We start from the raw sequence: 57,428 nt of genomic DNA, 5'->3' as shown, positions 1-57,428 counted from the left end.
TCTCCGGGATCCCCAGCGTCATCGTCGCCCGCACCGACTCGCTGGCCGCCGACCTGCTGACCAGCGACGTCGACCCGATCGACGCGCCGTTCCTGACCGGTGAGCGGACCAGCGAGGGCTTCTACCGGGTGCGCAGCGGCATCGAGCCGGTGCTCGCCCGGGCCAAGGCCTACGCCCCGTACTCCGACCTCATCTGGGTCGAGACCGGCACCCCCGACCTGGGTCTGGCCCGCGAGTTCGCCACCGAACTGCACCGCGAGTTCCCCGGCAAGATGCTGGCCTACAACTGCTCCCCGTCGTTCAACTGGAAGTCCAAGCTGTCCGACGCCGAGATCGCCACCTTCCAGGACGAGCTGGGCGACCTGGGCTACCGGTTCCAGTTCATCACCCTGGCCGGCTTCCACGCCCTCAACCACTCGATGTTCACGCTGGCCCAGGGCTACGCCAAGACCGGCATGAGCGCCTACGTCGAGCTGCAGGAGCGGGAGTTCGCCGACGAGGCCGCCGGCTACACCGCGGTCAAGCACCAGGCCGAGGTCGGCACTGGCTACTTCGACAAGATCGCCACCGCCCTGAACCCCGACAGCGGCACGCTCGCCCTCAAGGGTTCCACCGAGGAAGAGCAGTTCCACTGATCGGCCTCGTAGAGCGCGGTCCAGCGGGCCGGTCCTTCACCGGATCGGCCCGCCGGGCCCACCGCGCACCCACCAGTCCCCGTCCGAACCCGACACCATTTCCCGCGCTGTCCCGATGAGCCACCGCTGACGGTGGCCACCGCCACCGACAGCCGTTCGTCGAAGGAGTCCCGCCATGTTCAGCACCCCCAAGGCCCCCCGCATCAAGGGCACCATGCACCCCCGGTTCGACGAGATCCTGACCCCCGAGGCGCTGGCCTTCCTGGCCAAGCTGGACGGCGCGCACGCCGGTCGCCGGGCCGAGCTGCTGGCCGCCCGCCGCGAGCGCAGCAAGCGCGTCTGGGCCGGTGAGAAGGTCGACTTCCTGGCCGACACCCGCAGCGTCCGGGAGGACAAGAGCTGGAAGGTCGCCCCGCCGGCGCCCGGCCTGGTCGACCGGCGCTGCGAGATCACCGGCCCGCCCACGCCGAAGATGAGCATCAACGCGCTGAACTCCGGGGCCAAGGTCTGGATGGCCGACTTCGAGGACTCCCTGGCACCGAGCTGGCGCAACGTCATCGATGGTCAGCTCAACCTGCGGGACGCGATCCGCGGGCACCTGGAGTTCACCGACGAGGCCTCGGGCAAGGAGTACCGGGTTACGGCAGAGACCCCGCCGACCATCGTCGTCCGCCCCCGGGGCTGGCGGCTGTGCGAGAAGCACATCACCATCGACGGTCGCCCGCTCCCGGCGGCGCTGGTCGACTTCGGGTTGTTCTTCTTCCACAACGCCCAGCAGCTGATCGACAACGGTGCCGGGCCGTACTTCTACCTGCCCAAGCTGGAGTCGCACCTGGAGGCGCGGCTCTGGAATGACGTCTTCACCCAGGCCCAGGCGCTGCTCGGCATCCCCCAGGGCACCATCCGGGCCACGGTCCTGATCGAGACGCTGCCGGCCGCGTTCGAGATGGAGGAGATCCTCTACGAGCTGCGCGACCACAGCTCGGGCCTGAACGCCGGGCGCTGGGACTACATCTTCAGCTACATCAAGACGTTCGCCTACAACGGCGGCGACTACGTCCTGCCGGACCGTTCGTCGATCACCATGACCACCCCGATGATGCGGGCCTACACCGAGCTGCTGGTCAGCACCTGCCACCGGCGCGGCGCCCACGCCATCGGCGGGATGGCCGCGTTCGTCCCCAGCCGGGCCGACCAGAGCGTCACCGAGCAGGCCCTGGCCAAGGTGAAGGCGGACAAGGAGCGGGAGGCCGCCGACGGCTTCGACGGTTCCTGGGTCGCCCACCCGGGCCTGGTCGCCACCTGCACGCAAGCGTTCGACGCGGTCCTGGGTGACCGGCCGAACCAGCTGGACAAGCAGCGTGACGACGTCCATGTCACCGCGGCCGACCTCATCGCCGCCGGCGCCACCCCGGGCAAGGTCACGCTGGAGGGCCTGAAGACCAACATCTCGGTCTCGTTGCGCTACCTGGCCGCCTGGGTCAACGAGCAGGGCGCCGTCGCCATCGACAACCTGATGGAGGACGCGGCCACCGTCGAGATCTCCCGCACCCAGATCTGGCAGTGGCTGCACCACAAGGTCCGGTTGTCCGAGGGCCTGGTCGTCACTCCCGACCTGGTCAACGAGCTGGTCAAGCACGAGGTCGACGCCCTGCACGCGCAGGCCACCGACGAACGTTCCCACCGGCACGTCGACGAGGCCCGGGACGTGTTCGTCGAGTCGGCGATGGGTGAGGACCTGCCGGCGTTCTTCACCCCCTACGCCTACGTCCGCTACCTGATCGACCGGCCGTTGCAGCTGCGCGGGCCGATCAGCAAGGACGACCTGCGGATGTCGGAGAAGGTCCCGCCGCGCGAGCCGCAGGCCGCCCACAACTGAGGGCAGCCGATCGAACTGCAGAGACACCGAAAGGGCCGGGTGCTGACGGGACACCGTCAGCACCCGGCCCTTTCGGCCGTTCCGGACCCGCTCGGGCGGATCCCGGGGACTCAGCCGACGAACGTATCGGGCCCCTGCGTGACGTCGGCCAGCCGAGCCAGCGCGTCGAGGGACTGGGAGACCGAAGGCTCCAGGAAGGCATCCAGCAGCTCGTCGGTCACGGCGACGACGAAGTCGCCCATCGGCTGATCGTTCGGGGCGGGCAGGGCGGCCAGGCCCAGCCGGACGACATGGTCGACCGAGCTCAGGGTCCGGCGCAGCACCGGGTTGGCTGAGGACGCGGTCAGCACGTCGAGCACCCGGAACAGCCGGGAGACCGCCCGGTCCGCCGCGTTCGGACCCGTCGGCGGGGTTCCACCGCCGACGGCCGGCGAGTCGCCCGGGTCGGCGGCGGACGCCTGGATCTCGGCCAGGCGGCGATCACGGTCGGGGTCACCGACCGGCACCACTTCGTCGACGACGGTCCGCAGCAGGGCCACCCAGACGATGACGGCCTGCCGGGTGCGGCGGGAATCTACCAGGCTCACCCGGGTGTACCGGGCGGCGGCGGCCTCGACGAGACCGATCTCGCGGAGACGCTGCAGCGCTTCCCGGACCGGCGTCCGCGACACCCCGAACTGGTCGGCCAGTTCGATGTCGTTCAGCCGTTCCCCGGGCCGCAGGCGACCGTCATGGACCGCGCCGAGGATCTCGGAGTACACAAAATCGGCCACGCTGACCTGCTGAGGCAGCACGGGCGAAGATCGCAGCAGCCGCTGTGACGGCGCGTCGAGGGACATTCATCGACCTTTCGGTCAGTCACGCCCAACCTTTTCAAGCTGCTTCTTCAACTGTGAATGGGCGGACACCGTCCCAGTACCCTACGAAACGCTGCGCGAACATGTCAGCGGGACATTCGCTCTTCCGGGCAGAAGTTCCGGGTCAGGGCGCCGGAACCAGCGCCGGTACGCGAGGTTCGGTGGCCGTTCGCGCGTCGGATGGCCGCGTCGTTCCGGATGTCCGGCTGGCGTCACCCCGCCGTCGGCTGGCCTCGAACTCGACGCACTCCCGGATGCGCAGGTCGTCGACCTCGACGAGATCGGGCGCGTGCGCCCGCAGCAGGACCAGGTGACGGTCGATCTCGGCGTCCCCCAGCGTGGTCAGCCAGTCCTGCAGCAGTCCCCACCCGGTCTCGACCAGAACCCGGCGCAGGGTGTCGTCGACGTCCTCGGCGCGGGCCCGCGCCATCACGTCCGCGACGGCCAACCCGGCGGTCGAGCAGGCGGCGGCCGGGGTACGCAGCAGGTCCACCTCGACGCTCGACGGCGCCTCCTGCACTCCGAAGGCCTCCAGGGAGCTGAACAGCGGGCTGCGCTCCCCCGACACCAGCGGGTCGTACAGCGCCGGGTAGGGCCGCTTCTCGTAGCCGGCCTCGTAACCGCAACACTGCAGCACGGCCCGGCTCCCCGTCCGCACGAGCATCCCGATCGCCAGGTCGAGCAGGGAGACCGGCCACCCGAGATCGCGGATCGCCGACAGCGAGAGGTCGCCGGGCCGGGAGTCGAGCGCCGAGGTGAGGAGCAGTTCGGCCGCCTCCCGCGCGGACTGCAGGTAGAACATCGACCCCGGGTCGTGCAGCCGGATCGGCTCGTCCGCCGCGCACCAGTCGGCGAGCCGGCGGTGGATGATCGAGTTGTCGACGACGTGGGTGAAACGGACGGCGGACAGCGACAGGGCAGCGGTGGCCCGGCCCGGGGCGGCGGCGTGCCGCAGCAGCCACTCGGTGACCTTCTTGGAGCCCGCATAGACGTCGGGAGTGAACGGGCGGAGCGCCTTGCCGGTCGAGGCGCAGGCCAGACGCAGTTCACCCGCGTCGGCCAGCTCACCGCAGGCCTCGACCAGGTGCGCGGTACCGGCGACGTTGGTGGCGAGCGTCTCGGCGACCAGGCGTTCGGCCAGCCCGGGGTCGTGCTGGGCGGCCAGGTGGTAGACGACGTCCGGTCGCAGGTCGGCGAGCGTGGCCCGGACGGCGGCGGCGTCGCGCAGGTCCAGGCGCCGGTACTCGACGCCGGGCAGGGGGCGACTGCCGGCGAATCTCCCGCGACTGAGGACGACGACGCGGGCGGGTCGGTAGGTCGCGACCTGTCGGGTGACCTCGGCACCGATGCAGCCGGTCCCCCCGGTCACGACCACGGTGCGCCCGGCGTGCAGGTCCAGCAGGCGCTCGTGATCGACCCGCAGGCCGCGCGCCGCGGTCTGTTCGAAGCGCTCCAGCTCCTCGGTCGCGATGTCGGCTCGAGCCGCGATGAGCTGGTCGGTCACCTCGCGCAGTCGACGGTGGGTGGCGGGGTCCAGCGCGGGGACGGCGGGGGTCGTCACGGCCCGCAGGGCCGCCACGGGGTCGGACAGGGGCATGGGACCTCACTTCTGCCGGCAGAGGCCGGTGTCGTTCTGCCGGGCCACCGGTCCCCGTCGTCCGGTGTCCCCGCCAGGCCTGACTGTTGCGGGCGCCGGGCGCCCGTCCGCCGACGACCGGGCGAGTTCCGGAGTCGGGGGGAGAGCGATTCCCGCCCTTCGTCACGCTAAGCAGCGAACGCCTCGGGCTCAATAGCTCCGTCGTGTCCACTGTGTCCGGTTGGCCACACCATTGCGACGATCACTCACCGGCCGGTGGCGCCGTTACTCGGCGAAGGGGTGATGAGGGTGCCCGACCGGGTCGAGACCCGACGGAGAGCTCAGAAGGTGCGCTCGACCACGAACCGGGTCAGGGACCCGAGGGCGTCGCGCGACGAGCAGGCGGGCAGTTCGGACAGCGCCTCGGAAGCGGTGTCGGCGTACTGCGCGAGGGTCTTCCGGGCCCGCTCCAGCCCGGCCGACTGCCGCAGCAGGGTCATGGCCTCGGCCAGCTCGGCGTCGTCGGTGATGGGGCCGGCGACGAGTTCCCGCAGCCGGGGGTCGGCCGACGGGTCGGCCCGCGTGTAGAGCACCGGAAGGGTGGCGACACCCTCCCGCAGATCGGTACCCAGGGTTTTGCCCGACTCCGTGGACGCGATGTCGATGATGTCGTCGGAGATCTGGAAGGCGACACCGACGGCCCGGCCGAACCGGCGCAGCGCGGCGATCTGGGCGTCGGTGGCTCCGGAGAACATGCCGGCGTAACGGCCGCTGGTGTCGATGAGGGAAGCCGTCTTGCCGTCCAGCACGCGCAGGTGGTGGTCGATCGGGTCCTCACCGTTCAGCGGCCCGACGGTCTCCCGGGTCTGTCCGGTGACCAGCTCGGCGAACGTCTCGGCGATGATGCGCACGGCGTTCGCGCCGAGATCGGCGACCAGCCGCGAAGCGTGCGCGAACAGGAAGTCGCCGGTGAGGATGGCGACCGAGTTCGACCAGCGGACGTTGGCCGTGGTCGCTCCCCGGCGCAGCTCCGCCTCGTCCATCACGTCGTCGTGGTAGAGCGTCGCCAGATGGATGAGTTCGACGACGGCCGCCGCGGTGATGACCGCGTCGCCGTCCGGATCGGGACCGATGCCCGCGGCCACCAGGGTGAACAGCGGGCGGAACCGCTTGCCGCCGGCCTGCATGAGGTGGGAGGCCGCTTCGGTGACGAACGGGAACTCGCTGATCAGCTCCTGCTGGAGCAGTTCCTCCACCCGCTGCAGGCCCGTGGTGACACGCGCCATCAGCTCGGGGTCGGCCAGGTGGATGCCGGCGAGCATGGGCGGCGCGTTCACACCCCCGACCTTATGTCAGGGCACCGGGCCGCGAAGCAATCGGGCGTCATCGCACATCGTCGGATACGCGACACTCAGGACAACAGCGGCAGGGGCACGGACAGCAGGTCCAGCACCGGACCGGGATAGACGCCGAGGATCAGGGTCATCGCGACGGCGACCGCGATGACCAGGACCGTCAGCGGCCCGGCGGCGACGACGTAGGGCGAGCTGTCGTCGACCGGTTCGGCCTCGATCGACGCCCCGGCCCCGCCCACCATGGCCGGGGCGTTCTCCGGGCGCAGCGCGGTCACCGGGTCGGAGAAGTACATGACCACGACGATGCGCAGGTAGAAGAACGCGGTGATCGCGGTGGCCACCATCGCGAGCACCACCAGCCAGCCCAATCCGGCCTGCGCGGCCGCGGTGAAGACGCTGAGTTTGCCGATGAACCCGGCGGTCAACGGGATGCCGGCGAACGAGAGCAGGAACAAGCTCATGGCGGCGGCCAGCACCGGCGCGCGGCGGGCCAGGCCGGCCCAGTCCGACAGCTGGGACGCCTCCCCCTCCCCGCGGCGGACGAGAGTCAGCACCGCGAACGCGCCGATGGTGGCCATGCCGTAGGTGAGCAGGTAGAACATCGTCCCCGAGGCGCCGGCGGCGGACACCGTCATGACGCCCATGATGATGAAGCCCGCGTGGGCCACCGACGAGTAGGCGAGCATGCGCTTCATGTCCGTCTGGGTGATGCCGAGGACGGCACCGATGACCATCGAGGCCGCGGCGATCACGGCGACCACCGGCTGCCACGTCCAGACCATCGGTTCCAACGCGACCGTCAGAACCCGCAGCAGGGCGGCGAAGGCGGCCACCTTGGTGCAAGCGGCCATGAACGCGGTGACCGGCGTCGGGGCGCCCTGGTAGACGTCCGGCGTCCACAGGTGGAACGGCCCGACGGACGCCTTGAACAGCAGACCGACCAGCGTCAGGCAGGTGCCGGCCAGCAGCAGCCCGTCGCTGCCCCCGCCGGCGCGGGCCTGCGCGGCGATGGCGGCGAACTGCGTGGACCCGGCGTACCCGTAGAGCATGGCCAGCCCGTACAGGAAGATCGCCGAGGTGAACGCGCCCAGCAGGAAGTACTTGACCGCGGACTCCTGCGAGATGAGCCGCCGCCGCCGGGCCAACCCGCAGAGCAGGTAGAGCGGCAGCGACAGCACCTCCAGGGCCACGAATAGGGTGACCAGGTCGGTGGCGGCTGGGAACACCATCATCCCGCCGACCGCGAAGAGCGCGAGCGGGAAGACCTCGGTCTGCATGGGGGCGGCGACCCGGGTCGCGACCCGGGAGCGGGTGGACCCGACCTGGGCGGCGGCCTGGGCGGCGAACGCGCCACCGGGCTCGGAGACCCGGTCGGCCATCAGCAGCAACGACGGCACGGCCAGCACCAGCAGGACGCCCCACATGACGTACGTCGCGGTGTCGACGGCGATGGCCGACCCGATGGTGACGGCGTAGACGTCGGCGACGGCCCCGCGGACCACGAGGGCCCCGGCGGCCACCAGCACGGCCAGCGACAGGCCGACCTGGACGGCGTACCGCGCCCGCCGGGGGGCGAAGGCCTCGACGGCGATCCCCAGGCACGCCCCGGCCAGGACGACGAGCACCGGGAGCAGCGCGCCGATGTCGACGGACGGAGCGGTGATCGGATCGACCGCGGCGGCCGCGGCGAGCAGGGCCTGGCTCATCGGGTGCCTTCCTCGGCGGTACCGGACGGGGTGCCGAACGGCGGTTGCGGGTCGATGTGCCCGGAATCGACGACCGTCCGCTCCGCGGTGGGGTTGATGACGTCGAGCACCGGCTGCGGATACACCCCGAGGAACACGATCAGCGCGATCAACGGGGTGACCACGGCGATCTCGCGGGGGGTCAGGTCGCCGCCGATGCGCTGGCGGATCTGCGCGAGGCGGGCCGGGCCCAGCCGCCCGGACACCTGGCCGGAGCCGTGGTCGGCGTCCGCCTCGGGGTCCGGTGACTCGACCGGGTCCGGGTCGGTGAGGCCGACGGGCCGCTCGGCCAGCGCCGTGCCGCCGGCGCCGCGCTCGTCGGCCGGGGTGAGGGCACCGATCGGGCCGGGCCGGCCGGACGATCGGGGCAGGCCGAACCCGCCGTCCGGCCGCGCCCCCAGCAGCGCGGCCCCGCGGACCGGACCGGTCATCGTCCGCTGGAACACCCACAACATGTAGACGGCGGCCAGCACGATGCCGATGGTCGCGACCACCGCCCAGGCCGGTTGGACGGTGAAGGTGCCGAGCAGCACCATGAACTCGGAGACGAACGAGTTCGTCCCGGGGATGGCGATGGTGGCCAGGGCGGCCACGAGGAACGCACCGCCGAGCAGCGGGGTGACCTTCCAGACGCCGCCGTAGTCGGCGATCTGCCGGCTGCCGCCGCGGGCGACCAGCATGCCGACGGTGATGAATAGCAGACCGGTGGCGACGCCGTGGTTGACCATGTAGAGCGCGGCCCCGGCGATCGACTGGGTGGTGAAGGCGAAGACCCCGAGGGCGATGAAGCCGAAGTGGGCGATCGAGGTGAAGGTGACGAACCGCTTCATGTCGCTCTGGCCGGCGGCCACGATGGCGCCGTAGACGATGCCCAGCACGGCCAGCAGGATGATGACCCAGGCCAGCTTGGCGCTGGCCGCCGGCAGCAGGGGCAGGCAGATCCGCAGGAATCCGAAGGTGCCGACCTTGTCCAGGACACCGACGAGCAGGGTGCCAGCGCCCACCGGGGCCTCGGCGCCGGCATCCGGGAGCCAGGTGTGCAGCGGGACCAGCGGGGCCTTGATCGCGAAGGCGATGGCGAATCCCGCGAAGATCCACATCTGGGTGGACTCGGGGATCTGTCCGGCGATCGAGCGCAGGGTGACCCAGTCGAAGGTGCCGCCGGTGGGCAGCACCTTGGCCGACGCCACGTACAGGCCGATGACCGAGGCCAGCATCAGCAGGCCACCCAACAGCGAGTAGAGGAAGAACTTGGTGGCCGCGTAGGCCCGGCGGACCCCGCCGAACGCCCCGATGAGGAAGTACATCGGGATGAGCATGACCTCGAACATGACGTAGAAGACGAACACGTTGGTGCTGGCGAACACGCCGACCATCGCTCCCTGCAGGACAAGCAGCAGGGCGAAGTAGCCGCCGATGGTCCGGCCGGCCGGCAGCTTCTCCTCCCAGGAGGCGCCCAGCACGATCGGCATGAGGACGGCGATCAGCGCGATCATCGTCAACGAGATGCCGTCCACGCCGAGCGAGAAGCTGATCCCGAAGAACGGGATCCAGTCGAACAAGAACGTCTGTCCGAACGGCGGACTCGCCCCCGCTCCGCCGACGGACGCGGCCGCGCTGGACATCTCGGACCGGTAGGCGATCCACAGCCAGATCGCCGCGGCCAGCTCGGCGAACGAGAAGGCCAGGGCGACCAGCTTGATCGAGCGGACCGGGGCGCCGGACATGCCGGCCAGGGCGATCGCCCCCAGCACCGGCAGGGCGATCAACAGCGGCAGCAGGAGCGAGTTCACGAGTACCTCACCAGCAGCAGCAGGAGCAGGACGCCGAGGGTCCCGGCGAACATGGACAGGGCGTAGGACCGGACGTAACCGTTCTGCCAGTGCCGCCATCTCCCGGACAGCCCGCCGAGCGCGGCGGCCAGCCCGTTGACGGCACCGTCGACGCCCTTGGCGTCGGCGTAGACCGACGTGCGGGACAGCCAGATCCCGGGTCGGGCGAAGAGCGTCTCGTTGATGGCGTTGCCGCCGACGTCGGCCCGGGCCAGGGCGACGACCGGGCTGACGTGCTCGGGGGCGGTGACCGGGACCGGCCGTCGACCGACGAGCATCCAGGCCAGCGCGACACCAGCGGCGACGACGAGCAGGGTGACGAGGGTGAGCACGATCGGGGCGACCGGCGGCTCGGGTTCGGTGTACTCGCCGACCGCGGGGGCCAGTAAGTCCATCAGCCGGGCGCCGATGGCCAGGAACGCACCGGCGCCGACCGATCCGATGGCCAGCACGATCATCGGGATGGTCATCACCGGCGGGGATTCGTGCGGGTGATACTCGCCCCCGTCCCGGGTGCGCAGCTGCTTCCAGCGCGGCTCGCCCAGGAACGTCATGATCATCATCCGGGTCATGTAGAACGCGGTGATCCCGGCGCCCAGCAGCGCGGCCCCACCCAGCAGCAGCCCCTCCGTCCCGCCATCCCCGAACGCGGCCTCGATGATGAGGTCCTTGGAGAAGAAGCCGGAGAACAGCGGGAAGCCGATGATGGCCAGGTAGCCGGCGACGAACACGCCGAAGGTGATCGGCAACTTGCGCATCAGCCCGCCGAAGCGGCGCATGTCGACCTCGTCGTCCATGGCGTGCATGACCGAGCCGGCACCCAGGAACATGCCGGCCTTGAAGAAGCCGTGGGTGAGCAGGTGCAGGATGCCCAGCGCGTAGAACCCGGGCCCGAGGCCGACGGCCAGGAACATGTAGCCGATCTGCGAGACCGTCGAGTAGGCCAGGACTTTCTTGATGTCGTCCTTGGCGCACCCGGCGATGCAGCCGACCAGGATGGTGACCGCGCCGACGATGGCGACGACCAGCCGACCGTCCGGGGTGAGGTCGTAGATCGGCGCACAGCGGGCGATGAGGTAGACGCCCGCGGTGACCATGGTGGCCGCATGGATGAGCGCCGACACCGGGGTCGGACCCTCCATGGCGTCGGGCAGCCAGGCCTGCAGCGGCACCTGACCGGACTTGCCGCACGCGCCGAGCAGGAGCAGCAACGCGATGACGGTGACGGTGCCCGGCGACTCGGCCGCGACCCCGCCGATGCGGTCGAAGACGCCGGCGTAGCTGACCGTGCCCATCTCGCGGAACATCAGGAAGATGGCCAGGGCCAGGCCGACGTCGCCGACCCGGTTCATGATGAACGCCTTCTTGGCCGCCGTGGCTGCGGCCGGGCGATCCGACCAGAAGCCGATCAGCAGGTACGACGCGAGGCCCACGCCCTCCCACCCGGCGTACAGGGTGACGAACGAGTTGCCCAGGACCAGCAGCAGCATGGCCGCCACGAACAGGTTGAGGTAGGCGAAGAACTTCCGCCGCTCGGCGTCGTGCGCCATGTAGCCGATCGAGTAGATGTGGATCAGCGACCCGACCCCGGTGATCAGCAGCACGAACGTCGCCGACAGCGGGTCCAGACCGAGGCCGATGTCGACGGTGAACGAACCGGAGGACATCCAGGTGAACAGGTCCGCGGTCACGCTGCGCTCGTCCACCGGCAGCGACGTCAACCCGGTGAACGCGATGATCCCGCAGACGAACGCGGCGATCACCGTCGCGCAGCCGATCAGATGGCCGACCCGGTCCAGTCGCCGCCCGCCGACCAGCAGCACGACCGCGCCGGCCAGCGGGAGCAGCAACAGCAGGACCGTCGAGGTCGTCACAGCACCCGACATCCGGTCACTTCCTCATCGTCGAGAAACACAGGTGAGAAGCCATGGGCGAACAGAGGTGTGGCGGGTGGATCAGAACTTCAGCAGGTTGGCGTCGTCGACGTTGGCCGACCGGCGGCTGCGGAAGATGGACATGATGATGGCGAGCCCGACGACCACCTCGGCGGCGGCCACCACCATCACGAAGAACGCGAACACGACGCCGTCGAGGTTGCCCCACATCGAGGAGAACGTCACCAGCGACAGGTTCACCGCGTTGAGCATCAGTTCGACGCACATGAACACGACGATCGCGTTGCGGCGGACCAGGAACCCGACGGCGCCGATGCCGAACAGCAGCGCCGACAGCACCAGGTAGTGGTTGGGCGTCATCGGCGGGCCTGCTCGTTCGAGCCGGGACCGGCCAACCCGGCGAGCCCACCGAAACCGCCGACGTCGTCCGGGCTGTCGGACGGCGGCGGCTCGGCGGCAGGACCGGCGGTGAGCTCCGGACGGGCCAGCGCCTGCGGGTGGTCGACCGCCTGCACTCCGGCGACGGTGCGACCGGCCGCCCAGGCCGCGGCGACCCGCTCGCTCTCGGCCGAGTCGACCAGCCGCGACACCGAACCGGGGGCGATGCTGCCGTCCGGGAGCAGGGCGGGGGTGGCGTTGGACGAGGAGGTGGCGAACACCCCGGGCCCGGGCAACGGCGACATCCGCCCGGACCGCATGCGTTCGGCGACCCGCTGGCGCTGGTTCTTCTTCTCCCCCGGTCGGTGCTCGAGGTGGGTGAGCACCATCGCCCCGGTGGCCGCGGTGATGAGCAGTGCGCTGGTCAGTTCGAACGGGAAGAGGTAGTCGGTGAACAGGGTCTCGGCGATGGCCCCGACGGCGCCGCGCTCGGCCAGTGCCCCCTGCAGGCCGACGGCCCCGGCCAGTTGCAGCGACCGCAGCAGCCCGGCGGTCAGCAGGACGACGAAACCCACCCCCAGGACCGCGGAGATGATCTTGTGCCCGCGCAGCGGTTCGAAGACCGAGTCACCGGAGTCGCGCCCGGTGAGCATCAGCACGAAGAGGAACAGCATCATGATCGCGCCGGTGTAGACGATGATCTGCACGAAGCCGAGGAACTCGGCGTCCTGGACGATGTACAGGCACCCCAGGCACAGCATCGTCAGCACCAGCCACAACGCCGAGTGCACCGCGCTTTTCGCGAACACCATCCCGAGCCCGCCGGCCACGGCCAGCGGGGCCAGCACCCAGAACGCGATGAGCGCCGCGCCCGAATCGGCAGCGGCCACGGTGCTGTCCGCGGCGGCCAGCAGGGCGGCGCTCACGCGGCGCCCTCCTGACCGGAGTTTTGCTCGGCCCGCGGGGTCTGGGCCAGGAAGTCGGGTCCGTTGGCGTAGTAGTCCTTGCTGTCGCCGAGATACAGGTCGTGCGGCGGCAGTTCCATCCCGGGCAGCAGCGGGGCCAGCAGCATGTCCTTGGTGTAGATCAGCCGCTGCCGTTCGTCGTCGGCCAGCTCGTACTCGTTGGTCATGGTCAGCGACCGCGTCGGGCAGGCCTCGATGCACAGGCCGCAGCCGATGCAGCGCAGGTAGTTGATCTGGTAGTTCTTCGCGTACCGCTCCCCTGGGGAGTAGCGCTCGTCCTCGGTGTTGTCGGCGCCTTCCACGAAGATCGCGTCGGCCGGGCAGGCCCACGCGCACAGCTCGCAGCCGATGCACTTCTCCAGCCCGTCCGGGTGCCGGTTGAGCTGGTGTCGCCCGTGGTAGCGGGCGGCCGGCTGTTCGGGCTTGCGCGGATAGTCCTCGGTGACGACGGGCTTGAGCATCGTCGAGAACGTGACGCCGAAGCCCTTGACCGGATCAAGGAATGACATGGGTGCCTCCCTCGGAGGTGCGGTGGTCGGCGGGCGCCGGGGGCGCACCGGGGGTCCCGCCCGGGGCGCTGGTCGCGTACTCGGCCGGCGCCGGGCGGCGGACCGGGGTCGGCGGGACGACGAGGTCGAGCGGCGGGATCGGGTAGCGGCCACCGGATTCGGCGACCACCGAGCGCCCGCCGGCGGGCGCGATCGCCCCGGGGCCGGGGGGCTGATCGTCGACGAGGTCGTCGGGGTCGAGGTACTCGTCGTCCAGTTCGTCGTCGTCGAGATCGTCCGGGGCCTCGCGTCGGGACCCGGCCGCCCGGCTGGGCCAGATCGCGGCGGCCAGCAGCACCAGCGCGAGCGGGATGCCGACCCACAGCAGCACCTGCACCGCCGAGAACCCCTCGGCGTTGCGCAGGACCCGCACCGATCCGACGAGCAGGATCCACACCAGCGAGACGGGGATCAGCACTTTCCAGCCGATGGCCATGAACTGGTCGTAGCGGATGCGGGGCAGGGTGCCGCGGAGCCAGACGAAGAAGAACATGAACGCCAGCACCTTGACGAAGAACCAGAGCATCGTCCAGTAGCCCTCGTTCACGCCCGGGATGAGCGAGATCGGCCACGGGGCCCGCCAGCCGCCCAGGAACAGGGTGGTGGCCAGCGCGGAGACGTTGATCAGGTTGATGTACTCGGCCAGGAAGAACAGGCCGAAGCGCATCGAGGAGTACTCGGTGTTGAAGCCGCCGACCAGCTCACCCTCGGCCTCGGCGAGATCGAAGGGGGCGCGGTTGGTCTCGCCGACCATCGACACCACGTACATGACGAACGAGACCGGCAGCAGCCAGACGTACCAGCCCGGCTCCTGCTGGTTGACGATGGCCGACGTCGAGAGCGACCCCGCGTAGAGGAACACGGCGACGAACGACAGGCCCATCGCGACCTCGTACGAGATCATCTGCGCGGCCGACCGGAGCCCGCCGAGCAGCGGGTAGGTCGAGCCGGACGCCCAGCCGCCGAGCACGATGCCGTAGATGCCGATCGAGGCGAACGCCAGGGCCACCAGCACGCCGACCGGGAGGTCGACCAGCTGCAGCGCGGTCTGTTCGCCGAACATCGAGACCTCGCCGCCGACCGGGATGATCGAGAACGTGAGGAACGCCGGCACCGCGATCATCACGGGTGCGGCGATGTAGACGAACTTGTCGGCGTTGGCCGGGATGATGCCCTCTTTGAAGTGCAGCTTGAGCGCGTCGGCCATCGACTGCAGCAGACCGAACGGCCCGTTCCAGTTGGGGCCGGGGCGGTGCTGCATGCGACCGACCACGCGACGTTCGAACCAGATGGCGAACAGCGTGAGCAGCAGCAGCATCACGAAGACCATGATCGACTTGACCAGCATCAGCCACCACGGGTCGTCGGCCAGCAGCGGCTGGACGGACCCGTCAGGGCCGAGGGCGGCGGCCAGTTGATGCGTCATGACATCCCTTCGGACACCGGTGCGGGGCGGACGGACAGCAGCACGTCACCGGGTCGGCCGGGCTCGACGCCGAGCCGTTCGGTGGTGGCCAGTCCGTCGATGCGGGCCGGCAGCCAGACCACGCCGTCGACCATCGGGGCGACCGCGGCCGGCAGGGTGACCGACCCGGCCGGGCCGGACACGGTCACCGTCGCCCCGTGGACCACGCCGAGGGCGGCGGCGTCGGCGGGGCTGAGCCGGGCCAGCGGCCGCTTGGCCGTGCCGGCCAGGTGCGGTTCACCGTCCAGGCCGCGGCCGCCGTCGAGGCTCGTCCGCCAGGACGCCAGCCGGAACCCACCGCCATAGGGAGACACTGCCGACGCATCCGACGAGGCGGACCCGGTGATGGCCGGACGCTCGCCGGTCCAGCGCCCCAGCCGGCCCAGTTCACCGGCCGCGGCGGCCGGGGTCTGGGTGAACAGGTCGACATCCATCTCCACCCCCAGGGTGTCGAGGACCCGGCCGTCGTCCAGACCGCCGACCTGGGGCAGGGCGGCGGCGAACGGGCGGACCCGAGCCTCCCAGTCGAGGTAGGCGCCGGCCTTCTCGGCCGGCGCGGCGACCGGGAGGACGACGTCGGCCAGGGCGGTGACCGCGCTGGCCCGCATCTCCAGGCTGACCACGAAACCAGCGGCGGCCACGGCGGTCCGGGCCGCGGCCGGGTCGGGCAGGTCGTCCAGCTCGACGCCACCGATCAGCAGACCGGCCAGACCTGCTTCGGCCGGCGGTGTCTCGGCCGGGTCATCGGTCTCGTCCACCGGGGCGGCGACGGCGGCCAGGATGGCGGTGGCGTCCCGGCCCGGGGCGGCGGGAAGCGTGACGCCCCAGGCGGCCTCGACCTCGGCCCGGGCGGCCGGATCGGCGACCGGACGGCCACCGGGCAGCAGCGGGCCCAGCGCCCCCGCCTCCAGGGCTCCGCGCTCGCCGGCCCGGCGGGGCACCCAGGCCAGCCGGGCGCCGGTGGTGTCGACCAGGGCGCCGACCGCGGTGAGCAGGCCGGGTACCTCGGCGGCGCGTTCGCCGACCAGCACGACGGCGCCCGGGGTGCGGAGCAGGGTGGCGACCCGGTTCCGGGCGGCGGCGTCCGGCACCCCGGCCTCCGCACTGTCCTCGACCGTGAGCCCGGACAGCACCGAAGGCTCGGAGCCGGGCGCGGCGGCCAGCAGGGTGCCGTCCAGCTTCTGCAGTCCGCGGCTGGCCAGCGCGGCGACCGACGCGACCGGCAGACCCTTGCGGGCCGCCTTGCGCAGTCGCAGGAACAGGATCGGTGACTCCTCCTCCGGCTCGAGCCCGACGAGCAGCACCGCGGTCGCCTTCTCCAGACCGGCGTAGGTGACGGCGGAACCGCCGTCGGTGTCCGGGGGCTCGCCGTAGAGCAGACCGCGGCCGGCGATCCGCTGGGCCAGGAACGCGGCCTCCTCGGCGCCGCTCGGGCGGGCCCGGAAGTCGATGTCGTTGGTGCGCAGCGCGACCCGGGCGAATTTGGCGTACGCGTACGCGTCGGTGACGGTCAGCCGGCCACCGGTCAGCACGCCGACCCCGCCGGTGTCCCGGGCCCGGGCCAGGCCCTGCGCGGCGGCGCGGATGGCGTCGGTCCAGGACGCCGGCTGCAGTACGCCGTCGGCGTCACGGACGAGTGGCCGGGTGATCCGGTCCGGCTCGGTGACGTACGTGAAGCCGAACCGGCCCTTGTCGCAGTTCCAGTCCTCGTTGACCGCGTCGTCGGTGCGGGCCAGCCGGCGGGTGACGCCGCCGGCCCGGTGGTCGGTCCGCAGCGCGCAACCGCTGGAGCAGTGCTCGCAGACGGTGTCGGTGGAGACCAGGTCGAACGGTCGGGCCCGGAACCGGTACGCGGCCGAGGTGAGGGCCCCGACCGGGCAGATCTGGATGGTGTTGCCCGAGAAGTAGCTCTGGAACGGCTCGGCCGAGTTGATGCCGATCTGCTGCATCGAGCCGCGTTCGAGCAGGTCGATGAACTTGTCGCCGGCGATCTGCTCGGAGAACCGGGTGCAGCGCTGGCAGAGCACGCACCGTTCACGGTCGAGCAGGATCTGCGTGGAGACGGCGATCGGCTTGGTGAACACCCGTTTCGGCTCGCGCAGCCGGCTGTGGGCCGACCCGTTGGCCATCGTCTGGTTCTGCAGCGGGCACTCGCCGCCCTTGTCGCAGACCGGGCAGTCCAGCGGATGGTTGAGCAGCAGGAACTCGAGGTTGGACCGCTGCGCCTTCTCGGCCACCGGGGAGCTCAGCTGGGTCTTGACCACCATGCCGTCGGCCACGGTCTGCGTGCACGAGGCCTGCGGCTTGGGCATCGGCCGGCCGCCCATCTCCACCTCGACCAGGCACTGCCGGCAGGCCCCGACCGGGGCCAGCAGCGGGTGGTCGCAGAACCGCGGGATCGCGATGCCCAGCCGCTCGGCGGCCCGGATCACCAGTTCTCCCTTGGGCGCGGTGGTGACGATCCCGTCGATCGTCAGCTTGACATGGCCCGGGGGAACCTGGATCTCGTTCGGATCCGGGCCGCCGGCGCCGGCCGGGGCCGCACTGGGCGGGGGTGCGACGGTCGTCATCAGTGCGCCTCCGCCATGCTGCGCTCCGGGACCACCGGGGGCCGGCGGCCGGTGACCAGGTCCTCGAACTCGGACCGGAAGTACTTGAACGAGGACAGGATCGGGGTGGCCGCGGCGTCGCCCAGGGCGCAGAACGAACGCCCGGCGATGTTGGACGCGGCGTCGGTGAGGGTGTCCAGGTCCTCCAAGGTGCCCGCCCCGGTAACAACCCGACGCAGGATCTGCACCAGCCAGCCGGTGCCCTCCCGGCACGGCGTGCACTTGCCGCACGACTCGTGCTTGTAGAACTCCAGCCATTTCCAGACCGCCCACGGCACCGAGACGGTCTCGTTGAAGCACATCAACGCGGTGGTACCGAGCATGGAGCCCGCCGCGGCCACGTCGTCGAACGACAGCGGCACGTCGAGGTGCTCGGTGGTGAAGATCGGCGTCGACGAGCCGCCGGGGGTGAAGAACTTCAGCGGGATGCCGTCCCGCATGCCGCCGGCCGACTCCAGCAACTGGCGCAGGGTCGTGCCCATCGGCGCCTCGTACTGGCCGGGGCGGGTGACATGGCCGGACAGCGAGTAGATCTTCGGGCCGGGCGACTTCTCGGTGCCCATCGACCGGTACCAGTCCGACCCACCCAGCACGATCGCCGGGACGGACGCGATGGTCTCGACGTTGTTGACCACGGTGGGGCTCGCGTACAGCCCGGCGACGGCCGGGAACGGCGGCTTGAGTCGGGGTTGACCGCGCCGACCCTCCAGGGAGTCGAGCAGCGCGGTCTCCTCGCCGCAGATGTAGGCCCCGGCGCCGCCGTGCACCACGATCTCCAGGTCGTAACCGGAGCCCAGGATGTTCCTGCCCAGGAAGCCGGCCGCCTTGGCCTGATCGACCGCGTGCTGCACCCGGCGGATCGCGTGCAACGCCTCACCGCGGATGTAGATGGCGCAGAACGGTGCCCGGATCGCGTACGAGGTGATGATGCAACCCTCGATGAGCGCATGCGGGTCGGCCATCATGAACGGGATGTCCTTGCAGGTCCCCGGCTCGCCCTCGTCGGCGTTGACCACCAGGTAGGACGGTTTGGGGCTGTCGGCCGGCAGGAACGACCACTTCAGGCCGGTCGGGAAGCCGGCGCCGCCGCGGCCCCGCAGGCCGGACGCCTTGACCAGTTCGACGACCCGGCCGGGTACGACCGACAACGCCGCCGGCAGCGCCTGGTAGCCGTCGAGCTGCCGGTAGGTGTCGATGTCCCAGGACCGGGGCGACGCCCACCGCCGGGTGAGCACCGGTGTGAGACGGGCCTGTTCGGGTGCGGTCATGACGCTCCCTACTTCTTCTCGGGCAACGGAGGGAACTCGACGTGGTCGGGCATCGCGGGCGCCCGCTGGCCGGTCTGCTCGGCGAGCGAGGCCCCCCGCAGGGTCTGCGGCGATGCGGTGGGCACGTCGATCTGCTCAGCCAGGTCCGGGCGAATGCCGGCGATCTCCAGCTCGGCGGCGCGGAAGTCCCGCAGCGGGGCACCCCGGGTCGGCGGCGGCCGTTCGCCGCGCTGCAGCGCCATGGTGAGATCCAGCGCGCTGTCCGGGGTCTGGTGGTCGTAGAACTCGTAGTCGACCTGCAGCACCGGCGCGTGGTCGCAGGCGGCCAGGCACTCGGCGTGCTCCAGGGTGATGCTGCCCGGGCTGTTCGGGTCGCCGCTGGTCTGCTCGTGCCCGACCCCCAGGTGCCGGCTGAGCGCCGAGTAGATCGCGTCGCCGCCGAGCACCGCGCACAGCGCGTTGGTACAGACGCTGACCAGGTGCTCGCCGCACGGCGTGCGCTTGTACATCGTGTAGAACGTGGCCACCGCCGACACCTCGGCGTCGGTGAGACCCAGCTTGGCGGAACAGAACTCGATCCCCGGCTGGGAGACAAAGCCCTCCACCGACTGCACCAGGTGCAGCAGTGGCAGCAGTGCCGACCGACCCACCGGGTACCGGGCGATCAGCTCGTCGGCCCGGGCGTGGGTCTGCGCGTCGAACACCACGTCGGACGGCAGGAAGACGGGAACCCCGACCCGTCGCGAATGCTCTGCCATTACCGGTCCACCCCTCCCATGACCGGGTCGATCGAGGCGACGGCGGCCACCACGTCAGCGATCAGTGCGCCCTCCGACATCGCCGGCATCGACTGCAGGTTGACGAAGCCGGGGTCGCGCAGGTGGACCCGGAACGGCCGGGTGCCGCCGTCCGACACGACGTGACACCCCAGCTCACCGCGCGGGTTCTCGATCGCCGCGTAGGCCTGGCCCGGCGGCACCTCGAAACCCTCGGTGACCAGCTTGAAGTGGTGGATCAACGACTCCATCGACTGGCCCATGATCTCGCGGATGTAGTTGAGCGAGTTACCCATGCCGTCGCCGCCGACCGAGAGTTGCGCCGGCCAGCCGATCTTCGCATCGGCCACCATCACCGGGCCCGGCTCGGCCAGCCGGGCCAGCGCCTGCTCCATGATCTTGAGCGACTCGTGCATCTCGGCCAGCCGCAGCAGGAACCGCGCGTAGCAGTCGGCCTCGGTGAGCGTGGGCACCTCGAAGTCGTAGGTCTCGTACCCGCAGTACGGCATGGTCTTGCGCAGATCCCAGGGCAGGCCGGCCGACCGCAGCACCGGCCCGGTGATGCCGAGTTGCATGCACGCCTCGAGCGGCAGGTACCCGACGCCCTCGGTGCGGGCCTTCCACAACGGCTGGCCGGTGAGCAGCTTGTCGTACTCCGGCAGCCGCGTCCGCATGATGTCGATGAACTGACGGATGCGCTCGGAGTACCCGTCCGGCAGGTCCTGGGCGACGCCCCCGGGCCGGATGAACGCCATGTTCATCCGCAGGCCGGTGAGGAACTCCATCAGGTGCAGCCCCTCCTCCCGTTCCCGGAAGCCGGCCGTCATACCGGTGAGGGCCCCCAGTTCCATCCCGCCGGTGGCCAGCGCGACCAGATGCGAGGTGATCCGGGTGAGCTCCATCAGCAGCACCCGGATGACCTCGGCCCGCGGCGGGACCTCGATGCCGAGCAGCTTCTCGATCGCCATGCAGTAGGCGGCTTCATTGAACGCGGGCGACAGGTAGTCGGCCCGGGTCACGAAGGTGACGCCCTGGGTCCAGGTGCGGAACTCACAGGACTTCTCGATCCCGGTGTGCAGGTAGCCGATCACCGACCGGGCCTGGGTGACCGTCTCGCCCTCGAGTTCGAGGATGAGCCGCAGCACGCCGTGGGTCGACGGGTGCTGCGGGCCCATGTTGATGATGAGCCGCTCGTCGTCCTCGAAGTTGTTGTCGGCCAGCAGGTCGTCCCAGTCACCACCGGTGATGGTGAACATCCGACCCTGGGTGGTGCGGGTGCTGGTGGCCTCGCGGGGACCGCGGCCGGGCCGCTGATCGCGGCGGTCGAAGTCCTCGGCGAACATCGTCGCGCCCTGGCTGAAACGCTGGCCGGGCTTGCCCTGGGATGTGCTCACGAGTAGCTCCTCCGCTGGTCGGGCGGGGGGATCTCGGCGCCCTTGTACTCCACCGGGATCCCGCCGAGCGGGTAGTCCTTGCGTTGCGGGTGGCCGGGCCAGTCGTCCGGCATGAGGATGCGCGTCAGCGCCGGATGGCCGGAGAAGACGACGCCGAACATGTCCCAGCACTCCCGCTCGTGCCAGTCCGCCGTCGGGTAGACGGCGACCGCGCTCGGCACGTACGGGTCGTCGACGTCGACGGCGACCTCCAGCCGGATGCGCCGGCGGTAGGTCATCGACGTCAGCTCGTAGACGACGTGCAGCCGCTGCGGAACATCGACCCCGTAGTCGACCCCGGAGATGGAGGAGGCCAGCTCGAACCGCAGCGCCGCGTCGTCGCGCAGGGCCCACAGCAGGGCGGTGAGGTGCTCGCGGGCGACGTAGTAGGTGATCTCCCGGGCGGCCACGGTGATCTGACGGATGGCCGCCTCCGGGATGGAGCGTTCGGCCATCGCCGCGTAGAGGGCGTCGGTCACCTCGTCGAACGCCCCGTACTGACGCTCGTCCTGCGCAAGGTGCGAGGTGGTGGGACCGCCGAACGGCCGCTCCGCCACCGGCGGCAGGTACGGCTCGCGGACCAGCAGGCCGTAGCCGGAGGTGTCACCGGAGCCCTTCGCGCCGAACATGCCGGCCCGGGGCAGGCCGACCGGCGCGACCGGCGGACCGCTCGACTCGTGCAGGGCCCGGCCGGCCAGCGCGGTCGACTCGCCGCCCTGGGCGGCGGCGTCGTCGGTGGTGCCGGACGGCCGCTCGGCCGGGGAGTCGACCGAGGACCGTTGGGCCGCCGGCATTCCCGGGACGCCGCCGACCCCGGACGCCGGGGTCTGCGGGGTGTTCGGCCCGGTCACGCAACACCGCCGCGGGAGGCGCCGGCCCGGATGACATCGATGTTCTGCTGCGGGGTGCCGATGGGTGCGGGCAGCTTGCCGTACCGGACGGACGAGGCGGTGAGCTCGGTGCGCTTGCCGGCGAACTCGGCGGCGCGGGAGGCGTTCAGCGGGTCGTCCATGATCTTGGCGTGCAGCTTGAGGATCGCGTCGATCAGCATCTCCGGCCGCGGCGGGCAGCCCGGCAGGTACATGTCGACCGGGACGATGTGGTCGACCCCCTGGACCACCGCGTAGTTGTTGAACATGCCGCCGGACGAGGCGCAGACGCCCATCGACAGCACCCACTTGGGCTCGGCCATCTGGTCGTAGATCTGCCGCAGCACGGGCGCCATCTTCTGGGTCACCCGGCCGGCCACGATCATCAGGTCGGCCTGCCGCGGGGAGGCCCGGAAGACCTCCATGCCGAACCGGCCGAGGTCGTAGCGGGGCGCGCCGGTGGTCATCATCTCGATCGCGCAGCAGGCCAGCCCGAAAGTGGCTGGGAAGAGCGAGGCCTTGCGGGTCCAGTTGACGAGTTTTTCGACGCTCGTCAGCAGAATGCCGTTCGGCAGCTTTTCTTCGAGACCCACGTTGCTCTCCTTTCCGTCATGCCCGGCCGGTCGCGGCGGTGACCGGCCGTACTGCTGGGAAGCGTCAATCCCAGTCCAGACCGCCCCGACGCCACACGTAGGCGTAGACGATGGACACCGTTCCGATGAACAGGATGATCTCGACCAGGCCGAGAACGCCGAGGGGAACGGCACTCTGGGCCCAGGGGTAGAGGAAGACGACCTCGATGTCGAAGACGATGAACAGCATCGCGGTCAGATAGAACTTGATCGGGAAACGGCCGGCGGTGCCGGCGGGGAGCGGGGTCGGCTCGATCCCGCACTCGTAGGCGTCGAGCTTGGCGCGGTTGAAGCGGCGCGGGCCGAGGAGGTCACTGACGACGGTGACCATCGTGACGGCGAAGCCACCGACCACGATCAGCATGATCACGATCGGCAGGTAGGAACTCAGCATCGCTACTGCCTCCCACTCGGTCCCGTCCTCGTCGACGGGTCGTGCCGGATGACCTCCGGGTGCGACGGTGCACCCGGCGGCTACACGCTCGGAGCCACCTTCTGCAGGCCCCGCACCACGCGGTCCGCCCAGTCGCCGTCCCGGTTGTCGTACAGACCGGCCAGCAGCTTGAGGACCAGATACATCAACTTCTGCCGGGGCAGGCCCAGGCGGGTGGCGGTCTTCATGATCGCCGGCTGCCCGATCAGGGTGGAGAACACCCCGCCGAGCCGATAGTAGGAACCGAGGTTGTCCTTCATGGCGGCGGCGTACCCGTGCAGGGCGGCCTCCCGGCTGTCCCCGGTGGGCCGGCCGAGCGCCTGGATGGTCGCCTCGGCGGCGAACGCCGCGGTCTCCATGGCGTAGCCGATGCCCTCGCCGTTGAACGGGTTGACCGCTCCCCCGGCGTCACCGACGAGCAGCAGACCATCGGCGTAGTGCGGGGTGCGGTTGAAGCCCATCGGCAGACCGGCGCCGCCGATGGCGCCGATCGCGTTCTCCTCGCGCAGGCCCCATTCCTCCGGGGTGCCGTCCAGCCAGGTGCGCAGCAGCGCGCGATAGTCGGTGCGGCCGAACGCCTTCGACGAATTCAGCATGCCCAGGCCGACGTTGACGGTGCCGTCGCCCAACCCGAAGATCCAGCCGTACCCGGGCAGCAGCTTGGCCTTCTCGGGGTTGCTGCGGTCCCACAGCTCCAGGTGCGACTCGAGGTAGTCGTCGTGGGTGCGCTGCGGGCTGCGGTAGTACCGGCGGACGGCCACCCCGAGCGGCCGATCGTCCCGCTTGTTGATGCCCATGCCGAGCGCGACCCGGGCCGAGACCCCGTCGCAGGAGAGCACCAGCGGAGCGGAGAAGGTCTGCGGCCCGTCGGCGGTCTTGGCGGTCACGCCGGTGATGCGACCGGTGCGCTCGTCCCGGACCGGGGCCGTCACCGACGTGCCCATCCGGAGCCGGGCGCCGGCCTTCACCGCGGTGGTCGCCAGCAGTTCGTCGAAGTCACGGCGCGGCCGGACGAGGCCGAAGTCGGGGTAGTCGGCCAGCGTCGGCCAGTCGAGTTCGATGCTGCGACCGCCGCCGACGACCCGCAGGCCGCGGTTACGGATCCAGTCCGGGCCGCTGACGTCCAGGCCGAGGGCGAGGACCTGCTTCACGCCGCGCGGGGTCAGCCCGTCACCGCAGACCTTGTCCCGCGGGAACGTGGACTTCTCCAGCACCAGCACGTCCACCCCGGCACGAGCCAGGTAGGTGGCGGCCGTCGAACCGGCCGGGCCGGCCCCCACGACCAGCACGTCGGCCGTCCGCCCCTGGTCGGACGCAGCCGACTCCAGGACGCTGCCGGTGGTGCTGGGGACGCTCATGGACAGACCGAACCTCTCGGTGGTGGCGGCGTACGGGAACTGCGGCGGCGGAGCTTGTGAAACTTTTCACGAAGTGCGGCAGGGCAAGTCTAAGCCGCGCCGGTGAACTGCGACATACGACCCGGTGATCAGTCCGCCCGGCGCGTCGCGCGGTGCAGCGCGACCACCCCGAAGGTCATGTTCCGCCAGCGCACGTCGCTCCACCCCGCCCGGGTGATGGTGCGGGCCAGGGCCGGCTGGTCCGGCCACTGCTCGATGGTCTCCTGCAGGTAGGTGTAGGCGTCCGGGTTGGACGACACCCGTCCGGCCAGGGCAGGCAGCACGGTGCGCAGGTACCAGTAGTAGCCGGCCCGGATCGGCGCCGGCCGGGGCCGGGAGAACTCGCAGACGACGAGCCGGCCGCCGGGCCGGGTGACCCGCGCGAACTCGGCCAGCGCGACCGCCGGATCGGCCACGTTGCGCAGGCCGAACGAGATCGTGACGGCGTCGAAGCTGGCGTCGGCGAACGGCAGGCTCATCGCGTCCCCGGCGACCCTCGGCGGCACCGGCTCCTTGGCGGCCTGCAGCATGCCGAGGGAGAAGTCCGACGCGACCGCCCAGGCCCCGGTCTGGGCGATCGCCCGCGTCGACACCGCGGTGCCGGCGGCGACGTCCAGGACCTGGTCACCCGGTTGCAGCTCCAGCGCCCGCACCATCTGCCGGCGCCAGGCGCGGTCCCGGCCACCGGCGAGCACGGTGTTGGTCCGGTCGTACTTCGGTCCGACCGCGTCGAACATGGCTGCGACCTGCCGCGGTTGCTTCTCGAGCGTCGCCCGGCTCATCTCATCCCACTCTCAGGTCCCTGCGCCGCGTCCGGACGGCGACCGCGCGCGGCGGCGTCCGACGGCCTCTTCTGGCACGCACCCTACCGATGACCCCGGGCGGATCAGGGCAAACCGGCCCGCGGCCCGGCCGGGCACCGCCACCTACACTCCGGGCATGGCCGCCCGGGATCCGCTCCGAGTCGACCAGCGGGGATCGTCCCTCTGGCGCTGGGTCGCCGTCGTCGTGGCCGTGCTGACCGCCGCGGTCACCGTGATGTGCGTGGCGCTGTTCATCGGGATGCGGGCGAACGACGCGGCGATCGACCGGAACCCGGGGACCGCCACGGCGACCGTCCTGTACGTGTCACCGCTGCGGACGGGGATCGAGTTCATCGACGCCTCCGGGGCCACGATCCGACCGGCCAACGGGGTGCTCTACCCGGGGCTCCTCACCCCCGGCGAACGTTTCCAGGTCGACTACTCGACGGCGGATCCGCAGACGGTGCGGGTGGCCGGCCGGACCGCCTCGCTGGGCACCCTGGGCATCGTGTTCGTCCTGCTCGGCACCTACCTGGTGACCGTCCCGGCCATCTGGTGGTGTCGCCGGCGGGCCGGTCGGCCGCTGTTCGTCGGGGGAAGGTCCCCGGCCGACGTCGGACTCCCCCGGTCGCCCACCCGCCCCTGATCAGCACGTTCGGATGCGGCCGCGGCGCATCTCACAGCCCCTTTCGCGCGCAGCACAAGGACCCGGATGGACCTGTCCGACCGACTATGTTGGCCTCGTGACTGCCGCGCCCGCCGCCCGGGCGACGACCACCGTCGTCTCCCGACCGGTGGCCGCCGCGGGCCCGCTCCTGGACTCCCTGCCGAGTCCGCGCGGTGCGCTGTCCTTCGTCCGCCGCGGGTCCGGCCCCGGTGCGACCGAGGGTGCCGCGGCCGGCCCGTCCGATCGCGAGGAGGGTCTGGTCGGCTGGGGTGAGTACGCCCGTCTGGTGGTGACCGGCCCTGATGCGGCGGAGCAAATCGGCCGCTGGTTCGACGAGCTGGCCGCGGGTCTGGCGGTCGACGACCAGGTCGGTGTCCGCGGCAGCGGTCTGGTCGCGTTCGTCTCCCTCGGGTTCGACGACGGCGACCCGTCGGTGGCCGTGGTGCCGCAGGTGGTGCGGGGGCGGTTCGCCGGGCGCGACTTCGTCACCGCCATCGACGGGTCCGCGTACGACGCCCTGGCCCGGACCGCGTCCCCCCTGAGCGGGTTCGGCCCGGCCCGACCGGTCCGCTCGCCCGGCGCGGTGACCTATCAGGAGCCGGACGCCGCGATCGCCGGGTACACCGCCGCGGTGCAGGAGGCCGGTCGGCGTATCCGTCGCGGCGACCTCGACAAGGTGGTCATCGCTCAGGAGCTGCGGGCGACCACGGGGCGGCCGGTGGACGAACGCTTCCTGCTGCATCACCTGGCGCGGCGGTACCCGGACTGCTGGACGTTCGCGGTCGACGGGCTGGTCGGCGCCACCCCCGAGTTGTTGTTGCGTCGACAGGGCGGCACGGTGACCTCCCGCGTGCTGGCCGGGACGACGTGGCACGGCCGGGCCGAGGTGACGGGCGGGTCGCTGGGGACGGCCAAGAACGTCGCCGAACACGGGTACGCGGTGCGGTCGGTCGCGCAGGTGCTGTCGGCGGTCTGCGACGAGTTGACCATCCCCGACCCCGAGCCGCTGGTGCTGGCCAATCTGACGCACCTGTCGACGACACTGGTCGGGACGTTGCGGGCCGGAGCCGCCGGCAAGGACGCCCCGTCGGCCCTGACCCTGGCCGCCGCCCTGCACCCGACGGCCGCGGTCGGCGGCGCCCCGACCGAGGTGGCCCGGGCGGTCATCCGCGAACTGGAACCGGCCGGCCGGGGCCGTTACGCCGCGCCGGTGGGGTGGATCACCGCCGACGGCGACGGCGAACTGGGCATCGCCCTGCGCTGCGCCCACGTCGACGGTCAGGACGTCCGGCTGCAGGCGGGCTGCGGGATCGTCGCCGAGTCCGATCCCGGGACCGAGGCCCGGGAGGCCGCGGTCAAGATGATCCCGATGCGGGACGCGTTGGAGAACCGCCTGCACTAGGCGATCGGCGGGCCGTCGATGCGCCCGTACCGGGCCAGGCAGTGCCACAGGAGCTTCAGCATCTGGGGGTCGACCGTGCCGGACCTCCGGGCCCGCGCCAGATCCGGCGGGGTCACCGGCCCATCTACCCCGAGACGTCCCGCTGCCTCGGCGATTTCCGGTCCTCGATATTCGACCTGCTCGGTGAGGGTCTCGACATCGAGGGCGTAGCCGCCGTGGTGTTCGACGAGGATGCCCCGGGTCACGGCGCTGGTGACACCGATGGTGTCGCGGTAGGCGGGGTCGATGACCAGTGCTTCGACGTCACCGGGAACGGTGACACCGCCGTGGACGTGGGCTTCGATGTAGCGGTCGAGCGGATCGCGCATCGGAGCATGCCGAAGCAGGGGCGCCAGTCCCATCCGCTCGGCGACACCGAAAGCTACTGGCTGTAAAGCACTGTCGGGGTAGGCAAAGGTGGTCCGGTCGACGACCGATCGGCGCAACCGCATGTAGCAGGACCCGAATCGAGGGGACGGCCCGTAATGATCGTCGTCCACGGCCAACGCGCCGTAGACCGGTCTGTCGACCGGCGGGGCGTCGTCGTAGGCACCGTCGAAAAGCTCTGATTCCCAGCGCCAACGGTCGCCGCCGGGATGGGCGGTCAGTCCGCCGTTGCTGCTACCGGTGACGAACTGGGACAGATAGCGATGGGAGTCGAGAATTGATTCCAGGGCGGTGCGACCGTCCGCGGATCGGTGGTCCGGATGAAAGTGCACGCAGATCCGCATGTCTCGAGACACCGGCGAACCCGGTTGGGAACGCGCACGCACGACAGCCATTGCCGCGGACGTCCTGGTCTGGTGATCCATCGGTCCGACACTGCCATGCGCATTACTCCTGATGCACGGTCTCATTCCAGGGCATCGAGTCCGACTGTCGGTCATCAAAAAGGCTGACACCGCGGCTCAGAACGGGGGCGAGTCTCCGTCGTACCCCGTCCTGGCGAGATGCGCTCTGTGGGTGCGGGTTTCGGGTGGCTCCCAGTGTCGGGTGTGCGCTCGGGTGTAGGTGCGGCCGAGGGGGGTGGTCCAGTGGTGGTCGCCGTCGGGGGCGCGGCGCAGTTGGTAGCCGCCGGTGTCTTTGGCGCGGTGGTGGCGGCGGCATAGGACGGCCAGGTTGTCGGCGGAGGTGTCACCGCCGGTGGTGTGGCCGGGGTGGAAGGGTTCGCGGTGGTCGATGTCGCAGCGGTGGGCGGGTTGCCGGCAGCCCGGCATCACGCAGGTGGCATCTCTGGTGAGGACGAAGTCGGTGAGCGCTGTGGGTGGGGTGTAGGTGGTGCGGCCGTAGTCGAGCAGGGCTCCGGTGGTGGGGTCGCAGACCAGGCGCCGCCAGGTGGCGTCGGCGGCGATGACCCGGGCCTGGGCGGGGGTGATGGGTCCGTGCCCGATGAGTTCGGCGACCTGTCCGCGGGCGGCGTCGGGGTCGAGTAGAGCGGTGGCGGGGAGGGTGACCAGCAGGTGGGGTCGGCGCCGCTGGGTGGTCGGTAGGGGCTGGTCGGTGGGCAGGAGGCCGCGGTCGAGGATGTCGGTGCACACGTCGACCAGGGCATCGACCCGCCGTTCCCCGATCGACCGGTCATCGCCATCGGTGCGGGCGGCGTCGGCGGCGGCGGTCAGGCAATCCCAGATCACCGCGACATCCTGCGCGGTGCCGTACAACGACAGACAGGCCATCCCATCCAGGTCACTACGCCGGGACACAAAGCGACGGCGGCGGGCCTGCTCGTGGCGGCGCTGCGCCCCGTCGGGATCCCGGCGAATCACCGACCGGGCCACCGCGTTCCGCAAACCCGGCACCGTCGACGACCCAGCGGCCGGGAGGACATCCGCCTCCACCTGGGCGGTCACCTCGCCGGTCAGGTCAGCGGTGCCCCGGCAGATCACCGACGCCTTCCCCGGCGAGATCCGGCCCTGCTCCAGAGCGTGCAGAGTGGCCGGGCAGCGGGCGGTCAACTCCGCCGCCTCCAGCAGATACCGGCCCGCCGTCGATTCAGCCACCCCGAGCGCCAGAGCCAGTTCGGTGGCCAGGAACTCCTCCACCCCGCCCGGGTCCTCCCCGGCCGCGGCGGACAACTCGACCAGGTCATGAACCTGCTGCGCCGACTCATAGGCCACCCATCGCTGCCGGGCGATCACCGCATCCAGCAGCACGTTGGCCCACTCCCGCGCCGAACACCCCACCGGACGCTCCGGACGCAACCCCAACAACGGGGACAGCTCGGACGCCGGGGCCGCCGTCACGGCGGAACGCCACTGCGCCAGCGGCGAGTCTGCTACAAACATGCCTCATCATAGCCGTATGAACGAACACATGTCTAATACGAACACACGTTCTGCTAGGGTCATCGCGAGGGCGGTTCGCGCCCGAGGAACCTGCAGTCACCACCGCCCCCGGGAGATACTCAGCCGTGCTTGATCGCCTCGCCGTACCCGTCGCCGTCCACACTCCAGCTGGCCCGCTGACCATCCGCCGGGCGCGCCCCGACGACGTCCGCACGATCATGACGCTGCTCGCCGACGACGCCGTCGGCGCCCGGCGCGGAGACGTGATCGACCCGCAGGACGAGCCGATCTACGCCGCCGCGCTGCAGCGGGTCCTCGCCGATCCGGGCAACGACCTCGTCATCGCTGAACGTGAGGGTCAGGTCATCGGCACCTTGCAATTGACCCTGATCCCGGGCATGTCCAGGCTGGGCAGTGACCGGGTCATCGTCGAAGCCGTCCGGGTGGCGAGCTCGGAGCGATCGGCCGGCATCGGCGCGGCCCTCCTGCGCTGGGTGATGCACGATGCCGCCGTGCAACTCGGTGCCGGCCTGGTGCAACTCACTTCGGATGCCGCCCGCACCGACGCCCGCCGGTTCTACCTGCGACTCGGTTTCGTCGACTCGCACGTCGGGTTCAAATACCTGCTTCCCGCCGCCGCTCGGTGACCTGCGCTGATCGGCGCCGCCTTCCGAACGGCAGAACCCGCCGAGCGGGAGGCGGTCGGAAACGCCGGGGCGGTGGGCTGGGCAACCGTCCGGAGTGAAGGGGTCAAGCGTCGCCGTCCGCGGACACCTTCGGGGCCAGTGTGCGGCGGCGGAACAACTCTGGATGTCGCAGCCCTACCGTCGTCGACACATCGACGCCCGATGGGAACGGCGTCAGCGGTGCCGGGGGGCGCTTCATGCGACGACATACTGCACGACCAGGCCGAGGGCCTCAGCCGAGCCGCGGGCGGCGAACCCAGGTAGGTCTGGCGGTTCTCCTGATGGTGGCGCTGGCCGCCTGCTCGAACGGGATGCCAACGGCGACCACGGCCAGTCCACGGTCGCCCTCGTCGTCCAGCGGAGTCGGACTGGCCGCCACCGGTGCGAGTGTCGCCATCCCGATCACGACCAGCTCGACCGGCTCGGGCAACGTCGTCTCGGTGGAGGTCACCGTCGGTGGTGGCGATCCGATTCCGGTCCTCCTCGACACCGGGTCGTCCGGACTGCTCGTCGATTCCTCACTGGTCGGCCCGGGAGTGACGGCGGCGAGCGGCACCCTCAGCCAGGACTACGCCGGCGGCGCGGTGTCCGGCTCACTGGCCACCGCAGTGGTCGGGATGGGCAGCGTGAACACTCCCCCCATCATCGTCGGGCTGGTCGACCCGTCCTCGGCGACAACGGCTTTCACCGGGGGGATGCACGGCATCCTGGGGATCGCCACCTCCGGGACGTCTACTGCGGGTCTGATGTCCCCCAGCCTGCAACTGGCTGCCCCGTTGAACACCGGGTCGACGCTCCAGATCGACGCGGCCGCCGGCTCGCCCGGCACGTGGACCCTCGGTCCGGTCACCGCACCGGCATCCGCCACCTCGGTGCCACTCGTCTCTCAGACGCCCCCGTCGTCGGCGCCCGCCGGATACCCGGCTTTCGCCCAGCACGTGGAGATGTGCTGGACGATCGGCGGCCAGGCGCCGAGCTGCGCGGGAACGGTCCTGGACACCGGAAACGGCACCCCCGCCCTGGACGCGACCACCTACGCCAGCTTCGGCCCGGTACACACGATCCTTCCGTCGGGCCTGCCCATCGCGATCGGACTCCCCGGCGCGGCTCCCCTGTGGTCGTTCACCACCGGTCAGATCGTCGGCACCGACGCGGTCAAGCTGTCGGAACTGGGCTCCGGAGACCCCTTCAACACCGGACTTCCGTTCTTCTACGGACGGACGGTCGCCTGGGACTACGCAGCCGGGCAGCTACTGATCGGGCCGAGCGCCTGATCAGGACGGCGACCCCTGCGGTTCAGCCGAGCAGCACCAGCAACCCGCTTCCGCGGGGCGACCGCACTGGGGGCCGGTCACCGGCGGCGCACTCCGGGAACCCCGGTACGAGACCCCGGGGTGTGCGCACCGCGGATCGTCGTCCCGATCCACTACGGGCCTGTACCGCCGGCTGACGCCCTCCGTCAGCACCGCCGGCCGCCCGGCTCGAACCCGGGCTCCTCCCAGCGGCGGAACTCGTCACCGACCAGCTCGGGAACCACCGCGATGTCATCGACGCACGCGGCTCGGTCGACATCCGCCGCGAACCCCCGGGCCGCCAACTCCCGACCCCCCGCACAGTCCGCCAGACCACGGGGCAGCGACCCGGCGACGGCCGCGAAAGCGTCCGCCGCCACGGCGGCTTCGGGCGACAGCAGCGAGCGCGGCAGCCGGCCGAGGATCGCTCCGGCCCCCCAGAGGTCCTCGACGCACGGCCGGAGGGAATCGTCCGGCCAGCGCTCTCCCGCCGCGATGACGGCCACGGAAGCGCCCGCGGACAGCGCTGCCGCCAACACCCCGGCCACGGCGGACCGGTTGCCCAGACAGCCGGCCAAGACACGAGACCCACTGGCGCGCAGGCGATACGAGATGGCGGAGCCATTCGGCGACGGCACCACCACCCGGTCGGGGGTCGGCGCTGTGGCTACGGCGGCCGGCGACAGGCCCGCGGAGCGACCCGCCGCCAGCCGAGCCCCATGGTCTCGTGCGTAGCTCCGGGCATCGTCGTCGGACCCGGCGTACGGCAGCACGGTGATGCCTCGTTCGACGGCGACGCAGACGGTGGTGGTGAACGAAAGCACGTCGACCACGACGACGACAGGCGCCGTCACGGCGGCCGTCTCGGCCGCGGTCGGTCCCCAGTCGAAGCGCACCCGACACCGCTGCTGGGTCAGGGCGTCGTGAACCGCACCGGAGACGCCGGACACGTCCCGGCTCACCCCTCTGCCCGGGACGGGGACGTCCTCATCCCGGCGGACGGCAGGGCTTCTCGCACCGCGTCGCCGACCTCCGCCGACGTCCGCCGCGACAACCCACGGACGTCGGCCCGCCCGGTGGGCACCTCGACGATGCGGATGCCGCGCACCCCGTCCAGAGCATCCGCCAACGCGACGGCGAGATCGTCACCCGCCGCGGCCTCCACGCTCCGGTAGTCGCAGCCGGTCGCGGCGGCCAACTCGCGGATCGACACCCCATGCGGGGTCCCGAAGACCCGTTCGAAGGCGTGGGCGTGCTGTTCGTCCCCGCTCTCCAACCCGCCGAAGATGGCCCCGCCGTCGTTGCTGCTGATCACGATGGCCAGGTCGGGCCGCCGGTCCAAGGGACCGATCATCAGGCCGGTGTGATCGTGCAACAGGGTGAGGTCACCGAGCAGCGCGACCGTCGGGCCGTCCGTCCCGAGCGCGACGCCGACGGCCGTGGACACCAGGCCGTCGATGCCGGCGACGCCGCGATTGGCGACCACCCGGATGTCGGGGCGGACCACCGCGAAGCGACCGATGTCCCGCGGCGGCTGGGAGGACCCGAGCAGCAACGTCGAGTCCGCCGGCAGCACACGGGTGAGCTCCCGGGCCAGCCGGGCCGAGGCGATCGGCCCGTCGGCGACCTCGGCCAGCACCCGCTCCTGAGCAGCGACGGCGGCCCGGCCGGCCGCCCGCCAGGCCCCGGCCCAGGCGGGCGGCGACGGGGTCGGCGACGGCAGACCGGGGGCGACGACACGGGCCCGGGCCGCCGGGTCGGGGTACCAGCTCGGATCGCCCACCACGTCGACGACGACCGCCGAATCGGCCAGCAGCCGGCTGACCCCCCGGAACAGCGTCGGGCGGCCCAGCACGATCACCCGGTCCGGACGCAGTTCCGCAGGCACCCCGGCGTCGAGAACCGCGACCCCACCGGGGATCACGTCCGGCCCGGCCAGTCCCCCGGCCTCGGAGATCACCAGACCACCCGCCCGGGCGACACGGGCCGCCCACGACGACGTCAGAGCCGCGATGTACAGCACCTTCTCGCCGGGCTCGGCCGCCGGCACCGCCGGCTCGCGATCGAAGACGTCGCTCGTCGACTCGAAGCGGAGTTCCGTCCACACCCCGGGACGGCGCGGGTTGCCCGACAACGGCTCCGGCCACGCCTCCGTCCCGTCGTCCAGGTCCGGGAGCAGGGGCTCGGACAGTGGCACGTTGAGCTGGACGGGCCCCGGCCGGCCGCCGGCCCCCCGGGCCTGGGCGACCGCGCGATCGACCGTCGCCCGCCACCCGGCGACCTGGCCGGCCTGCCGCCCGGCCACCGCGAACTCGGTGAAGAACCGGAGCTCGGCCCCGAAGACCGACCGTTGGTCGATGACCTGATTGGCCCCCACTCCGCGCAGCCAGGGCGGCCGGTCGGCGGTGAGCAGGACGAGCGCCACCCCGTCGTGGTGGGCCTCGACGACGGCCGGGTGCAGGTTGACGACCGCGGACCCGGACGTGGTGACGACGGCGGCGGGTCGACCGGTCGCCCGGGCCAACCCCAGGGCCAGGAAACCGGCGGTCCGCTCGTCGAGCCGGACGTGCAGGCGCAGACGACCGTCGCGCTCGGCATCGGAGACGGCAAGGGACAGCGGGGCGTTGCGCGAGCCGGCGCACAGCACGACGTCGGTGACGCCGGCGTGGATCAGCTCGTCGACCAGCACCCGACCGAGAGCGGTCGACGGGTTCACCCCCTCATTCTGCCCAGCCGACCCCCGGGCGGAACGTCCCCGCGGGACGGCAGACGCGTTCGAGCCAATTTGGTTGTGAAAAATCTAGTTGTGCACGTTGCAATTGCTCACAACCGTGCTAGGGTCTGAGACATGAGTTCGCAGACACCCGGGCCCCAGGCCCCGCTCGCCGGAAGCCAGCCCCTGACGGCCGGCCTCGACGAGATGGTGTGCTTCGCGCTCTACAGCGCCTCCCGCGCACTGACCGCCAAGTACCGCGAACTGCTGGCCCCCCTCGGCCTGACGTATCCGCAGTACCTGGTGATGATCGTGCTGTGGCAGCACGGCGACATCTCGGTCCGCGACCTGGGCCGGCGGCTGCAGCTCGACTCCGGGACACTCTCGCCGCTGCTCAAACGGCTGGAATCGACGGGGCTGGTGAACCGGCGTCGACGGGTCGACGACGAGCGATCCGTCCTGGTCGAGCTCACTCCCGCCGGGAGCGCCCTGCGGCAGCGTGCCGCCGACATCCCGTCATCCATCTGCGCGTCCACCGGCCTGACCCTCGGTGACCTCGAGGCCCTCCGCACCCAGGTCGACGTCCTGGCCGACGCGGTGCGTACCAGCACCGCCGAATCCGGCCGGGCCGCGGTCACCTGACCACCACACGTCCGCTGCACCACCGCATCCCGCGGTGTGGAGCATCCCGCCACGGGTGATTGACCCGGTGGCTCGCACCACCCATCAGCACCACTCACCGCATCACCCCGTCGGCACCTCGCCGACGGACCCACTCCAAGGAGGAGAACGTGCCCACTCGCACCGCTCGCACCGACTGGATCGGCGGCCTGCAGGACGGTTCCGGCAAGGTCGAGCTCACCAGCTCGCAGGTCGGCACCTACGACGTCTCGTTCCCGAAGCGCGCCGCCGACGAGGCCGGTGGCGCCACCAGCCCCGAGGAGCTCGTCGCCGCAGCCCACTCGTCCTGCTACGCCATGCAGTTCTCCGCGCTGATCGCCGAGGCCGGCGGCACCCCGCAGGCCGTCGAGGTCACCGCCGACGTCGCCCTCGGGCCGGACAAGGTCGGCGGCGGCTTCAAGCTGACCGGCATCAAGCTCACCGTCCGCGGCGAGGTCGAGGGCCTGGATGAGAAGCAGTTCATCGAGGTCGCCGAGCAGGCCAAGGCCAGCTGCCCCATCTCCAAGGCCCTCACCGGCGTCGAGATCACCCTGGACGCCGCGCTGGTCAGCTGACCCGACGAGCTGGTGGGGAGTCCGCCGCGTCGCTCCAACAGCGCGGGCGGCCGGCGGGTTCCCCACCTTCGGGTCAGGACTGTCGCGCCACCGCGGCCCGCCGTCCGCCATCAGCCTGGGAGGCACTGCTGTGAAGACTCTTTACCGCACCACCGCCACCGCCTGGGGCGGCCGGCTCGGCCACGTCGAGTCCGCCGACGGCCGGTTCACCGCCGACCTGTCGATGCCCGCCGACATGGGCGGCGACGACGGCCCCGGCACCAACCCGGAACAGCTGTTCGCCGCCGGCTATGCAGCCTGTTTCCACAACGCGCTGCGGACCGTTGCCCGTCGGCGCCGCGTGGACGTCACCGACTCCGCGGTCTCCGTCACGATCGGTCTGTCGGGGGGCGGCGAGGACGGTTTCCACCTCGCCGCCACGATCGAGGCGGAGATCCCGGGTGTCGAGGACACCCTCGGCCAGGAACTGCTCGAGGCGGCGCACGAGCGCTGCCCGTACAGCCGGGCCACCCGCGGCAACATCCCCGCCGAGATCCGATTGGTCTCGAGCGAGTAGGTGCCGCCCGAACCGGACCGGCGTCGCGTGATCACATCGCGCGGCGCCGGTCCCGGCTTCGACCCCCGGTCCGGCCGCCTACCGTGGCCGGTATGGAATCCCGCCGCGCTGGTGACCGCGCCCTCGGGCTCTACCGGGCGCCCTGGCACGAAAGCGCGATCCCGTTCCTGCTGGGCGGCATCCTCGTGTTCATCGGATTTCTCGGACGCGAGCACAATTGGTGGAACGTGGCCGGCGGACTTTTCCTTTTCGCTGCCGGTCTGCTGCCCGCCGCCATTGTGCGCCGCAGCGGGATCATCCTGCCCCGCAGATTCTCCCGATTTTCCTGGGGACATGTCGTCGCCATCCAGGAGGTCGACCTTTCCGCGTCACGCGAATGCCTACGGGCTCGGCTGGCCGACGGCCGGATCGTGCCGCTGCCCGGGATGCCGGCCCACCGACTTCCCGGGCTCGTCCAGCTCGCCGAGGATCACCGCCGGACGACGCCCGGCTGACCGGCTGACGCCGCGGCTCCCGACCGACCACCGGGAACCGCGGCGCCAAGGTTGCGCACCGGGACCGGCCATCACCGGCCCGATGATCCGGTCAGCGGGCGCAGTGGCCGCCGCCCGTGCCCGGGCCACCAGAACCCGCCCCAGCACTACGGTCCGCCCCGCGGTCGGCGGGAGCGCCATCGGGTCGCTCCCCCGAGCCCGCGTCGGACCGGCCGCCCCGGTCACCGCGATCGGTCGGGGCGGCCGCGTCGTCGGAGGTCGTACTGACGCCCGAGCCGCCGGTGTCCGCCGTCGCCTCGTCGGAGGTCACCGTCGTGGTGCTGTCCTCGGTGGTCGTCGAGTCGGCCGCAACGGTGCTGGTGGCGCTGGAACCATCTGCCGTGGCGGAACTGTCGCCCGACCCGCTCGCGCCGACGTCATCGGCGCAGGCCCAGGCGGCCCAGCCCTGACCGGCCAGGGTGCGCTCGGCGATGGCGATCTGCTGCTCCTTGGTCGCCAGGTCGGCACGGGCGGCGTACGCGGTGCCGCCGTACTCCTCCCACGTCGACTGGGCGAACTGCAGCCCCCCGTAATAGCCGTTGCCGGTGTTGATCGACCAGTTGCCGCTGCTCTCGCACTGGGCGACGGCGTCCCACGTGTCGGTGGTGGCGGCCGACGCGGGCAGGGCCACGGCGAAGACACCGGCCCCGGCGAAGACACCCAGTACGGCGGTCCGCTTGACCCACCGGCCCACGGACGACGAACGGGCGCGGTCGACGTTCTCGGTCACAACTGCGGTCATCGATATCCCTCCGGATCCGCCGGACGCGACAATGGTTCGCGCGGCCGCCCACCCTTTCTCTGATCTGCGACGAAGGAACTCCCGCGTCTGCGGGCGGCCGTCGACGGTGCCGCGGGAGGTGTTCCGATTTCAGGTCACCGTGTCATCACGGCGCCGTCGAAAAGATAGGCAGAACGCGGTTGCCGTCTCAAGGCTCGGATATCGAGCGTCGTCCAGGCCATTCACAGACGCCCGCCAGGGGCCCTACAGAAAGCCACGTCACCGACGTGGCCGAGAAAGTGAGCGACGAGAAACAATTCCGGGAATTCACCCGTTCGGGGCAGCTCCCAGCAGGGCGGCCACCCGCCGCAGCCGGGCCTGCCACCACTGCGCGTCGGCGGGGGCGGGCCGGACGGCATCGCGCAGGTCGGGCTCCGGGGCGGCCGGGAACCAGGGCAGCCAGCCGTCCTCCGGGCGCACCTGCACGCGGCTGACGTCCCCGTCGAGCAGCATTCGCGTCCCCAGACCGCACGCATGCCGCAGCTCCGGAAGCGAGGCGGCCGCCGCGACCCCGGCGGCCAGGCCCACCGACGTGTCCACCGCCGACGACACCACCACGGGCAGCCCCCACTGCGCGACGCGGGTCGCGGCCCGCACCCCACCGAGCGGTCCGACCTTCACGATCGCCACGTCGACGCTGTCGGCCAACCGCTCCAGCACGGACGCCCGGGCATCCTCCGCGGTCAGCCGGATCGACTCGTCGGCGGCGACCCGGACGGCAGCCCGCCGCCGGACCTCGGTGAGCTCGGCCAGGGACTGACACGGCTGCTCGACGTACTCGATCTCACCGATCGCGTCCTGCGCGGCCTTCAGGAACGCCACCGCCTCATCGACCGTCCAGGCGGCGTTGGCGTCCAGCCGGATGTGCCCCTGCGGCCCCAGCACCTCGTGGACCGCCCGCAGCCGGTCCAGGTCCTCGGCCGGGGTGGACCGGACGTCGGCCACCTTCACTTTCGCCGTGCGGCAGCCCGAGGCGGCGACCTCGGCGGCGGCGACGTCCGGCGCGACGACCGGGACGATGGTGTTGACCGGCACCCGGTCGTGCACCGGGACCGGCCAGGGCCGGGTCGCGCTGTCCACCGCGGCCCGCAGCCAGGGCACGCAGGCGGCGTCGTCGTACTCCCGGAAAGGCGCGAACTCGCCCCACCCCGCCGGCCCACGGAGCAGCACACCCTCGCGGACGGTGACGCCCCGGAAACGGTGCCGCAGCGGCACCGCGAACGGGACGGCCGTCTCGACCACCGCCGCCAGCAGCACCCCGCTCACCGCGTCCACGTCACCGGCCCAGACCACTCCACAGCAGCACTCCCGCGGCCACGGCGTTGAAGCCGATGTGGGCCACGATCGCCCCGCCCAGCCGGCCGGACCACATGGTCCAGCGGGCCACCATCCACCCGAAGAAGAACAGCGACGGCATGAGGATCAGCAGCATGGTCAGGCTCTGGACCTCGGGCAGGTGCAGCGCGGCGAACAGGCCCGCCGTCAGCAGCGCGGCGAACCGTTGCCGGGCCGCCGGGGTCGCGAACCGTGGACGCTGCGACCGGCTGAGCGAAGCCAGGGCCGAGCGCAGCGCCAGCCCCCGGAAGAAGACCTCCTCGATGATCGGGCCGACCACCGCGATGGCGACCGTGTAGACGATCAACCACCCGGTCTGGCCCAGACCCGGGCCGACGAGATCCTGCAGGTTGGATTCCGCCGGTTGCCGGGTGACCCCGACGACGAGTACCGCGATCAGGGCGGCGACGATGCGGCCGGCGATGGCCATGCCGACCCCGACGGCCAGGTCCGACCAGCGGACCCGCAGCCCGAGATCGGTCACCAGACTGCCGGAACCGTGCCGACGGCAGGCCCAGACCGTGGTGCCCAGCAGACCGATCCACACCGGCAACAACCCGAAGAGCGGCAGCCACGGCCCCCGGGGCAGGCCGCTGTCGACGGCGATCTGCACCCCGGCGCTGATCACCGCGCTGGCCAGCAGCACCGCCCCCAGGCCGACCATCGCGTCGGTGAACGTCCAGGTCCCCAGGCCGGCGTCGGCTCGGGGCTCCACACCGGCGGATGCCGCCGAGGCCGGGTCGGGACGGACCGCCGCGAACGGTTCGGTCACCGGGTCGACCACCGCGGTCATGCCGGCGTCGGCCGGCCGGTCGGACCCGGCCGACGACTCTTCCCGATGGTCCACGGACCCTCCCCCACGACGGCCGCGACCGGCCGGCCCTCTGCGCATCCCACTGTCACCGACGGTCGACCGTCCCACACCTCGAGTCCGCCGAATCACTCCGCCGGGGTGCCGGGCGCGTCGGACGGGTGGTCACCGGGCCGCGCTCCGACAGGCGACCGGGCGTCCGCGCCGGTGACCGGCAGCACGCCGGCGGCGACCGCGGCCCGCCGGTAGGCCGCAGCCAGGCTGTCCACCGTGTCGTGGGCGTTCAGACCACTCGGGTTGGGCAGCACCCACCACTGCGGCCCGTCCGCGCGGACCCCCGGCGGCGGATCCTCCTGGAGCCCGGTGCGCGTGCGGGGCCGGGCGAACGCCGTCCGATAACTGGTGACGCCGAGGACGGCCACCACCCGGGGGTTGCGCTCGTTCACCAGCTCCACGAGCCGCTGCGCCCCGGCGCGGACCTGCTCCCGGGTCAGCTCGTCCGCCCGGGCCGAGGCCACCGGGACCATGTTGGTGATGCCGATGCCGCGATCGACCAGCAGCGCGCGATCGGCGGCGGCCATCCCCCGGCTGACGTCCACCACGTGCGGGAGGATGCCGGCCCGGTGCAGGGCCGGCCAGAACCGGTTGCCCGGCCGCGCGAAATGGGCGTCGACGGCCGCCGTCCACAGCCCCGGGTTGATGCCCACGAACAGCAGCCGCAGCGGGTCGGGCAGCAGGTCGGCGACCGTGGCACCGACATAGGTGAGCAGCTCGGCCTTGGTCGGCCGCCGGTCCAACGGCGGCGGGAACCCCGCCACGGTCTCAGCCATCGCGATCCACCCGCTGCGTCGCCCAGGCCGTCAACGCCGTCCGGTCGGGTTTGCCCGGTCCCCGCAACGGCAGCTCGTCGATCGTCAGCACCATCCGGGGCACCGCGGCCCGGCCCCCGGCCGTCCGGGCCGCGGTGGCGATCGCCTGTTCGTCCGGCCCGTCGCCCCCGTCCGTGACGACCACGGCGACGACCCGCTGACCCCACCGTGCGTCGGGGACGCCCACCACCACCACGGCGCCGACGCCGGCGACCCCGGCCACCGCGGTCTCCACCAGCACCGGGTGCACCTTCTCGCCACCGGTGACCAGAACGTCGTCCACCCGGCCGATCACCTGCAGGTGACCGTCGGTGGACCAGCGGGCCAGATCGGCCGTGGCGAACCACCGTCCCTCGTCGTCGCTCCCGAACGCCGGGTCGGCGGGCCGTCCCCGGTACCCGCGGGCGACCACGGGGCCACGCAGGCGGACCCGGCCCACCCCGTCCGTCGCCGGTTCCTCCCCGCCGGGCAGCAGCTCGGCGCGCACGCCGGCCAGCGGGACCCCGTCGTAGACGCAGCCACCGCAGGTCTCGCTCATCCCGTAGGTCGTCACCACCCGGGCGCCGGCCGTTCGGGCCGCGGCCAGCAGGACGGGGTCGGTGGCGGCCCCGCCGACCAGGACGGCCGTGAAGGTGGCCAGCGCCGCGGTAGCCGTCGGGTCCGCGAGCACCCGGGACAGCTGGGTGGGCACCAGGGAGACGTACCGGGGACCGGCGGGCAGCCGCGCCACCGCCCGGGCGAACCGGTCCGCCCGGAACGGCGGGGCCAGCACCACCGGCTCGGTCCCGGCGACCAGCGACCGCAGCAGCACCTGCAGCCCGGCGACGTGGTGCGGCGGGACCGTCAACAACCAGGTTCCCGGGGCCGCGGCACCGCCGGCCAGGCGGTCGGTGGTGGCGGCCGCCGACGCGGCCAGGGCCGACACCGGGAGCAGGGCGCCCTTGGGTGGGCCGGTCGAGCCCGACGTGCCGACGACGAAGGCGGTCGGGTCGGCCGGGTCGTCCTCGCCGGGCCCGAGCGGGCCGCCGGCCAGGGCGTCGACCAGCCGGGCCGCGGCCGCCGGGTCGTCGGCCGGGACCGGCAGCCGGGCAGGCCCGCGACCGGCCAGGGCGTCGGCGAGCTGCGGCAGCAGGTCGAGCACCGCCGGGCCGGGCGGCAGGGGCAGGGGCACGACCGGGCGGTATGGACGCGGGGGTGTGGACATCGCCGTCCAGTATCCGTTTCGCCCAGTAGGGTCGATCCACGTGGCCAGCACCCGTCAATGGATCTCCGCTGCTCGACCCCGCACCCTGCCCGCGGCGGTCGCGCCCGTCCTGGTCGGCTGCGGCGCCGGATACGCCCTCGGCGGGTTCTTCTGGTGGCGGGCGCTGCTCGCCCTGATCGTCGCCCTGGCCCTGCAGGTGGGCGTCAACTACGCCAACGACTACTCCGACGGCATCCGCGGCACCGACGACGCCCGGGTCGGTCCGTTCCGGCTGGTCGGGTCACGCGCAGCGCAGCCGCGGGTGGTCAAGCTGGCCGCGTTCGGCTGCTTCGGCCTCGCCGCCGTCGCCGGACTGGTGCTGGCCGCCGTTTCGTCCTGGTGGCTGGTGCCGATCGGCGCGGCCAGTGTCGCCGCGGCCTGGTTCTACACGGGCGGACCGCGCCCGTACGGCTACACCGGGCTCGGCGAGGTGTTCGTCTTCACCTTCTTCGGTCTGGTGGCCGTGCTCGGCACCACGTTCGTGCAGGCCGGCACGCTGTCGGTGTCCGCGTGGGCCGGGGCGATCGGCATCGGTCTGCTGGCGTGCGCGTTGCTGATGGCCAACAACCTGCGCGACGTGCACACCGACGCCGACGTGGGCAAACGCACCCTGGCCGTGCTGCTCGGCGAGCCCCTGAGTCGCAAGGTGTTCGCCCTGCTCATCGCCGGGGCCTACCTCGCGGTCCTGGTCGTCGGCATCGGTCACCCGTGGTGCCTGCTGGCGCTGCTGTCCCTGCCGCTGGCCGTCCCGCCCGTGCGGGCCGTCCTCGGTGGAGCGAAGGGTCGCGACCTCATCGCCGTCCTGGGTGCGACCGGACGGCTCGAGTTCGTCTACGCCGTGCTGCTGACGATCGGCCTGGTCTTCGACGGCCCCGGCGCGCCCTGACTCAGTCCGCCTGCACCCACTCGGTGGCCACCGTGAACCGTTCGAGGACGTCCTTGATCGGTTCGACACCCAGACCGGCCCCCGTCGGCACCGCCACCTGGCCGTCGTCCATCACGATCGGCTCGGTGATGTCCCGCTCGTAGAAGCGGTCGGAACCGGAGACGTCACCGGGCAGCGTGAATCCGGGCAGGGCGGCCAGTGCGGCGTTGGCCGCCCGGCCGAGACCGGTCTCCAACATGCCGCCGCACCACACCGGCACCCCGTTGGCCAGGCACAGGTCGTGCACCCGGCGGGCCGTCAGGTACCCGCCGACCCGGCCGGCCTTGATGTTGACGACCCGGCAGGCCCGCAGGGCGATCGCGTCCGCTGCCGCCCGCACCGAGGTGATCGACTCGTCCAGGCACACCGGGGTGCGCAGCCGGGTGGCCAGCTCAGCGTGCTGACGCAGGTCGTCGCGGGCCAGCGGCTGCTCCAGCAGGAGCAGGTCGAACTCGTCGAGCCGGGCCAGCGTCCGGACGTCGGCCAGCGAGTAGGCGGCGTTCGCGTCGACCTGCAGGGCCAGCAGATCACCGAACCGGTTGCGGACGGCCTCCACCGGGACGACGTCCCAGCCGGGGCGGATCTTGAGCTTGACCCGGGCGTAGCCCTGGGTGACGTACTCGCCGACCACGTCGAGCAGCGCGTTGACCGACGGCTGGATGCCGACCGACACCCCGGACGGGACGGTGTCCCGCACGGCCCCGAGATACGACGCGAAGGACGTGCCGCTCCCCCGCAGTTGCGCGTCCAGGACAGCCATCTCCAACGCGCCCTTGGCCATCCGGTGGCCGACGACCGGGGCGAGCACGGACTCGACGTTCTCGGCCGTCACCCCGCCGGTGCGCTCGACCTCCCGGAACAGCAGCGGCACCAGGTAGCGGCGCAGCACCTCCAGCGATCCGGCCGCGTACTCGGAGTTGTAGAGCGGGGCCTCCATGGCCACGCACTCGCCCCACCCCTGCACCTCGCGGCCCTTGCGGTCGCCGCCGGCCGCCGCACCGGACACCGTGCCGACCACCCGGACCAGCACCGCGAGCCGCTCGCGCTGCACCCCGAACGATGTCTCGAACGGACTGACCAGCGGCATCCGCACGGTCCGCAGTTCCACCCCGGTGATCTTCATCCGGTCGGTTCCTCCCTCTCCGAACCCGACGCCGCGAGCCGGGACTGGCCCGAGGCTGCCACGGCGGTGACCACATAGCCCACCCGGGGCCGGAACGCGGTCACCGCCCACCGCGGATCGGCCACGGCCGCACCGAGCACGCCACGCACCGCGAGCCGCCACCGGCCGGCCGCGTCCGGGTCGCTCCGCCACAGCTCTTCGGCGTCGTCCGGGACGGCGATCACCGCGTCGTCCTCGGCCGAGCGGGGGGCCGGCAACCCGCCGTCGGTGTCGACCGCGTCGACCGGTCCCCCGTCCGGGCCGGATCCGAGCCAGCGCTGCGGCGGGTCGACGAGATCACCGGACGCGGCCCGGACGGGCCCCCCGGACCGCAGAGCGGCGGCCGCGGCCAGGGTCGACGGGGCGTGCAGATCCCAGACCATGCCGAGCCGGTCCGTCGGCTGCCCCTGGTTGCGACCGTCGCTCATCGGCCCGTAGAAGTCGACGAGGTACTCGGCCGGCCGGGCCCCGAGCCGCCCCAGGTTGAACCAGGCGTTCCGGGCGATCAGCGGATCGAACGTCCAGGTCACCAGCCCGATCCCGCGGTCCAGGCACCAGGCCCGCTGGTGCCACTTGAGCGCCGCCCCGACGCCACGCGAGGCCTGCTCGCCGAGCACGCCGGTAATGTGCGAATGCAGGGACCACTGCCCGTCGGTCCGGCCCAGGAAGGCGATGGACGCACCGACCAGCGGGCCCGCGTGGCCGTGGACGTCACCGTTCGTCGCCGCAGCCGGGCTCAGCGCCGCGCCCTGCACGTAGTTGCCGCTGTGCTCCAGCGCCCGCAGCAGGTGCGGTTGCAGTTCCGAGCCCCCGGGTCCGTCGGGGTCGACGCCCCAGACGCGGTTCAGCAGGGTGCCCGCGGCCACCAGGTCGTCCCGGTTGGTCAGCGGTCGGACGCGGACACCGGCCCGGCCGGCCGCGGCCGTGGCGGTCAGCCACGGCTCCGCTCCGGAATCAGTCCCGGGGTCGGCGCCGGTCACGCGAGCAGGTTCCGCAGCAGGGCGACGAGCAGCGCCGTCCGGGGCAGCAGCGAGCCGAGGTCGACGTGCTCGTCATCGGCGTGTGCGCCCCCGCCGGCCGCCCCCAGCCCGTCCAGGGTCGGCACCCCCAGCGCGGCGGTGAAGTTGCCGTCCGAGCCGCCGCCCACCGCGCACTCGGCCGGAACCGGCAGTCCGGCCCGCGCGGCCACGGCCTGCGCCCGGGTGAACAGGTCGGCGCTGACCGCCCGCTCCATCGGCGGGCGGTTGGGCCGGCCGTCGACCTCGATCCGCGCCCCGGGCAGCGTGGCCCCGATGGCCCGCAGGTCACGGTCGACACGGTCCTGCTCGGCGATCGTCCAGCAGCGCACGTCGACCCCCACGGTGGCGCTCGCCGGCACCGTGTTGGTGGCCGAACCACCGCGGACGACCGTCGGCGTGACCGTCGTCCCGCGGTCGGCGTCCGCGGTGTCCAGCACGGCCAGCACGACGTGGGCGAGTTCGACGACCGCGTTGATCCCCCGCTCCGGGGCGACCCCCGCGTGCGACGCCCGACCGGTCACCGTCAGGTGGTAGGTCGCGGTCCCCTTCCGGCCGGTCTTGATCGCGCCATGCGGTCCGGAACCCTCCAGCACCAGGACCGCGGTCGCCGCACCACCCGGACCCGCCCCGCGCAACGCCTCGGCCTCGATGAGCGCCCGCGACGTCGTCGAACCGATCTCCTCGTCCCCGGTGACCAGCACCGTCACCCCGTCCGGCACGCCCACCGGGTCGTCGGCGAGCACGGCCAGGGCGTGCACGGCCTGCGCCAGGCCCGCCTTCATGTCGACCGTGCCCGGCCCGCGCAGCGTCCCGGCGGCCTCGTCGATGGCGAACGGCAGCCGGTCCAGGGTGCCGAGCGGCCAGACCGTGTCGTGGTGGGCCAGGACCAGCACCCGGGTCGGCCCGGGACCGGACCGCCACCGCACGTGACGGCAGCCGTCGACGTCCAGCACCTCGGGGTCGCCGGGCAACCGGTCGCGCAGGACGGCCGCGACCACCTCGGCGCTACGGGCGACGGCGGCCAGGTCGGAGGACGGCGACTCGCACCGCACCAGCCGTTCCACGTCGGCCAGCAGGTCCGCGCGGCGGGTCGAGATCGCCGTCAGCGGGTCGGTCACGCCGGTCACGGGCGCCACCGGCCGGACTGCAGGAACTCGGCGACCACGGCCCGGGTCGGGGCGATGTCCCAGCCCTGCGCCGCCACCCAGGCGTCGTCGTTGTAGGTGTTGGCGTACCGGTCGCCGGAATCGCAGAGCAGCGTGACGACCGACCCGGCCACGCCGGCCGCGCGCATCTCGGCGATGAGCCCGAACGCGGCCCACAGGTTGGTGCCGGTCGAGGGACCCATCGGCCGGCCGAGGGCCAAAGCCCCCTCCCGCATCGCGCCGACCGAGGCCGCGTCCGGGACACGGACCATCCGGTCGATCACCTGCCCGACGAACGAGGGCTCCACCCGCGGCCGTCCGATGCCCTCGATACGTGACCCCGGGGCGGTGCGGGTCGGGTCGTCGTTGCACCAGGCGTCGTAGAACGCCGACCCCTCCGGGTCGGGGACGCACAGCCGGGTGCCCCGCCCGCGATAACGGATGTACCGGCCGATGGTCGCGCTCGTACCGCCGGTCCCGGCGCCGATCACCAACCAGGCCGGATCCGGGTGCGGCTCCAGGCGCAGCTGGGCCCAGATCGACTCGGCGATGTTGTTGTTGCCCCGCCAGTCGGTGGCCCGCTCGGCGTGGGTGAACTGGTCCATGTAGTGACCGCCGCACTCGGCGGCCAGCCGCTGCGACTCGGCGTAGATGGCCGCCGGGTCGTCCACGAGGTGGCAGCGGCCGCCCTGGGCCTCGATGAGCGCGATCTTCTCCCGCGACGTCCGGGACGGCATGACGGCGACGAACGGCAGGCCGATCATCCGGGCGAAGTACGCCTCGGACACGGCGGTGGAGCCACTGGAGGCCTCGATGACGGTGGTGCCCTCGGTGAGCCAGCCGTTGCACAACGCGTAGAGGAACAGCGAGCGAGCGAGGCGGTGCTTGAGCGAACCGGTCGGGTGGGTGCTCTCGTCCTTCAGGTACAGCTCGATGCCGTCCGCGGCGAACAGGTCGGGCAGCGGGAACCGCAGGAGGTGGGTGTCCGCGCTGCGCTGGGCGTCCGCGTCGATGGCCCGGACCGCCCGGGCCACCCAGGCCCGCCGGTCGGCGTCGAAGCGGTCGCGTTCGGTGTCACCGTTCATACCCGGAGCGTAGAGACCGCCGCGGGCCTGCCGGGCGACCGGCGGGTCGACGATCCCCGGCCGGGTGGGCTCGGGGTCAGGAGCGCGGCGGAGGAGCGTCCCGACGGGCGGTGTCGGCCTCGTCGGACGGCGTCTCGAAGGCCCCCTCCCCGGTCAGCGCCCCCTGCAGGCGGGCGCGTTCGCTGCGCCGCGTGGCGGTCGCCCGGGCCATCGCGTCGTTGACCTGCCGGCGCCACCGCCCGAAGAGCACCCAGGCCAGTGGCAGCTGCAGGACGAAGGCGAACAGCAGCGCCACGATCAACGGCATGAAGATCATCAGCACCGCGGTCAGCACGGCCACCAGCAGCAGCCGGAGGCCGGTGTAAGCCAACAGGGACATGGCCAGGGGTGGCTGCCGGTCCGCGGCCGGGGTGCCGGGCCCCGGCGTGGCTGCCGGGTCGGGTGAGGACGGAGACGTCACGACACCCACGATAAGCGTGCCCCCGAGGTGGGGACGCTCTATTCCGTGGTCCCCCGGGGGACCGACCGCTGCTCGAACCGGGTGGCCAGGACGACGGTGGTGTGGGTCCGGGCGACCCCGGTGATCTCCCGCAGCCGCAGCACGGTGCTGTGCAGTTCGTCGACGCTGGCCACCCTGACCTGGATCATGAACGCCTGGTCGCCGGCGACCGCCCAGCAGCTCTCGACCTCGGGCAGTGCGTCCAGGGCACGCCCGATCTCCTCGTCCCGGATGTTCTCGCTGGGTTCCACGCCGATCAGCGCCGTGACGCCCAGTCCGATGGCGTCCGGGCGCACGAGGGCGGTGTACCCGCGGATCACCCCGGCGGCCTCCAGCTTGGCCACCCGCTCGTGGACGGTGGACGAGGACAACCCGACCAGCCGGCCGAGTTCGGCGTAGCTGGCCCGGCCGTCCGCGCGCAGCGCGTCGACGAGCCGACGATCGACCGCGTCCATCGTTGTCTCCGATTCGTCCGGGTGCGCGAGGCCGCGACACACCCGGACCACCGTAGTGATTCTCGCGGCCTCGCCTATCTGGGCATCTGACCCCCGGCAGTACTTGGCTGTACAACCAAAGGGAGGCATCCGATCGGCCGCCTGCCGTCATTACGCAAGCAACTAAGCCTCCCGGCATAGTCTTTGTGAACACTGCTTCACCTCTGCGGGTGAGTCGAGAACCCCATGCGTAGACACGTACCGCAACCAGCAGGCCTCTTTGACTACTCTCCGACGGATTCATCATCGTCTCCCCCTCGATGAACCGGCATGAATGCCGCACAATGGGACAGACGCCTGCCGGCGTCACGCGGCCAGTCGGGGCCCGATATGGAGGTGGCAGTGTGACCATGGAGACCGAGCGACTACTGACCCCAGGGGAAGTGGCGCTCATGTTCCGAGTCGATCCGAAGACGGTGACGCGGTGGGCGTCCGCCGGACGCATCGGTTCCATCCGCACCCCGGGTGGACATCGTCGGTTCCGTGAGTCGGAGGTCAGCGCTCTGCTGGCCGATCTCACGATCCCGGCGTCGCAGTCGACCGCCTGAGCGCGGTACCGCCGATCACGAAGGCCCCGGAGAGCATCCGCTCCCCGGGGCCTTCGTCGTCCGATCCCGGGCCGCCCGGTCCGAGACGACCCGTCCGGCGGCAGCGTCACACCCGATGCGGTCGGATCAGCCCCGACCGTGCTGGTGGGGAGGGTCGTCCGGCCGGAGTTCCCCCTTTTCGTCACTCTTCACGGGGGTTCGCTTTCCGGTTCGCACCCGGTGGGATGTGCGTACTCTGGAGAGACAAACGGGAGGTGACCGGATGTACATGCTGGTGGCAATCGCCGTCACGGTCCTGGTGATCGCGCTGGCCTGGCGTGGCATCGGGGCGCGAGCGGCCGGGCAGGGGCAATCGGGCGGCGGCACACCGGGGCAACGCCCCGGACGGACCAGGACCCTCGCCCCGGACGACGACCCGGAATTCCTCAACGAGATCCAGCGCAAGCTGCGTGGCGAGGACAAGAGCAGCTAGTCCGAGCGACATCGAGAAGGGCCCCGGCGGATTCCGCCGGGGCCCTTCTCGTGCGTCCAACCTGCGCTAGTTCAGCCCGGCGTAGGAGTGCAGGCCGGAGATGACCATGTTGATGAAGAACAGGTTGAAGATGATCGTCGCGAACCCGATGACGCTGATCCACGCCGAGCGCGCCCCGCGCCAACCGGCGGTCGACCGGGCGTGCAGGTAGGACGCGTAGACGACCCAGGTGATGAACGCCCCGGTCTCCTTCGGATCCCAACCCCAGTAGCGGCCCCAGGCGACCTCGGCCCACAAGGCTCCGGCGATGACCGCGAAGGTGAACAGCGGGAAGGCGACGATGGCGGTCCGGTAGGCGATGCGGTCCAGGGTGGCCAGCGACGGCAGTCGGTCGACCAGCCCGCCGCCGGTGTTCTCGCCCCGCGACTCGGCCCGGCGCCGCACCAGGTAGAGCACGGAGGCGGCACCGCTGACCATCAGCACGCTGCTCGAGATGGCGACCGTGCTGACGTGGATCCACTTCCAGTACGAGTTCAGCGCCGGGACGACCGGGGCGGCCGGCACGTACAGGGTGGAGAAGGCCACCCCGGCGAGGATCGTCACCGGCAGCATGACGACCACCCCGAGCCCGCGGGCGCCGGTGCGGGCCAGCACCACCAGCCAGACCAGGACGGCGACCGCGCAGATCGCCGAGGTGAACTCGTACATGTTGCCCAGCGGCAGACGACCGACGGACAGGCCGCGGGTCACGATGGACAGCACGTTGGCCGCCGCCGCGATCACGGTGACGAGCACCGCGGCCCGGCCGAAGCGCTCGCCCCAGGCCGGCCGGCTCCGTCCCTGGACGTGGCCGATCGCCGTGTCCGGACGGGTCAGGGTGTCGGTGCCGCCGCGCCGGGCGGCCCGCCGGGCCGCGCTGGCGGCCTCGGCCGGGGTCGCGTCGCTCCCGCGGCGGGACGCCAACTCCACGGCGTAACAGACGAAGGCCATGATGTAGCCGGCCAGGGCCGCCTCGAACGCCAGGTCGGACACCGTCGACAGGGTCTGGTTCATCCGCCGCTCTCTCTCCTGCTGTCACCGCTCGACCGGGGGCCGACCGCCGCGGTCGCCCCGCCGGCGCTGCGCGCCAGCTCGGACAACCGCTCGAACTCCTCGCCGTATCCGGCCTGATCGGTGCGGGCCAGCCCACCGACCTGCACCACGGTACGGTTCGCGCCGCCGTCCGGATGCAGCCGGAACCACACCCGACGTCGTTTGATGACCAACGACATCATCAGGCCGATGAGCAGGGTCACCGAGAACACCAGCGCCCAGCCCTGGGCCGGGTCGTAGGACGTCTGCAACGACACCCATTCCTTGTAGCCCGTGAAGGTGATCGCCGTGCCGTCGTCCAGGGTGATCGACTGACCGACCGTCAGGTTCTGCCGGGCCTCACGGACCAGAGCGCCCTTGTCGACCTGCCGGGTGTCGATCGAGAAGACCGACTGCGACCTTCCCGTCTCGAGCCCGAGATCGCCGCGGTAGACGTCGATGGCGACGCCGGGATTGCGGGCCGCCGGGAACTGCGAGGTCATGACGCCGCCGTGGACGAGGGCGTCCGGCGCGAAGATGCCGACGATGGCGAGCTGGTTGCGCAGCAGGTCGTCCCCGCTGACCCCGGGCGGATCGGTGATCTTGATCGCGCCCTCGGACGTGAAGTTCGGGTCGTTCGGGGTCGGCTTGAACGGTTCGGCGTAGTCCCGGACCTGACCGTCGGGGAAGGTCACCGAGAACGTCGGAGTGAACCCGTGGCCGAGCAGGTACAGCCGCTCGCCGTCCAGTCGCAGCGGATCGTTGACCCGCAGGGTGGCCTGCGGCCAGTCGGCCGCGGGGCTGCCCGACGCCAGAGCGGCGCCCGAGGCGTACCGGACGTCCGCGCTGTAGTCCAGGGCCTGCCCCTGCGGGTTGTAGGACGAGGAGAACGAGTCGACGTCGACGCAGAACGGCGACAGGTCGGTGCCGTTGACGAGCAGCCCGGGCCGGAAGTTGTCGTAGGAGGCGGGTGACCCGGAACAGAACTGGTCGCCGCCGGTGACGATGACCGACCCCTCGTACCCGACCAGCTTGCCCACCGCCACGGCGATGAGCAGGCCCACCAGCGAGAGGTGGAAGACCAGGTTGCCGACCTCGCGGAGGAAGCCCTTCTCAGCCGAGAGAGTGACACCGGCCGTGCCGTCGGCGGCGATCTCCGGACGCCGGGCGATCCGCCAGCCCCGCAGGCCGGCCGCGATGCGGTCGGCGGCGGCGTCCGGGGCCGCGGCCACGGTGTGCTCGGCGTGGTGCGGCAGCCGGGACAGGTTGCGCGGCGTGACGACGGGCTGGGCGCGGATCTGCTCGACGAACGTCCACGACCGGGGCAGGACGCACCCGATGAGCGAGGTGAACAGCAGCAGGTAGATCGCGGCGTACCAGGGCGAGCCGAAGACCTCGAAGAACCCCGTCCGGTCGAGCAGCGGACCGATGGTCGGGTGGTCGGTGATGTACTGCGCGGTCTTGGCCGAGTTCAGCGACCACTGGGGTAGCAGCGCCCCCGGCAGTGAGGCCAAGGCGAGCAGGAACAGCAGCACCAGGGCCGTGCGCATGCTCGTCAGCTGCCGCCAGAGGTTGCGCAGGGCCGCGACCGTCGAGCGCAACGGACCTGGGCGGGCCGGCCCGGGCGGGGCGGGGGGCGTCGGTTCGTCGGGGTCCACGGGCGAGCGCAGGTGGGTGGGGTCGTGCACGGTCACGCCGTCCACCCCTTCCCGGCCGGTGCGCCGGTCACAGCACAGTCTCCACGCCGTTCGCCCGGTTCTGCAGCCAGGCGACGACGCTGCCCCAGGCGCCGGTCACCATCAGCGTGCCGAGCACGATCAGCGCGACGGCCCCGACGACCTGCACGGTACGGGAGTGACGACGCAGCACGGCCAGCGCTCCCGACGCCCAACCGAACCCGAAGGCCAGCAACAGGAAGGGGATGCCGAGGCCGGCGCAGTAGAACAGGACCAGCGAGAACCCGCGCCAGGCCGATCCGCCCCAGTCGGAGGCGTTGGCCAGGGCAAGGACACCGACCAGGGTCGGGCCCAGACAAACGGTCCACCCGAGCGCGAACGCCGCCCCCAACAGTGGCGGGCCCAGCAGCCGGCCGGTGGGACGCAGGTGCAGCCGGCGCTCGGTCTGCAACGAGCGGAACACCCCGAGCATCGCCAACCCGACGACGATGGTGACCACGCCGCCGACCCGGATCAGCAGGTCCTGGTTTAGCACCACGAGCCGGGTCAGACCCAGCACGGCGACCGACTGCAGGACGAACACGACCGTGAACCCCGCGACGAACAGCGCCGTCGCCCCGACCGCCCGGGATCGCACGGCCGCGCCGACCCGGCCCGGAGTCCGGCCGTCCGGCCCGGGCTCGTCGTCGGCGGCGGTCACCGGCGCCCCGGAAGCCACCGGAGCGCGGCGGGTCGTCCGGACGGCCGTCTCGGCCCCGACCAGCGAGGCCAGATACGACAGGTAACCGGGCACCAGTGGCAGCACACAGGGCGAGGCGAAACTGACCGCCCCGGCGGCCAGCGACAGACCGGCGGCCAGCAGGTAGGGGCCGTTGACGATGGTGTCGGTCAGGGCGCTCATGGGCTGGTGCCGGTGCTCATGACGGTGCTCATGCCGGTTCCGAGGCGATGGCCGACACCGCGGCGACCAGCTCGGTCTCGGTCACCGGCCGCAGCCAGACCTGGGCGACCCCGCCCTTGCGGTCGACCACGAGGGTGGAGGGGATGCCGCTGACCGGATAACCCCGGATCGAGGTGATGGTGCGCAGCGACGGGTCGAAGATCGACGGGTACGGAACCTGCTTGCCGGTGGCGAAATCTGCGCCGTCGGAACGGGTGTCCTTGACGTTGATGCCGAGGAACTGCACGCCGTCCGGTTGCAGCTGCGTAGCGGCCGCGTTCAGGTCGGGCGCCTCGGCCCGGCACGGCCCGCACCAGGAGCCCCAGAAGTTGACGACGACGACCTTGCCCTCGTAGTCCGCCAGGGACAGGGTCTTGCCCTCGTCGGCCAGGTCCGGGCCCGACAGGTTGCCGAGGGTGCCCCGCTCGCTCACCGGGTAGGAGAATTCGGACTTCCCCCCGGGGGAAACGAAACTGAACGACCCACCGAACACCGCCTGGTCGTTGCCGCTGGTGCAACCGGCCAGCACCACAGCCAACACGGCGACGAGCGCGCCGAGAACGCGCCCGGCGGGGCCGCGGGTCCGGGATCTGGTCGTCACTGCACTCCCTCCGGGTCGTTCACGGCGGCGATGTGACCGGCCGGCTCGGTGTAGTCCAGGCGGGCGAAGACCCCGTCGACGAATGTTAGGGACGACACCGACGCCACCGAACACTGCCGCTTGCGGGGGTCGTGCCACAGGTGCTGTCCGAGCAGATAGCGGCGGACCGTCACGATCGGCAGCTGATGGGAGACCAGCACGGCCTCGCGGGCCCCCGGGGCCTGCTCGACGGCGTCGACGGCGGCGTAGACCGCGGCCAGCATCCGGTGCGCGATCTGCAGGTACGGCTCCCCCCACGAGGGCGTGAACGGGTTCCGCATCCGCGACCAGGTGCGGGGATCGAGCAGGGTGGCCCGGTTCAACGCCACCTTGGTGCCCTCGAACGCGTTCCCGGCCTCGATGAGTCGATCGTCGGTGGCGACGGATCGGTCGAGCATCCGGGCCAACGGGGCCGCGGTCTCCTGCGCACGCTGCAGCGGTGACGCGGCCAGATAGCCGATCCGGTGTCCCGGGGGGTCGTCCGGCCCCGCGGTCGCGACCGGTGACCGGTACAGCGCGGACGCGACGGCGTCGGCCATCGCCCGGCCGGAGGCGGCCAGCCGGTACCCCGGCAGACAGCCGTAGAGCAGATCGTCCGGGTTGTGCACCTTGCCGTGCCGGACCAGGTGGACGACGACCTCGCGGCCCGGGTCGGCGCTCATCGGGCCACCTCCGCGCTGTCGACCTGCGCCGCCCGGCCGCGGGCGATGCGCCGCACGACGGCGACCACCAGCAGCGCGGCCGCCAGCGCCGCCCCGGCCGCGGCGGTCAACCAGGCCCCGGAATAACGGGTGATCGACGTGCCGTCCGGATCCTGCTGGGCGAACGACGGCCAGACGTCCGTCGCCACCCCGTGCCGCGCGAACCACCACGCCACACCGGCGCAGAGGACGGCGGCTACCGCGTAGCCGGCCGTGAGCGACCGACCACCGGGAACGGCGGCGCGATCGACCAGCGGTGCGGTCACGGCCAGGCCCGGACCGGCCGGCGCGGGAACCGCGGTCACGACGCGGCGCGACGAGCCCGGTGTCGCGCGAAGAACAGGCCACCTGCGCCGACGAACGACAGCATCACGGCGACGACAAGCAGAAGGGAGGCCCCCAGAATCAGAATGCTGCCCAGAACCCGGAGCATGATCGACACCAGCAACACGATCACCAGGCCCAGGATGGTCCTGCGTGTCCAGCGAGCCCCCGATCGCAGGAACCACCCGGCAGCGACGGCGGCCAGCCCGATGATCATCAAGACGGCGATCACCACGATGTTCTGTGTCTTCTGGCTCTCGCGGATCGATGCGATATCAGCGTCGCTGTACGTGACGTACTGCTGGCAAGTCTCGTACCTGGCTTTTTGATCGTCGGAGACGCCGGGCGGGATGACCAGAGAGGAACCGAATCCACCCACGTCCGTCACACACTGGGACGTCTGGGTCCGGTAGTCAGCGACTGCCTTGTCGAAGTCGGCCTCGTAACTTCCCAACTGCGTCAGTCCGAGTACGGACAAAAAGGCAAGAATCACACCGCAGACCAGGCTGAGCGCCGAGGCGATCAGGATTGACCGGGGCGCGACGATCGGCCGGCCGTCGTCCTCCGGAAGTTGCTGCGGTGCGAACGCACCCCGGAACGAGTCGAAGATCCCAGGTCGACGGTCACCGCTGCCGCCACCGGACAGGAAGCTCATGTCTCGAATCTACCGGCCCCGCCGGTCGGGCCGGGACGAGACGAAACGGGCCGGGCCGCCGACCACGACGGTCGACTGCCCGGCCCGGATGCCGTCGGCGGGGGTCAGCGGTACTTGGCCGCCTGGCGGAACGCCTTGGAATCGCGGAAGTACGCGTTCGCGGCGGGCAGGTACATCAGGACGATGGCGATGAGCGTCAGCACGCCGGTGATCCAGTTGTACGAGCTGGTCGTCGTCGTGTAGGTCGTGTTGTCGATGGTGATGCTGCCGGACGTCGTCGACGGCGTGAACGCGCTGATGACCCCGAGAGCTCCCAACACGGTCAGGACGATGCGCGCCCAGTTACGTCCGTTCCACATCATGAACGCGAAGAACACGTAGAGCAGGGCGAACACGACGAAGACACCGATGAGGATGCCCTTGACCGTGTTCACCAGCTGCTGCGGCGTGACCCCGTTGAAGCCGTCGGGGTTGTTCCGCACCGCATCGGCCACGATCCGGTCCCAGTCGGGGCTGTTCACGAGGAGGAGGATCGAGACGACCGCGGCAACGGCGCCGAGCACCCACATCAGGAAAGACCCGGTGACCGCACCCGGCCGGCTCGGCTTGCTCGCCGGCGCCCCGGCGGCCCCGTAGGGACCACCTGGATAGGCCCCACCCGGGTACCCGCCGCCCGGCGCGGACGGGGCGCCGTAGCCGGACCCACCGGGGGCCGCCGCGTACGGATTGGAAGGGTCGTTCGGCGGGGGCCACGAGCCCGGCTGACTCGGAGTTGACATGGCCGAAGCGTAGGCAGGCGACCCCGCCGAACGCACGACCGGGTGCCTGATCTTCGCCCATTCGAGATCTCACCGCGATCCTCGGGCGCCGCTGCGTCGTCTCCCGGCGGGGCCCGGTCCCCCGCCCGGACCGGTCAGCGGCGGCGCGGCGACTTCCGGGGCGGCGGCAGGGCGCCCTCGGCCCGCAGGCGGGTCGCGTGACCGGCCAAGGCGTCGACCATCGAACCGAGCTCGGCGACGTCGGGCTGCACATCCACGCGCAACCCGAACTCCCGCGCGGTCTCGGCCGTCTTCGGGCCGAGGCAGCAGACGATCGTCCGGGCATGCGGCTTACCCGCGATGCCGACCAGGTTGCGCACGGTGGACGACGACGTGAAGCAGACCGCCTCGAAGCCGCCCGTCTTGATGGCCTCGCGGATCGGGGCGGCCGGCGGGGCCGCCCGGACGGTCCGGTACGCGGTGACGTCGTCGATCTCCCAGCCCCGTTCCCGCAGACCGGCGGCGAGCGTCTCGGTGGCGATGTCGGCGCGGGGCAGCAGCACCCGGTCGACCGGGTCGAAGACGTCGTCGAACTCCGGGAAGCTGTCGAGCAGCCCGGCTGAGGACCCCTGCGACTCGGAGATCAGCTCGGGCAGGATGCCGAGGTTCTTCACGGCATCGGCCGTGGCGTCGTCGACGCAGGCGATCCGCACCCCCGAGAACGCCCGGGCGTCCAGGCCGAACTCGAGGAACTTGTTCCACACCGCCCGCACCGAGTTCGTCGACGTGAACACCACCCACTGGTAGCGGCCGTCGACCAGTCCCTTGACCGCCCGCTCCATCTGCGCCGGGGTGCGCGGCGGCTCGACGGCCACCGTCGGCACGATCTGCGGGATCGCGCCGTGCAGGCGGAGCAGGTCGAGCATGTCGTTGGCCGAGTCCCGGGTCTGCGGGATCAGCACGCGCCAGCCGTACAGCGCCCGCGACTCCCACCACGACAAGCGGTCGCGCTGGGCCAGGGCCGGTCCGACCGTGACCACGAGCGGCCCGGTCAGATCCCGGCCCATGCCGTCCAGGGTGGCCAGGGTGCCGTCGACGGTGCGCTGGCTGGGCAGAGTCGCGCCCGCCGTCACCGACGCGGGGGTCTCCCCGGCCAGACCGGACTCGGCGAGGAAGGCGGCGGTGTCGGCGAGGTGACCGGCGGACGCCTGCAGCAGCAGCGTCCCGGGGGCGGCGGCCAGGCTGCTCCAGTCGGAGGCGGCGGAGCGGACGTCGGCCACGGTGTGCACCGAGCCGACCGCGATCCCCGAGTACGACGCGACGGCCGTGGCCGACAGACCCGGCACGACGTCGAAGAGCACCGCACTGCCGGAGACCGCCTGCAACTCCTTGACCAGCGGATCCGCGGTGAGCACGTCGCCGGCGACCAGCCGGACGACCTGGTGCCCCTCGCGGGCCGCGGCGATCAGCGCCGCGGCCACCTCGGCCGGCTCGCCCACGGCCGGATGGACCTCGGC

Annotated in this window: 56 protein-coding genes (2 of these 56 cut by a window edge); 13 read left to right on the top strand and 43 right to left on the bottom strand. The window is 71.8% G+C overall.

Annotated features, from left to right (window positions below; all coding sequences use genetic code 11):
• A protein-coding gene (gene aceA / locus FDO65_RS13850) for an isocitrate lyase (protein WP_137450274.1) crosses the window boundary here: on the top strand, positions 1-635 show its 3' portion. 688 nt of this gene lie to the left of the window's left edge; only the last 635 of its 1,323 coding nucleotides appear in the window; its start codon lies off the left edge, out of view; it ends in the stop codon at positions 633-635.
• 175 nt (positions 636-810) lie between these two features.
• Positions 811-2,514, top strand: coding sequence for a malate synthase A (aceB, locus tag FDO65_RS13845; RefSeq protein WP_137450273.1), 1,704 nt, complete (start codon positions 811-813; stop codon positions 2,512-2,514).
• Between the two features lie 110 nt (positions 2,515-2,624).
• Here the strand turns inward: aceB and FDO65_RS23110 are convergent, their stop codons facing one another.
• The 19 genes from FDO65_RS23110 to FDO65_RS13750 all read right to left on the bottom strand — a co-directional run bounded on the left by FDO65_RS23110 (position 2,625) and on the right by FDO65_RS13750 (position 25,329).
• Positions 2,625-3,353, bottom strand: coding sequence for a GntR family transcriptional regulator (locus FDO65_RS23110; protein ID WP_137450272.1), 729 nt, complete (start codon positions 3,351-3,353; stop codon positions 2,625-2,627).
• 142 nt (positions 3,354-3,495) lie between these two features.
• Positions 3,496-4,968 carry a polysaccharide biosynthesis protein gene (locus FDO65_RS13835; RefSeq protein ID WP_137450271.1) on the bottom strand — a complete coding sequence of 491 codons (1,473 nt, stop codon included), beginning with the start codon at positions 4,966-4,968 and terminating at the stop codon, positions 3,496-3,498.
• Positions 4,969-5,288: 320 nt separating this feature from the next.
• Positions 5,289-6,269 carry a polyprenyl synthetase family protein gene (locus tag FDO65_RS13830; RefSeq protein ID WP_137450664.1) on the bottom strand — a complete coding sequence of 327 codons (981 nt, stop codon included), beginning with the start codon at positions 6,267-6,269 and terminating at the stop codon, positions 5,289-5,291.
• Positions 6,270-6,358: 89 nt separating this feature from the next.
• On the bottom strand, positions 6,359-8,008 hold the full coding sequence (gene nuoN, locus FDO65_RS13825; RefSeq protein ID WP_137450270.1) for an NADH-quinone oxidoreductase subunit NuoN: 1,650 nt from the start codon (positions 8,006-8,008) through the stop codon (positions 6,359-6,361).
• The gene (locus tag FDO65_RS13820) at positions 8,005-9,840 is read right to left on the bottom strand and encodes a complex I subunit 4 family protein (protein WP_205850031.1); all 1,836 of its coding nucleotides are present in this window, start codon (positions 9,838-9,840) and stop codon (positions 8,005-8,007) included. Before FDO65_RS13820 ends, nuoN begins: the two co-directional genes overlap by 4 nt.
• Positions 9,837-11,765, bottom strand: coding sequence for an NADH-quinone oxidoreductase subunit L (gene nuoL, locus FDO65_RS13815; RefSeq protein WP_240757614.1), 1,929 nt, complete (start codon positions 11,763-11,765; stop codon positions 9,837-9,839). Before nuoL ends, FDO65_RS13820 begins: the two co-directional genes overlap by 4 nt.
• 69 nt (positions 11,766-11,834) lie before the next feature.
• A complete protein-coding gene (gene nuoK / locus FDO65_RS13810; RefSeq protein ID WP_137450268.1) occupies positions 11,835-12,134 on the bottom strand; it encodes an NADH-quinone oxidoreductase subunit NuoK in 300 nt (99 codons plus the stop codon).
• Positions 12,131-13,078, bottom strand: a complete 948-nt coding sequence (locus FDO65_RS13805) for an NADH-quinone oxidoreductase subunit J (RefSeq protein WP_137450267.1) — start codon at positions 13,076-13,078, stop codon at positions 12,131-12,133. The genes nuoK and FDO65_RS13805 overlap by 4 nt, the downstream gene beginning before the upstream one ends.
• A complete protein-coding gene (gene nuoI, locus FDO65_RS13800) occupies positions 13,075-13,626 on the bottom strand; it encodes an NADH-quinone oxidoreductase subunit NuoI (protein ID WP_137450266.1) in 552 nt (183 codons plus the stop codon). The genes FDO65_RS13805 and nuoI overlap by 4 nt, the downstream gene beginning before the upstream one ends.
• Positions 13,613-15,091 (bottom strand): NADH-quinone oxidoreductase subunit NuoH, encoded by a 1,479-nt coding sequence (nuoH, locus tag FDO65_RS13795; RefSeq protein WP_137450265.1) that lies wholly within the window; start codon positions 15,089-15,091, stop codon positions 13,613-13,615. Before nuoH ends, nuoI begins: the two co-directional genes overlap by 14 nt.
• The gene (locus FDO65_RS13790; RefSeq protein ID WP_137450264.1) at positions 15,088-17,700 is read right to left on the bottom strand and encodes an NADH-quinone oxidoreductase subunit G; all 2,613 of its coding nucleotides are present in this window, start codon (positions 17,698-17,700) and stop codon (positions 15,088-15,090) included. The genes nuoH and FDO65_RS13790 overlap by 4 nt, the downstream gene beginning before the upstream one ends.
• Positions 17,700-19,007, bottom strand: coding sequence for an NADH-quinone oxidoreductase subunit NuoF (gene nuoF, locus FDO65_RS13785; RefSeq protein WP_137450263.1), 1,308 nt, complete (start codon positions 19,005-19,007; stop codon positions 17,700-17,702). The genes FDO65_RS13790 and nuoF overlap by 1 nt, the downstream gene beginning before the upstream one ends.
• An 8-nt stretch (positions 19,008-19,015) precedes the next feature.
• Positions 19,016-19,765 carry an NADH-quinone oxidoreductase subunit NuoE gene (nuoE, locus tag FDO65_RS13780; protein ID WP_137450262.1) on the bottom strand — a complete coding sequence of 250 codons (750 nt, stop codon included), beginning with the start codon at positions 19,763-19,765 and terminating at the stop codon, positions 19,016-19,018.
• Positions 19,765-21,126 carry an NADH-quinone oxidoreductase subunit D gene (locus tag FDO65_RS13775; RefSeq protein WP_137450662.1) on the bottom strand — a complete coding sequence of 454 codons (1,362 nt, stop codon included), beginning with the start codon at positions 21,124-21,126 and terminating at the stop codon, positions 19,765-19,767. Before FDO65_RS13775 ends, nuoE begins: the two co-directional genes overlap by 1 nt.
• 47 nt (positions 21,127-21,173) lie before the next feature.
• Positions 21,174-22,010, bottom strand: coding sequence for an NADH-quinone oxidoreductase subunit C (locus FDO65_RS13770; RefSeq protein WP_137450661.1), 837 nt, complete (start codon positions 22,008-22,010; stop codon positions 21,174-21,176).
• Positions 22,011-22,063: 53 nt separating this feature from the next.
• Positions 22,064-22,678 (bottom strand): NuoB/complex I 20 kDa subunit family protein, encoded by a 615-nt coding sequence (locus tag FDO65_RS13765; protein WP_137450261.1) that lies wholly within the window; start codon positions 22,676-22,678, stop codon positions 22,064-22,066.
• A gap of 64 nt (positions 22,679-22,742) precedes the next feature.
• Entirely contained in the window at positions 22,743-23,108 is a 366-nt protein-coding gene (locus tag FDO65_RS13760; protein ID WP_166442220.1) for an NADH-quinone oxidoreductase subunit A, read from the bottom strand.
• 83 nt (positions 23,109-23,191) lie between these two features.
• Complete coding sequence (locus tag FDO65_RS13755) at positions 23,192-24,508, bottom strand: geranylgeranyl reductase family protein (protein ID WP_137450259.1); 1,317 nt, start codon at positions 24,506-24,508, stop codon at positions 23,192-23,194.
• Between the two features lie 128 nt (positions 24,509-24,636).
• Positions 24,637-25,329, bottom strand: a complete 693-nt coding sequence (locus FDO65_RS13750; protein ID WP_137450258.1) for a demethylmenaquinone methyltransferase — start codon at positions 25,327-25,329, stop codon at positions 24,637-24,639.
• A gap of 157 nt (positions 25,330-25,486) precedes the next feature.
• On the opposite strand from FDO65_RS13750, the gene FDO65_RS13745 reads away from it, so the two are divergent.
• Entirely contained in the window at positions 25,487-25,996 is a 510-nt protein-coding gene (locus tag FDO65_RS13745; RefSeq protein WP_137450257.1) for a DUF3592 domain-containing protein, read from the top strand.
• Between the two features lie 97 nt (positions 25,997-26,093).
• The gene (locus FDO65_RS13740; protein ID WP_205850030.1) at positions 26,094-27,419 is read left to right on the top strand and encodes an isochorismate synthase; all 1,326 of its coding nucleotides are present in this window, start codon (positions 26,094-26,096) and stop codon (positions 27,417-27,419) included.
• On the opposite strand, the gene FDO65_RS13735 is transcribed toward FDO65_RS13740, so the two are convergent.
• Positions 27,416-28,177 (bottom strand): DUF3626 domain-containing protein, encoded by a 762-nt coding sequence (locus FDO65_RS13735; protein ID WP_205850029.1) that lies wholly within the window; start codon positions 28,175-28,177, stop codon positions 27,416-27,418. The two genes, FDO65_RS13740 and FDO65_RS13735, sit on opposite strands and share 4 nt — an antisense overlap.
• Positions 28,178-28,366: 189 nt before the next feature.
• Complete coding sequence (locus FDO65_RS13730) at positions 28,367-29,743, bottom strand: HNH endonuclease signature motif containing protein (RefSeq protein WP_137450255.1); 1,377 nt, start codon at positions 29,741-29,743, stop codon at positions 28,367-28,369.
• Positions 29,744-29,868: 125 nt separating this feature from the next.
• Here FDO65_RS13730 and FDO65_RS13725 point away from each other — a divergent pair, with 125 nt between their 5' ends.
• Positions 29,869-30,390, top strand: a complete 522-nt coding sequence (locus tag FDO65_RS13725) for a GNAT family N-acetyltransferase (protein ID WP_137450254.1) — start codon at positions 29,869-29,871, stop codon at positions 30,388-30,390.
• Positions 30,391-30,710: 320 nt separating this feature from the next.
• Positions 30,711-31,703, top strand: coding sequence for a pepsin/retropepsin-like aspartic protease family protein (locus FDO65_RS13720; protein WP_137450253.1), 993 nt, complete (start codon positions 30,711-30,713; stop codon positions 31,701-31,703).
• Positions 31,704-31,888: 185 nt separating this feature from the next.
• On the opposite strand, the gene FDO65_RS13715 is transcribed toward FDO65_RS13720, so the two are convergent.
• Complete coding sequence (locus FDO65_RS13715; RefSeq protein WP_205850028.1) at positions 31,889-32,671, bottom strand: 2-phosphosulfolactate phosphatase; 783 nt, start codon at positions 32,669-32,671, stop codon at positions 31,889-31,891.
• Positions 32,672-32,679: 8 nt separating this feature from the next.
• Entirely contained in the window at positions 32,680-34,437 is a 1,758-nt protein-coding gene (gene menD / locus FDO65_RS13710) for a 2-succinyl-5-enolpyruvyl-6-hydroxy-3-cyclohexene-1-carboxylic-acid synthase (RefSeq protein ID WP_137450252.1), read from the bottom strand.
• A gap of 132 nt (positions 34,438-34,569) precedes the next feature.
• Here menD and FDO65_RS23105 point away from each other — a divergent pair, with 132 nt between their 5' ends.
• From FDO65_RS23105 to FDO65_RS13690, 4 genes are all read left to right on the top strand, one after another.
• On the top strand, positions 34,570-35,076 hold the full coding sequence (locus tag FDO65_RS23105) for a MarR family winged helix-turn-helix transcriptional regulator (protein WP_137450251.1): 507 nt from the start codon (positions 34,570-34,572) through the stop codon (positions 35,074-35,076).
• A gap of 149 nt (positions 35,077-35,225) precedes the next feature.
• Entirely contained in the window at positions 35,226-35,669 is a 444-nt protein-coding gene (locus FDO65_RS13700) for an OsmC family peroxiredoxin (protein ID WP_137450250.1), read from the top strand.
• 130 nt (positions 35,670-35,799) lie between these two features.
• Entirely contained in the window at positions 35,800-36,225 is a 426-nt protein-coding gene (locus tag FDO65_RS22550; RefSeq protein ID WP_205850027.1) for an organic hydroperoxide resistance protein, read from the top strand.
• A 92-nt stretch (positions 36,226-36,317) separates the two neighbouring features.
• Positions 36,318-36,719 carry a hypothetical protein gene (locus tag FDO65_RS13690; RefSeq protein ID WP_137450248.1) on the top strand — a complete coding sequence of 134 codons (402 nt, stop codon included), beginning with the start codon at positions 36,318-36,320 and terminating at the stop codon, positions 36,717-36,719.
• Positions 36,720-36,810: 91 nt separating this feature from the next.
• Here FDO65_RS13690 and FDO65_RS23100 read toward each other — a convergent pair whose 3' ends face one another.
• The 5 genes from FDO65_RS23100 to menE form a co-directional block, all read right to left on the bottom strand.
• Positions 36,811-37,500 (bottom strand): transglycosylase family protein, encoded by a 690-nt coding sequence (locus tag FDO65_RS23100; RefSeq protein WP_137450247.1) that lies wholly within the window; start codon positions 37,498-37,500, stop codon positions 36,811-36,813.
• A 306-nt stretch (positions 37,501-37,806) separates the two neighbouring features.
• Positions 37,807-38,805, bottom strand: a complete 999-nt coding sequence (locus tag FDO65_RS13680) for an o-succinylbenzoate synthase (protein WP_240757612.1) — start codon at positions 38,803-38,805, stop codon at positions 37,807-37,809.
• A gap of 10 nt (positions 38,806-38,815) precedes the next feature.
• Positions 38,816-39,721: a CPBP family intramembrane glutamic endopeptidase gene (locus FDO65_RS13675; protein ID WP_166442189.1), complete on the bottom strand. Its 906-nt coding sequence runs from the start codon at positions 39,719-39,721 to the stop codon at positions 38,816-38,818.
• 92 nt (positions 39,722-39,813) lie between these two features.
• Positions 39,814-40,515 (bottom strand): mismatch-specific DNA-glycosylase, encoded by a 702-nt coding sequence (locus FDO65_RS13670; protein ID WP_137450245.1) that lies wholly within the window; start codon positions 40,513-40,515, stop codon positions 39,814-39,816.
• The gene (menE, locus tag FDO65_RS13665) at positions 40,508-41,725 is read right to left on the bottom strand and encodes an o-succinylbenzoate--CoA ligase (RefSeq protein ID WP_240757611.1); all 1,218 of its coding nucleotides are present in this window, start codon (positions 41,723-41,725) and stop codon (positions 40,508-40,510) included. Before menE ends, FDO65_RS13670 begins: the two co-directional genes overlap by 8 nt.
• A 73-nt stretch (positions 41,726-41,798) precedes the next feature.
• Here menE and FDO65_RS13660 point away from each other — a divergent pair, with 73 nt between their 5' ends.
• Complete coding sequence (locus FDO65_RS13660; RefSeq protein ID WP_137450243.1) at positions 41,799-42,683, top strand: 1,4-dihydroxy-2-naphthoate polyprenyltransferase; 885 nt, start codon at positions 41,799-41,801, stop codon at positions 42,681-42,683.
• A gap of 1 nt (position 42,684) precedes the next feature.
• On the opposite strand, the gene menC is transcribed toward FDO65_RS13660, so the two are convergent.
• The 6 genes from menC to FDO65_RS13630 form a co-directional block, all read right to left on the bottom strand.
• Positions 42,685-43,845: an o-succinylbenzoate synthase gene (gene menC, locus FDO65_RS13655; protein WP_137450242.1), complete on the bottom strand. Its 1,161-nt coding sequence runs from the start codon at positions 43,843-43,845 to the stop codon at positions 42,685-42,687.
• Positions 43,842-44,864, bottom strand: a complete 1,023-nt coding sequence (locus tag FDO65_RS13650) for a GNAT family N-acetyltransferase (RefSeq protein WP_137450241.1) — start codon at positions 44,862-44,864, stop codon at positions 43,842-43,844. The genes menC and FDO65_RS13650 overlap by 4 nt, the downstream gene beginning before the upstream one ends.
• Positions 44,861-46,030, bottom strand: coding sequence for a M20/M25/M40 family metallo-hydrolase (locus tag FDO65_RS13645; protein ID WP_240757610.1), 1,170 nt, complete (start codon positions 46,028-46,030; stop codon positions 44,861-44,863). Before FDO65_RS13645 ends, FDO65_RS13650 begins: the two co-directional genes overlap by 4 nt.
• Complete coding sequence (gene cds1, locus FDO65_RS13640; RefSeq protein WP_137450240.1) at positions 46,027-47,133, bottom strand: L-cysteine desulfhydrase Cds1; 1,107 nt, start codon at positions 47,131-47,133, stop codon at positions 46,027-46,029. Before cds1 ends, FDO65_RS13645 begins: the two co-directional genes overlap by 4 nt.
• 76 nt (positions 47,134-47,209) lie before the next feature.
• Entirely contained in the window at positions 47,210-47,593 is a 384-nt protein-coding gene (locus tag FDO65_RS13635) for a DUF4229 domain-containing protein (protein WP_137450239.1), read from the bottom strand.
• 38 nt (positions 47,594-47,631) lie between these two features.
• Entirely contained in the window at positions 47,632-48,087 is a 456-nt protein-coding gene (locus tag FDO65_RS13630) for an Lrp/AsnC family transcriptional regulator (RefSeq protein ID WP_137450238.1), read from the bottom strand.
• Between the two features lie 389 nt (positions 48,088-48,476).
• Here FDO65_RS13630 and FDO65_RS13625 point away from each other — a divergent pair, with 389 nt between their 5' ends.
• Together FDO65_RS13625 and FDO65_RS13620 are read left to right on the top strand one after the other, a co-directional pair.
• Positions 48,477-48,674 carry a BldC family transcriptional regulator gene (locus FDO65_RS13625; RefSeq protein ID WP_137450656.1) on the top strand — a complete coding sequence of 66 codons (198 nt, stop codon included), beginning with the start codon at positions 48,477-48,479 and terminating at the stop codon, positions 48,672-48,674.
• 262 nt (positions 48,675-48,936) lie between these two features.
• The gene (locus FDO65_RS13620; protein WP_137450237.1) at positions 48,937-49,146 is read left to right on the top strand and encodes a hypothetical protein; all 210 of its coding nucleotides are present in this window, start codon (positions 48,937-48,939) and stop codon (positions 49,144-49,146) included.
• 66 nt (positions 49,147-49,212) lie between these two features.
• On the opposite strand, the gene ccsB is transcribed toward FDO65_RS13620, so the two are convergent.
• From ccsB to FDO65_RS13575, 9 genes are all read right to left on the bottom strand, one after another.
• Positions 49,213-50,199 carry a c-type cytochrome biogenesis protein CcsB gene (ccsB, locus tag FDO65_RS13615; RefSeq protein WP_137450236.1) on the bottom strand — a complete coding sequence of 329 codons (987 nt, stop codon included), beginning with the start codon at positions 50,197-50,199 and terminating at the stop codon, positions 49,213-49,215.
• On the bottom strand, positions 50,196-51,911 hold the full coding sequence (gene resB / locus FDO65_RS13610) for a cytochrome c biogenesis protein ResB (RefSeq protein ID WP_240757609.1): 1,716 nt from the start codon (positions 51,909-51,911) through the stop codon (positions 50,196-50,198). The genes ccsB and resB overlap by 4 nt, the downstream gene beginning before the upstream one ends.
• Before the next feature lie 31 nt (positions 51,912-51,942).
• Positions 51,943-52,794, bottom strand: coding sequence for a cytochrome c biogenesis CcdA family protein (locus FDO65_RS13605; protein ID WP_137450235.1), 852 nt, complete (start codon positions 52,792-52,794; stop codon positions 51,943-51,945).
• A 28-nt stretch (positions 52,795-52,822) separates the two neighbouring features.
• Positions 52,823-53,434, bottom strand: coding sequence for a TlpA family protein disulfide reductase (locus FDO65_RS13600; protein ID WP_137450234.1), 612 nt, complete (start codon positions 53,432-53,434; stop codon positions 52,823-52,825).
• Positions 53,431-54,135: a histidine phosphatase family protein gene (locus FDO65_RS13595; protein ID WP_137450233.1), complete on the bottom strand. Its 705-nt coding sequence runs from the start codon at positions 54,133-54,135 to the stop codon at positions 53,431-53,433. The genes FDO65_RS13600 and FDO65_RS13595 overlap by 4 nt, the downstream gene beginning before the upstream one ends.
• Positions 54,132-54,479 (bottom strand): hypothetical protein, encoded by a 348-nt coding sequence (locus FDO65_RS13590; protein ID WP_137450232.1) that lies wholly within the window; start codon positions 54,477-54,479, stop codon positions 54,132-54,134. The genes FDO65_RS13595 and FDO65_RS13590 overlap by 4 nt, the downstream gene beginning before the upstream one ends.
• On the bottom strand, positions 54,476-55,153 hold the full coding sequence (locus tag FDO65_RS13585) for a hypothetical protein (RefSeq protein ID WP_137450231.1): 678 nt from the start codon (positions 55,151-55,153) through the stop codon (positions 54,476-54,478). The genes FDO65_RS13590 and FDO65_RS13585 overlap by 4 nt, the downstream gene beginning before the upstream one ends.
• Positions 55,154-55,257: 104 nt before the next feature.
• Entirely contained in the window at positions 55,258-55,932 is a 675-nt protein-coding gene (locus FDO65_RS13580; RefSeq protein ID WP_137450230.1) for a hypothetical protein, read from the bottom strand.
• A gap of 134 nt (positions 55,933-56,066) precedes the next feature.
• A protein-coding gene (locus FDO65_RS13575; RefSeq protein ID WP_137450229.1) for a bifunctional uroporphyrinogen-III C-methyltransferase/uroporphyrinogen-III synthase crosses the window boundary here: on the bottom strand, positions 56,067-57,428 show its 3' portion. 162 nt of this gene lie beyond the right edge of the window; only the last 1,362 of its 1,524 coding nucleotides appear in the window; its start codon lies beyond the right edge, outside the window; it ends in the stop codon at positions 56,067-56,069.

Source organism: Nakamurella flava, from assembly GCF_005298075.1.
Classification (GTDB): domain Bacteria; phylum Actinomycetota; class Actinomycetes; order Mycobacteriales; family Nakamurellaceae; genus Nakamurella; species Nakamurella flava.
This window is presented reverse-complemented; position numbering and strand designations above follow the sequence as displayed.

Coding starts and splice junctions, on each gene's coding strand:
- FDO65_RS13620 (WP_137450237.1), top strand. CDS start 48,937: ATGTACATGCTGGTGGCAATCGCCGTCACGGTCCTGGTGATCGCGCTG.
- FDO65_RS13745 (WP_137450257.1), top strand. CDS start 25,487: ATGGCCGCCCGGGATCCGCTCCGAGTCGACCAGCGGGGATCGTCCCTC.
- nuoL (WP_240757614.1), bottom strand. CDS start 11,765: ATGTCGGGTGCTGTGACGACCTCGACGGTCCTGCTGTTGCTGCTCCCG.
- aceB (WP_137450273.1), top strand. CDS start 811: ATGTTCAGCACCCCCAAGGCCCCCCGCATCAAGGGCACCATGCACCCC.
- nuoI (WP_137450266.1), bottom strand. CDS start 13,626: ATGTCATTCCTTGATCCGGTCAAGGGCTTCGGCGTCACGTTCTCGACG.
- nuoE (WP_137450262.1), bottom strand. CDS start 19,765: ATGGCAGAGCATTCGCGACGGGTCGGGGTTCCCGTCTTCCTGCCGTCC.
- FDO65_RS23100 (WP_137450247.1), bottom strand. CDS start 37,500: ATGACCGCAGTTGTGACCGAGAACGTCGACCGCGCCCGTTCGTCGTCC.
- FDO65_RS13585 (WP_137450231.1), bottom strand. CDS start 55,153: ATGAGCTTCCTGTCCGGTGGCGGCAGCGGTGACCGTCGACCTGGGATC.
- FDO65_RS13720 (WP_137450253.1), top strand. CDS start 30,711: ATGGTGGCGCTGGCCGCCTGCTCGAACGGGATGCCAACGGCGACCACG.
- FDO65_RS23110 (WP_137450272.1), bottom strand. CDS start 3,353: ATGTCCCTCGACGCGCCGTCACAGCGGCTGCTGCGATCTTCGCCCGTG.
- nuoN (WP_137450270.1), bottom strand. CDS start 8,008: ATGAGCCAGGCCCTGCTCGCCGCGGCCGCCGCGGTCGATCCGATCACC.
- FDO65_RS13835 (WP_137450271.1), bottom strand. CDS start 4,968: ATGCCCCTGTCCGACCCCGTGGCGGCCCTGCGGGCCGTGACGACCCCC.
- ccsB (WP_137450236.1), bottom strand. CDS start 50,199: ATGAACCAGACCCTGTCGACGGTGTCCGACCTGGCGTTCGAGGCGGCC.
- FDO65_RS13630 (WP_137450238.1), bottom strand. CDS start 48,087: ATGGACGCGGTCGATCGTCGGCTCGTCGACGCGCTGCGCGCGGACGGC.
- FDO65_RS13580 (WP_137450230.1), bottom strand. CDS start 55,932: ATGTCAACTCCGAGTCAGCCGGGCTCGTGGCCCCCGCCGAACGACCCT.
- FDO65_RS13690 (WP_137450248.1), top strand. CDS start 36,318: ATGGAATCCCGCCGCGCTGGTGACCGCGCCCTCGGGCTCTACCGGGCG.
- FDO65_RS13755 (WP_137450259.1), bottom strand. CDS start 24,508: ATGAGCGTCCCCAGCACCACCGGCAGCGTCCTGGAGTCGGCTGCGTCC.
- FDO65_RS23105 (WP_137450251.1), top strand. CDS start 34,570: ATGAGTTCGCAGACACCCGGGCCCCAGGCCCCGCTCGCCGGAAGCCAG.
- FDO65_RS13730 (WP_137450255.1), bottom strand. CDS start 29,743: ATGTTTGTAGCAGACTCGCCGCTGGCGCAGTGGCGTTCCGCCGTGACG.
- FDO65_RS13775 (WP_137450662.1), bottom strand. CDS start 21,126: ATGTTCGCCGAGGACTTCGACCGCCGCGATCAGCGGCCCGGCCGCGGT.
- FDO65_RS13750 (WP_137450258.1), bottom strand. CDS start 25,329: ATGAGCCGGGCGACGCTCGAGAAGCAACCGCGGCAGGTCGCAGCCATG.
- cds1 (WP_137450240.1), bottom strand. CDS start 47,133: ATGAACGGTGACACCGAACGCGACCGCTTCGACGCCGACCGGCGGGCC.
- FDO65_RS13830 (WP_137450664.1), bottom strand. CDS start 6,269: ATGCTCGCCGGCATCCACCTGGCCGACCCCGAGCTGATGGCGCGTGTC.
- FDO65_RS13605 (WP_137450235.1), bottom strand. CDS start 52,794: ATGAGCGCCCTGACCGACACCATCGTCAACGGCCCCTACCTGCTGGCC.
- FDO65_RS13770 (WP_137450661.1), bottom strand. CDS start 22,010: ATGCCGGCGGCCCAACGGTCCTCGGTCGACTCCCCGGCCGAGCGGCCG.
- menC (WP_137450242.1), bottom strand. CDS start 43,845: ATGAAGATCACCGGGGTGGAACTGCGGACCGTGCGGATGCCGCTGGTC.
- FDO65_RS13595 (WP_137450233.1), bottom strand. CDS start 54,135: ATGAGCGCCGACCCGGGCCGCGAGGTCGTCGTCCACCTGGTCCGGCAC.
- nuoF (WP_137450263.1), bottom strand. CDS start 19,007: ATGACCGCACCCGAACAGGCCCGTCTCACACCGGTGCTCACCCGGCGG.
- FDO65_RS13670 (WP_137450245.1), bottom strand. CDS start 40,515: ATGGCTGAGACCGTGGCGGGGTTCCCGCCGCCGTTGGACCGGCGGCCG.
- nuoH (WP_137450265.1), bottom strand. CDS start 15,091: ATGACGCATCAACTGGCCGCCGCCCTCGGCCCTGACGGGTCCGTCCAG.
- FDO65_RS13625 (WP_137450656.1), top strand. CDS start 48,477: ATGGAGACCGAGCGACTACTGACCCCAGGGGAAGTGGCGCTCATGTTC.
- nuoK (WP_137450268.1), bottom strand. CDS start 12,134: ATGACGCCCAACCACTACCTGGTGCTGTCGGCGCTGCTGTTCGGCATC.
- FDO65_RS13790 (WP_137450264.1), bottom strand. CDS start 17,700: ATGACGACCGTCGCACCCCCGCCCAGTGCGGCCCCGGCCGGCGCCGGC.